At 72.6% G+C, this 57,150-nt stretch carries 50 protein-coding genes (2 of these 50 only partly in view); 32 read left to right on the forward strand and 18 right to left on the reverse strand.

The window, feature by feature from the left end:
* From ACYVOO_RS28165 to ACYVOO_RS28220, 12 genes are all read left to right on the forward strand, one after another.
* A protein-coding gene (locus ACYVOO_RS28165) for a TetR/AcrR family transcriptional regulator (RefSeq protein ID WP_461018517.1) crosses the window boundary here: on the forward strand, positions 1 to 541 show its 3' portion. Its footprint begins 236 nt before the window's first position; 541 of the gene's 777 nt are visible here — the last part of the coding sequence; its start codon lies off the left edge, out of view; it ends in the stop codon at positions 539 to 541.
* A gap of 214 nt (positions 542 to 755) precedes the next feature.
* Entirely contained in the window at positions 756 to 1,736 is a 981-nt protein-coding gene (hpnC, locus tag ACYVOO_RS28170) for a squalene synthase HpnC (RefSeq protein ID WP_461018518.1), read from the forward strand.
* A gap of 7 nt (positions 1,737 to 1,743) precedes the next feature.
* Positions 1,744 to 2,685 (forward strand): presqualene diphosphate synthase HpnD, encoded by a 942-nt coding sequence (hpnD, locus tag ACYVOO_RS28175; RefSeq protein WP_461018519.1) that lies wholly within the window; start codon positions 1,744 to 1,746, stop codon positions 2,683 to 2,685.
* Positions 2,682 to 4,151, forward strand: coding sequence for a hydroxysqualene dehydroxylase HpnE (gene hpnE / locus ACYVOO_RS28180; RefSeq protein ID WP_461018520.1), 1,470 nt, complete (start codon positions 2,682 to 2,684; stop codon positions 4,149 to 4,151). The genes hpnD and hpnE overlap by 4 nt, the downstream gene beginning before the upstream one ends.
* A complete protein-coding gene (locus ACYVOO_RS28185) occupies positions 4,148 to 5,284 on the forward strand; it encodes a polyprenyl synthetase family protein (protein WP_461018521.1) in 1,137 nt (378 codons plus the stop codon). Before hpnE ends, ACYVOO_RS28185 begins: the two co-directional genes overlap by 4 nt.
* 92 nt (positions 5,285 to 5,376) lie before the next feature.
* A complete protein-coding gene (shc, locus tag ACYVOO_RS28190) occupies positions 5,377 to 7,377 on the forward strand; it encodes a squalene--hopene cyclase (protein WP_461018522.1) in 2,001 nt (666 codons plus the stop codon).
* Positions 7,377 to 8,237 (forward strand): phosphorylase family protein, encoded by an 861-nt coding sequence (locus ACYVOO_RS28195; RefSeq protein WP_461018523.1) that lies wholly within the window; start codon positions 7,377 to 7,379, stop codon positions 8,235 to 8,237. Before shc ends, ACYVOO_RS28195 begins: the two co-directional genes overlap by 1 nt.
* 7 nt (positions 8,238 to 8,244) lie before the next feature.
* Positions 8,245 to 9,264: an adenosyl-hopene transferase HpnH gene (gene hpnH / locus ACYVOO_RS28200; RefSeq protein ID WP_461018524.1), complete on the forward strand. Its 1,020-nt coding sequence runs from the start codon at positions 8,245 to 8,247 to the stop codon at positions 9,262 to 9,264.
* Positions 9,265 to 9,310: 46 nt separating this feature from the next.
* The gene (gene dxs / locus ACYVOO_RS28205; RefSeq protein WP_461018525.1) at positions 9,311 to 11,317 is read left to right on the forward strand and encodes a 1-deoxy-D-xylulose-5-phosphate synthase; all 2,007 of its coding nucleotides are present in this window, start codon (positions 9,311 to 9,313) and stop codon (positions 11,315 to 11,317) included.
* A complete protein-coding gene (locus ACYVOO_RS28210; protein WP_461018526.1) occupies positions 11,314 to 12,720 on the forward strand; it encodes an aspartate aminotransferase family protein in 1,407 nt (468 codons plus the stop codon). Before dxs ends, ACYVOO_RS28210 begins: the two co-directional genes overlap by 4 nt.
* A 96-nt stretch (positions 12,721 to 12,816) precedes the next feature.
* The gene (locus ACYVOO_RS28215) at positions 12,817 to 13,428 is read left to right on the forward strand and encodes a helix-turn-helix domain-containing protein (protein WP_461018527.1); all 612 of its coding nucleotides are present in this window, start codon (positions 12,817 to 12,819) and stop codon (positions 13,426 to 13,428) included.
* 17 nt (positions 13,429 to 13,445) lie between these two features.
* Positions 13,446 to 13,646 carry a DUF6126 family protein gene (locus ACYVOO_RS28220; protein WP_461018528.1) on the forward strand — a complete coding sequence of 67 codons (201 nt, stop codon included), beginning with the start codon at positions 13,446 to 13,448 and terminating at the stop codon, positions 13,644 to 13,646.
* A gap of 22 nt (positions 13,647 to 13,668) precedes the next feature.
* Here the strand turns inward: ACYVOO_RS28220 and ACYVOO_RS28225 are convergent, their stop codons facing one another.
* Entirely contained in the window at positions 13,669 to 14,049 is a 381-nt protein-coding gene (locus tag ACYVOO_RS28225; RefSeq protein WP_461018529.1) for a winged helix-turn-helix transcriptional regulator, read from the reverse strand.
* 72 nt (positions 14,050 to 14,121) lie between these two features.
* Here ACYVOO_RS28225 and ACYVOO_RS28230 point away from each other — a divergent pair, with 72 nt between their 5' ends.
* Positions 14,122 to 15,051: an NADP-dependent oxidoreductase gene (locus tag ACYVOO_RS28230; protein WP_461018530.1), complete on the forward strand. Its 930-nt coding sequence runs from the start codon at positions 14,122 to 14,124 to the stop codon at positions 15,049 to 15,051.
* A gap of 91 nt (positions 15,052 to 15,142) precedes the next feature.
* Here the strand turns inward: ACYVOO_RS28230 and ACYVOO_RS28235 are convergent, their stop codons facing one another.
* Positions 15,143 to 15,937, reverse strand: a complete 795-nt coding sequence (locus tag ACYVOO_RS28235; protein WP_461018531.1) for a tyrosine-protein phosphatase — start codon at positions 15,935 to 15,937, stop codon at positions 15,143 to 15,145.
* A gap of 85 nt (positions 15,938 to 16,022) precedes the next feature.
* Positions 16,023 to 16,652, reverse strand: a complete 630-nt coding sequence (locus ACYVOO_RS28240) for a TetR/AcrR family transcriptional regulator (protein ID WP_461018532.1) — start codon at positions 16,650 to 16,652, stop codon at positions 16,023 to 16,025.
* A gap of 119 nt (positions 16,653 to 16,771) precedes the next feature.
* Between ACYVOO_RS28240 and ACYVOO_RS28245 the strand changes: the two genes are divergently transcribed.
* The 6 genes from ACYVOO_RS28245 to ACYVOO_RS28270 all read left to right on the forward strand — a co-directional run bounded on the left by ACYVOO_RS28245 (position 16,772) and on the right by ACYVOO_RS28270 (position 21,805).
* A complete protein-coding gene (locus tag ACYVOO_RS28245) occupies positions 16,772 to 17,419 on the forward strand; it encodes an alpha-ketoglutarate-dependent dioxygenase AlkB family protein (RefSeq protein WP_461018533.1) in 648 nt (215 codons plus the stop codon).
* Between the two features lie 416 nt (positions 17,420 to 17,835).
* Entirely contained in the window at positions 17,836 to 19,797 is a 1,962-nt protein-coding gene (locus tag ACYVOO_RS28250) for a sensor histidine kinase (protein ID WP_461018534.1), read from the forward strand.
* Between the two features lie 36 nt (positions 19,798 to 19,833).
* Positions 19,834 to 20,250 carry a roadblock/LC7 domain-containing protein gene (locus ACYVOO_RS28255; RefSeq protein ID WP_453350499.1) on the forward strand — a complete coding sequence of 139 codons (417 nt, stop codon included), beginning with the start codon at positions 19,834 to 19,836 and terminating at the stop codon, positions 20,248 to 20,250.
* 8 nt (positions 20,251 to 20,258) lie between these two features.
* On the forward strand, positions 20,259 to 20,663 hold the full coding sequence (locus ACYVOO_RS28260; protein ID WP_461018535.1) for a DUF742 domain-containing protein: 405 nt from the start codon (positions 20,259 to 20,261) through the stop codon (positions 20,661 to 20,663).
* Positions 20,641 to 21,246 (forward strand): GTP-binding protein, encoded by a 606-nt coding sequence (locus tag ACYVOO_RS28265; RefSeq protein ID WP_453350501.1) that lies wholly within the window; start codon positions 20,641 to 20,643, stop codon positions 21,244 to 21,246. The genes ACYVOO_RS28260 and ACYVOO_RS28265 overlap by 23 nt, the downstream gene beginning before the upstream one ends.
* Positions 21,236 to 21,805 (forward strand): GAF domain-containing protein, encoded by a 570-nt coding sequence (locus ACYVOO_RS28270; RefSeq protein WP_461018776.1) that lies wholly within the window; start codon positions 21,236 to 21,238, stop codon positions 21,803 to 21,805. Before ACYVOO_RS28265 ends, ACYVOO_RS28270 begins: the two co-directional genes overlap by 11 nt.
* Positions 21,806 to 21,894: 89 nt before the next feature.
* Here ACYVOO_RS28270 and ACYVOO_RS28275 read toward each other — a convergent pair whose 3' ends face one another.
* Positions 21,895 to 23,100 carry an acyl-CoA dehydrogenase family protein gene (locus ACYVOO_RS28275; protein WP_461018536.1) on the reverse strand — a complete coding sequence of 402 codons (1,206 nt, stop codon included), beginning with the start codon at positions 23,098 to 23,100 and terminating at the stop codon, positions 21,895 to 21,897.
* Positions 23,101 to 23,962: 862 nt separating this feature from the next.
* Between ACYVOO_RS28275 and ACYVOO_RS28280 the strand changes: the two genes are divergently transcribed.
* The gene (locus ACYVOO_RS28280) at positions 23,963 to 24,886 is read left to right on the forward strand and encodes an alpha/beta fold hydrolase (RefSeq protein WP_461018777.1); all 924 of its coding nucleotides are present in this window, start codon (positions 23,963 to 23,965) and stop codon (positions 24,884 to 24,886) included.
* A gap of 125 nt (positions 24,887 to 25,011) precedes the next feature.
* On the opposite strand, the gene ACYVOO_RS28285 is transcribed toward ACYVOO_RS28280, so the two are convergent.
* Both ACYVOO_RS28285 and ACYVOO_RS28290 read right to left on the reverse strand, forming a co-directional pair.
* Positions 25,012 to 27,210: a putative bifunctional diguanylate cyclase/phosphodiesterase gene (locus ACYVOO_RS28285; RefSeq protein ID WP_461018537.1), complete on the reverse strand. Its 2,199-nt coding sequence runs from the start codon at positions 27,208 to 27,210 to the stop codon at positions 25,012 to 25,014.
* Complete coding sequence (locus ACYVOO_RS28290; protein ID WP_461018538.1) at positions 27,207 to 28,028, reverse strand: SAM-dependent methyltransferase; 822 nt, start codon at positions 28,026 to 28,028, stop codon at positions 27,207 to 27,209. The genes ACYVOO_RS28285 and ACYVOO_RS28290 overlap by 4 nt, the downstream gene beginning before the upstream one ends.
* A gap of 971 nt (positions 28,029 to 28,999) precedes the next feature.
* Here ACYVOO_RS28290 and ACYVOO_RS28295 point away from each other — a divergent pair.
* The 6 genes from ACYVOO_RS28295 (at position 29,000) to ACYVOO_RS28320 (ending at position 35,193) form a co-directional block, all read left to right on the forward strand.
* On the forward strand, positions 29,000 to 30,601 hold the full coding sequence (locus ACYVOO_RS28295; protein WP_461018539.1) for an ABC transporter substrate-binding protein: 1,602 nt from the start codon (positions 29,000 to 29,002) through the stop codon (positions 30,599 to 30,601).
* Between the two features lie 38 nt (positions 30,602 to 30,639).
* Positions 30,640 to 31,653, forward strand: coding sequence for an ABC transporter permease (locus ACYVOO_RS28300; protein WP_461018778.1), 1,014 nt, complete (start codon positions 30,640 to 30,642; stop codon positions 31,651 to 31,653).
* Between the two features lie 173 nt (positions 31,654 to 31,826).
* The gene (locus tag ACYVOO_RS28305) at positions 31,827 to 32,633 is read left to right on the forward strand and encodes an ABC transporter permease (RefSeq protein ID WP_461018779.1); all 807 of its coding nucleotides are present in this window, start codon (positions 31,827 to 31,829) and stop codon (positions 32,631 to 32,633) included.
* The gene (locus tag ACYVOO_RS28310) at positions 32,630 to 33,838 is read left to right on the forward strand and encodes an ABC transporter ATP-binding protein (protein ID WP_461018540.1); all 1,209 of its coding nucleotides are present in this window, start codon (positions 32,630 to 32,632) and stop codon (positions 33,836 to 33,838) included. Before ACYVOO_RS28305 ends, ACYVOO_RS28310 begins: the two co-directional genes overlap by 4 nt.
* A complete protein-coding gene (locus tag ACYVOO_RS28315; RefSeq protein WP_461018541.1) occupies positions 33,831 to 34,559 on the forward strand; it encodes an ABC transporter ATP-binding protein in 729 nt (242 codons plus the stop codon). Before ACYVOO_RS28310 ends, ACYVOO_RS28315 begins: the two co-directional genes overlap by 8 nt.
* Positions 34,560 to 34,911: 352 nt before the next feature.
* Positions 34,912 to 35,193 carry a hypothetical protein gene (locus tag ACYVOO_RS28320; protein ID WP_461018542.1) on the forward strand — a complete coding sequence of 94 codons (282 nt, stop codon included), beginning with the start codon at positions 34,912 to 34,914 and terminating at the stop codon, positions 35,191 to 35,193.
* Here ACYVOO_RS28320 and ACYVOO_RS28325 read toward each other — a convergent pair.
* The 3 genes from ACYVOO_RS28325 to ACYVOO_RS28335 form a co-directional block, all read right to left on the reverse strand.
* Entirely contained in the window at positions 35,183 to 36,517 is a 1,335-nt protein-coding gene (locus tag ACYVOO_RS28325; RefSeq protein ID WP_461018543.1) for a transglycosylase family protein, read from the reverse strand. The two genes, ACYVOO_RS28320 and ACYVOO_RS28325, sit on opposite strands and share 11 nt — an antisense overlap.
* 143 nt (positions 36,518 to 36,660) lie before the next feature.
* Positions 36,661 to 38,163, reverse strand: coding sequence for a sulfatase-like hydrolase/transferase (locus tag ACYVOO_RS28330; RefSeq protein ID WP_461018544.1), 1,503 nt, complete (start codon positions 38,161 to 38,163; stop codon positions 36,661 to 36,663).
* The gene (locus tag ACYVOO_RS28335; RefSeq protein ID WP_461018545.1) at positions 38,160 to 39,119 is read right to left on the reverse strand and encodes a DUF6227 family protein; all 960 of its coding nucleotides are present in this window, start codon (positions 39,117 to 39,119) and stop codon (positions 38,160 to 38,162) included. Before ACYVOO_RS28335 ends, ACYVOO_RS28330 begins: the two co-directional genes overlap by 4 nt.
* Positions 39,120 to 39,423: 304 nt before the next feature.
* On the opposite strand from ACYVOO_RS28335, the gene ACYVOO_RS28340 reads away from it, so the two are divergent.
* A complete protein-coding gene (locus ACYVOO_RS28340) occupies positions 39,424 to 40,971 on the forward strand; it encodes an FAD-dependent oxidoreductase (protein WP_461018546.1) in 1,548 nt (515 codons plus the stop codon).
* A 177-nt stretch (positions 40,972 to 41,148) separates the two neighbouring features.
* Positions 41,149 to 42,711 carry an LCP family protein gene (locus tag ACYVOO_RS28345; RefSeq protein WP_461018547.1) on the forward strand — a complete coding sequence of 521 codons (1,563 nt, stop codon included), beginning with the start codon at positions 41,149 to 41,151 and terminating at the stop codon, positions 42,709 to 42,711.
* Between the two features lie 77 nt (positions 42,712 to 42,788).
* On the opposite strand, the gene ACYVOO_RS28350 is transcribed toward ACYVOO_RS28345, so the two are convergent.
* Positions 42,789 to 44,591, reverse strand: a complete 1,803-nt coding sequence (locus ACYVOO_RS28350; RefSeq protein ID WP_461018548.1) for an acyl-CoA dehydrogenase — start codon at positions 44,589 to 44,591, stop codon at positions 42,789 to 42,791.
* Positions 44,592 to 44,819: 228 nt separating this feature from the next.
* Positions 44,820 to 46,166 (reverse strand): PucR family transcriptional regulator, encoded by a 1,347-nt coding sequence (locus ACYVOO_RS28355; protein ID WP_461018549.1) that lies wholly within the window; start codon positions 46,164 to 46,166, stop codon positions 44,820 to 44,822.
* 211 nt (positions 46,167 to 46,377) lie between these two features.
* Here ACYVOO_RS28355 and ACYVOO_RS28360 point away from each other — a divergent pair, with 211 nt between their 5' ends.
* Positions 46,378 to 48,111: an AMP-binding protein gene (locus ACYVOO_RS28360; RefSeq protein WP_461018550.1), complete on the forward strand. Its 1,734-nt coding sequence runs from the start codon at positions 46,378 to 46,380 to the stop codon at positions 48,109 to 48,111.
* 62 nt (positions 48,112 to 48,173) lie between these two features.
* Here the strand turns inward: ACYVOO_RS28360 and ACYVOO_RS28365 are convergent, their stop codons facing one another.
* The 4 genes from ACYVOO_RS28365 to ACYVOO_RS28380 form a co-directional block, all read right to left on the reverse strand.
* The gene (locus ACYVOO_RS28365; protein ID WP_461018551.1) at positions 48,174 to 48,671 is read right to left on the reverse strand and encodes a hypothetical protein; all 498 of its coding nucleotides are present in this window, start codon (positions 48,669 to 48,671) and stop codon (positions 48,174 to 48,176) included.
* A gap of 120 nt (positions 48,672 to 48,791) precedes the next feature.
* Positions 48,792 to 51,038 carry a hypothetical protein gene (locus ACYVOO_RS28370; protein ID WP_461018552.1) on the reverse strand — a complete coding sequence of 749 codons (2,247 nt, stop codon included), beginning with the start codon at positions 51,036 to 51,038 and terminating at the stop codon, positions 48,792 to 48,794.
* A 254-nt stretch (positions 51,039 to 51,292) separates the two neighbouring features.
* Positions 51,293 to 51,529: a DUF397 domain-containing protein gene (locus ACYVOO_RS28375; RefSeq protein WP_453350519.1), complete on the reverse strand. Its 237-nt coding sequence runs from the start codon at positions 51,527 to 51,529 to the stop codon at positions 51,293 to 51,295.
* A 4-nt stretch (positions 51,530 to 51,533) separates the two neighbouring features.
* Complete coding sequence (locus ACYVOO_RS28380; protein WP_461018553.1) at positions 51,534 to 52,394, reverse strand: helix-turn-helix domain-containing protein; 861 nt, start codon at positions 52,392 to 52,394, stop codon at positions 51,534 to 51,536.
* 221 nt (positions 52,395 to 52,615) lie between these two features.
* On the opposite strand from ACYVOO_RS28380, the gene ACYVOO_RS28385 reads away from it, so the two are divergent.
* Both ACYVOO_RS28385 and ACYVOO_RS28390 read left to right on the forward strand, forming a co-directional pair.
* Positions 52,616 to 53,086, forward strand: a complete 471-nt coding sequence (locus ACYVOO_RS28385) for an ATP-binding protein (protein WP_461018554.1) — start codon at positions 52,616 to 52,618, stop codon at positions 53,084 to 53,086.
* 192 nt (positions 53,087 to 53,278) lie between these two features.
* On the forward strand, positions 53,279 to 54,091 hold the full coding sequence (locus tag ACYVOO_RS28390; protein WP_461018555.1) for an SAM-dependent methyltransferase: 813 nt from the start codon (positions 53,279 to 53,281) through the stop codon (positions 54,089 to 54,091).
* A gap of 85 nt (positions 54,092 to 54,176) precedes the next feature.
* On the opposite strand, the gene ACYVOO_RS28395 is transcribed toward ACYVOO_RS28390, so the two are convergent.
* Together ACYVOO_RS28395 and ACYVOO_RS28400 are read right to left on the reverse strand one after the other, a co-directional pair.
* Positions 54,177 to 55,073 carry a helix-turn-helix domain-containing protein gene (locus ACYVOO_RS28395; RefSeq protein ID WP_461018556.1) on the reverse strand — a complete coding sequence of 299 codons (897 nt, stop codon included), beginning with the start codon at positions 55,071 to 55,073 and terminating at the stop codon, positions 54,177 to 54,179.
* A gap of 216 nt (positions 55,074 to 55,289) precedes the next feature.
* Complete coding sequence (locus ACYVOO_RS28400) at positions 55,290 to 55,532, reverse strand: DUF397 domain-containing protein (protein WP_453350034.1); 243 nt, start codon at positions 55,530 to 55,532, stop codon at positions 55,290 to 55,292.
* 259 nt (positions 55,533 to 55,791) lie between these two features.
* Here ACYVOO_RS28400 and ACYVOO_RS28405 point away from each other — a divergent pair, with 259 nt between their 5' ends.
* Positions 55,792 to 55,938: a hypothetical protein gene (locus ACYVOO_RS28405; protein WP_461018557.1), complete on the forward strand. Its 147-nt coding sequence runs from the start codon at positions 55,792 to 55,794 to the stop codon at positions 55,936 to 55,938.
* Positions 55,939 to 55,998: 60 nt separating this feature from the next.
* On the opposite strand, the gene ACYVOO_RS28410 is transcribed toward ACYVOO_RS28405, so the two are convergent.
* Positions 55,999 to 57,150 carry the 3' portion of a HelD family protein gene (locus ACYVOO_RS28410; RefSeq protein WP_461018780.1) on the reverse strand. Its footprint extends 969 nt past the window's final position, so only the last 1,152 of its 2,121 coding nucleotides appear in the window; its start codon lies beyond the right edge, outside the window; it ends in the stop codon at positions 55,999 to 56,001.

A 57,150-nucleotide genomic window follows, 5' to 3' on the forward strand; every position in this document is an offset into this window, starting at 1 on the left:
CTACCGGCACTTCGCCGGGCAGGCCGAGCTGCTCCACGCGGTCAAGGAGCGCGGGCAGTGGCGGCTGGCCGAGTTCATGGCGCAGTCCATGGGCGAGCCGGAGGGCGGGGGCGGAGACGGGGGCGGGGGTGCCCCCGACGCTCCCGACCCCGCCGAGGTCGTGCGGCGCGTGCGCGTCATGGGGCACGGCTATGTCGCCTTCGCGCGCGCGGAGCCCGGCCTCTTCCGCGCGGCCTTCTGCCATGAGCCGTTGACCGGGGAGTCGGGCCCGACGGCCACCGGGCTCCCGGACTTCGCCTCGGGCGAGGGGTGGGAGTTCAGCTCCTTCGGGCTGCTGGTGCAGGCCATGGACGACCTGGTGGCGTGCGGTCTGATGCCCGCGCACCGCAGGCCCGGCGCCGAGATCACGGCCTGGGGGATGACGCACGGTCTGGCCATGCTCTTCCTCGACGGCCCGCTCTCCGAGCTGGCACCCGAACAGATCGACGGGGTGGTCGAACACGCCCTCTCCGTGACCATTGCCGGGCTTACCGCACCTTGACCTGTTCTCAACTCTCCCGGCTCGTACAGACGATTGATGTACGGCGTAAGCTGTGCGAGTGCTGAATCACGTCATGTCGCGTCAAGATGCCTGTGTCATGCCTTGTCATTGACCATTTCGCAAGACCGATTCGCGCGGCGTGTCCGAAAAGGGATGTTCTGTGTCGGCAGTGTAGAAACGGAGATGTGACGGCAATGGCTACGGGCAGTACGCGGTGACCGCGGATGCCGACGCGCAGACGCGCGCCGTACTCGCCAAGGCCGCGCGCGAGAACTTCCCCGTCGCCCCGTGGTTCCTGCCGCGCGAGTGGCGCGACGATCTGATGGCCGTCTACGGCTTCGCCCGCCTCGTCGACGACATCGGCGACGGCGACCTCGCCCCCGGCGGCCACGACGCGGCGCTCCTCGGGGTCGCACCCGGGCAGGCGGGGGACCGGCTCGCGATGCTCGACGCCTTCGAGGCAGACCTGCGCCGCGTCTTCGGGCACACCGGCGCGACAGCCCCCTCCGCCGCACCCGTCGGCGCCCCGGCGCTCCCCGGGCCCGCACCCGCACCCGCGCCCGGAGCCGCTGTCGCCCCGCCTGGCCACCCCCTCCTGCGTGCCCTGGTCCCCACCGTGCGCCGCCACGGCCTCACCCCCGAGCCGTTTCTCGGGCTGATCGAGGCCAACCGCCAGGACCAGAAGGTCCGCCGTTACGCGACGTACGACGAACTGCTGGCCTACTGCGAGCTGTCGGCGAACCCCGTCGGGCGGCTCGTTCTGGCCATCACCGGTACTGCCACACCCGAGCGCGTGCGGCACTCCGACGCCGTCTGCACAGCCCTCCAGATCGTCGAACACCTCCAGGACGTCGCCGAGGACCTCGGCCGTGACCGGATCTATCTCCCCGCCGAGGACATGGACCGCTTCGGCGTGACCGAGAAGGACCTCGCGGCGCCGAGCGCGGGCGCCGCCGTGCGCACGCTCGTGGCCTTCGAGGCCGAGCGCGCCGAGCGGCTGCTGGAGCGGGGTGTTCCGCTGACGCACAGCGTGCGCGGCAGGCTCCGCCTCCTGCTCGCGGGGTTCACCGGTGGCGGCCGTGCGGTCGTACGGGCCCTGCGTGAAGCACGCTACGACGTGCTGGCCCGCCCTCCCCGGCCCACCAAGCGCGGCCTCCTCCTCGAGGTGGTCGCGACACTGCGAAGAGAGGGGTGACCCGACCGTGGACAGAGCCCGGCCCGCAGCGAAGCTGCCCCCTGCCGTGGCGGCGGCCTACAGCTACTGCGAAGCCGTCACCGGGGCGCAGGCCCGCAACTTCGCCTACGGCATCCGGCTGCTGCCGACCGGCAAGCGCCAGGCGATGTCCGCGCTCTACGCCTTCTCCCGGCGCGTCGACGACATCGGCGACGGCGCCCTGGACGCGGCGGCGAAGAAGTCCCGGCTGGAGGAGACCAGAGGGCTCCTCGCCCGGATCGCCGAGTGCCGCGTCGACGAGGACGACACCGACCCGGTCGCCGTCGCGCTCAGCGATGCCGCGCGCCGGTACCCGCTGCCGCTCGGCGGGCTCGACGAACTGATCGACGGCGTGCTGATGGATGTGCGCGGCGCGGAGTACGAGACCTGGGACGATCTCAGGGTCTACTGCCGCTGCGTCGCGGGGGCGATCGGTCGGCTGTCGTTGGGGGTGTTCGGTACTGCACCAGGCGCACGCAACACGGCGCACGCCCCGGAGTACGCCGACACACTCGGCCTTGCGCTCCAACTCACCAATATTCTCCGCGATGTGCGGGAAGACGCTGACAACGGACGTACGTACCTGCCCCGGGAGGATCTTGAGAAATTCGGCTGCGCGGCGGGATTCCACACCGACACCCCGCCGCCCGGAGCGGATTTCGCGGGACTGGTGCACTTCGAAGTCCGGCGCGCACGCGCCCTGTTCACCGAGGGGTACAAGCTGCTGCCCATGCTCGACCGCCGCTCAGGCGCCTGCGTCGCGGCCATGGCGGGGATCTACCACCGCCTCCTCGACCGCATCGCCGCCGACCCCCACGCCATCCTGCGGGAGCGGGTCTCGCTGCCCGGAAGAGAGAAGGCGTACGTCGCTGTCCGCGGCCTCTCGGGCCTCGACGCCCGGCAGGCCGCCAGGAGGAGCGTGAGCACATGAACCGCCCAGAGCCGGGGGCCGGTCCCCCCGGCAGTGGTCCCGGCAGCGGCGGACGGCGCCGCGCCGTCGTCATCGGCGGCGGCATCGCGGGCACCACGGCGGCCCTGCGGCTCGCCGACGCGGGGGTCGAGGTCACCCTCGTCGAGACCCGCAGACGGCTGGGCGGGCTCGCCTTCTCGTTCCGGCGCAACACGCCCGAGGGCACCCTGACCATCGACAACGGACAGCATGTGCACCTGCGCTGCTGCACCGCCTACACCTGGTTCCTCGACCGCGTCGGCGGCTCGGACCTGGCCCCCGTGCAGCGCCGGATGGACGTCCCCGTACTCGACGTCGCACCGGAGCGCCCACGGCTCGGCAGGCTCCGGCGCACCGCGCTGCCCGTCCCGCTCCACCTCGCCGCGAGTCTCGCCTCCTACCCGCACCTCTCACTGGCCGAGCGTGCCGCCGTCGGGCGCGCCGCACTCGCGCTCAAGGGGCTCGATCCGGCCGACCCGGCGCTCGACGGCATCGACTTCGCCACCTGGCTGCACCGGCACGGCCAGTCCGAGCGGGCCATCGAGGCGCTGTGGGACCTGGTGGGCACCGCCACCCTCAACGCCCGCGCCCCGTACGCCTCCATGGGCCTCGCCGCCATGGTCTTCAAGACCGGGCTGCTCTCGGACCCTGGCGCCGCCGACATCGGCGTCTCGCGCGTGCCGCTCGGCGACATCCACGACACCCTCGCGCGCGCCGCGCTCGACAAGGCGGGCGTGCGCGTCCTCCTCCAGAGCCGCGCCCGCTCCCTCGTGCCAGCGCCAGGGCCCTGCGGGGGCTGGCGGGTCGGCGTCGAGAGCGGCGGCGGGCCCGTCGAGGAGCACGAGGCGGACGGCGTCGTCCTGGCCGTACCGCAGACCGAGGCGCACGGGCTGCTGCCCGAGGGCGCGCTCGTGAACCCCGGCAGCCTGCTGGAGATCGGCACGGCGCCGATCCTCAACGTCCATGTCATCTACGACCGCAAGGTGCTGCGGCGGCCCTTCTTCGCCGCCCTCGGCAGCCCCGTCCAGTGGGTCTTCGACCGCACCGCTCCCTCAGGGCTCACGAGTGGCCAGTACCTCGCCCTGTCGCAGTCGGCGGCCGGTGACGAGATCGACCGGCCCGTGGCAGTCTTGCGCGAGCGCTATCTCCCCGAACTGGAGAGGCTCCTGCCCGCGGCACGGGGCGCGACGGTGCGGGACTTCTTCGTCACCCGCGAACGCACCGCCACCTTCGCGCCGTCCCCCGGAGTGGGACGGCTGCGGCCGGGGGCCCGCACGGGGGTGCCCGGTGTCTTCCTCGCGGGCGCGTGGACCGATACTGGCTGGCCAGCAACTATGGAGAGCGCTGTACGCAGTGGGGCGACCGCCGCCAGGGAAGCCCTCACGGCCTTGGGCAGACCGCACGACGACGACCCGGTGCCCGGCACGGAAGGAAGGGCGGTGGCATGACCATCGACAGCCCCATCGAGGCAGCGAGCAGCACGGCCAGCACAGAACGTGAGGGAGAACCTGTGACCACGGCGAACGAGCGCACCGTCGTCGACAACGCGAGCGTGAAGGCGCTGCTGGAGCGCGGGCGCACGCTCGCGACGCCGGTGCTGCGCGCCGCCGTCGACCGGCTGGCCAAGCCGATGGACACCGTCGCGGCCTACCACTTCGGCTGGATCGACGCCGCTGGCCGCCCCTCCGAGGGCGACGGCGGCAAGGCCGTACGCCCCGCGCTGGCGCTGCTCTCCGCCGAGGCCGCGGGCGCCTCCCCCGAGACGGGGCTGCCGGGCGCCGTCGCCGTCGAGCTGGTGCACAACTTCTCGCTGCTGCACGACGATCTGATGGACGGTGACGAACAGCGCCGCCACCGCGACACCGTCTGGAAGGTCCACGGCCCCGCGCAGGCCATCCTCGTCGGGGACGCGCTCTTCGCGCTGGCCAACGAGATACTGCTGGAGCTGGGCACCGCGGAGGCGGGCCGCGCCACCCGCCGTCTCACCACCGCCACCCGCAAGCTCATCGACGGGCAGGCCCAGGACATCTCCTACGAGCACCGCGAGCGGGTCACCGTCGAGGAGTGCCTGGAGATGGAGGGCAACAAGACGGGCGCCCTGCTCGCCTGCGCCGTCTCCATCGGCGCGGTGCTCGGCGGCGCCGACGACCGTACGGCCGACGCGCTGGAGTCCTACGGCTACCACCTGGGCCTCGCCTTCCAGGCCGTCGACGACCTGCTCGGCATCTGGGGCGACCCGGACGCCACGGGCAAGCAGACCTGGAGCGATCTGCGGCAGCGCAAGAAGTCCCTGCCCGTCGTCGCCGCGCTCGCCGCCGAGGGCCCCGCCTCCCGGCGGCTGGCCGAGCTGATGACGGCCGACGCGAAGAAGAGCCAGGCGGAGTTCGAGGACTTCGACGAGGCGGAGTTCGCCGCCCGTGCCGCGCTCATCGAGCAGGCGGGCGGACGCGAGTGGACGTCCCAGGAAGCACAGCGGCAGCACACCACCGCCATCGCCGCACTGGACACCGTGGACATGCCGGGGCACGTGCGCGACCAGCTCGTGGCGCTGGCGGACTTCGTGGTCGTACGACAGCGGTAGGACCCCTTCGCGCAAACGGCCCACATGTGGCTGGCCCGACCGTGAAGCAGGGGGCAAACTCGCTAACTTCGGACACATCGGAAGGGAAAGCGATGACAGCCACCACAGACGGCAGCACCGGGTCCGTGGGCCCACGCGCGCTCTCCACCACGAAACACCCGGGGGAGGGGCAGGGTCCGGATGCCGCGGACCCGGACGGCCCCGAAGCCCTCGCGGCCCGCGTCACGGCGCGCGCCGTCGAGCATCTGCTGGCCCGTCAGGACGAGGCGGGCTGGTGGAAGGGCGATCTGGAGACCAACGTCACCATGGACGCCGAGGACCTGCTGCTGCGCGAGTTCCTCGGCATCCGCGACGAGGCAACCACCGAGGCCGCGGCCCGCTTCGTCCGCGCGCAGCAGCGCGAGGACGGCACCTGGGCCACCTTCCACGGCGGCCCAGGCGACCTCTCGACGACCATCGAGGCGTACGTCGCGCTCCGGCTCGCCGGGGACGCGCCCGGCGAGCCGCACATGGAGCGCGCCTCGCGGTGGGTCAGGGAGCGGGGCGGGGTCGCCGCGAGCCGCGTCTTCACCCGCATCTGGCTGGCGCTCTTCGGCTGGTGGCGCTGGGAGGACCTGCCGGAGCTGCCGCCCGAGCTGATCTACCTCCCCAAGTGGTTCCCGCTCAACATCTACGACTTCGGCTGCTGGGCCCGCCAGACCATCGTCCCGCTGACCGTCGTCTCGGCGAAGCGCCCCGTGCGCGCCGCGCCCTTCGCCCTGGACGAGCTGCACCGCGACCCCGCGCGCCCGGGCCCGGCGCGGCCCATGGCCCCCGTCACGAGCTGGGACGGGGTCTTCCAGCGGCTGGACCGCGCGCTGCACGCCTACCGCAAGGTCGGCTCCCGCAGGCTGCGGCGCGCCGCGCTGCGGGACGCGTCGCGCTGGATCATCGAGCGGCAGGAGAACGACGGCTGCTGGGGCGGCATCCAGCCCCCCGCCGTCTACTCACTGATCGCGCTGCGCCTCCTCGGCTACGACCTCGACCACCCCGTCATGCGCGCCGGACTGGAGTCCCTGGACCGTTTCGCCGTCTGGAAGGACGACGGCAGCCGCATGATCGAGGCGTGCCAGTCCCCGGTCTGGGACACCTGCCTGGCCACCATCGCGCTCGCCGACGCCGGGCTGCCCCGCGACCACCCCGCGCTGGTCAAGGCCGCCGACTGGATGCTGGGCGAGGAGATCGTACGGGCCGGGGACTGGGCCGTGCGCAGACCCCAACTCCCGCCCGGCGGCTGGGCGTTCGAGTTCCACAACGACAACTACCCCGACATCGACGACACCGCCGAGGTCGCCCTCGCGCTGCGCCGCGTGCGCCATCACGACCCGGCGCGGCTCGACGGCGCCGTCGAGCGGGCCGTGCGCTGGACCTTCGGCATGCAGTCACGCGACGGCTCCTGGGCCGCCTTCGACGTCGACAACACCAGCCCCTTCCCCAACCGGCTCCCCTTCTGCGACTTCGGCGAGGTCATCGACCCGCCGTCCGCCGACGTCACCGCGCACGTGGTGGAGATGCTCGCGGCCGAGGGCAGGCAGCACGACCCGCGCTGCCGCAAGGCCATCGCCTGGCTCCTCGCGGAGCAGGAGGCCGACGGCTCCTGGTTCGGCCGCTGGGGCACCAACTACCTCTACGGCACCGGCTCGGTCGTCCCCGCGCTCGCCGCAGCCGGGCTGCCCGCCTCGCACCCCGCGATCCGGCGCGCCGTGTCCTGGCTGGAGAGCGTGCAGAACGAGGACGGCGGCTGGGGCGAGGACCAGCGCTCCTACCGCGAGGCCGACTGGGCGGGGCGCGGCGCGTCCACCGCTTCGCAGACCGCCTGGGCGCTGCTCGCGCTGCTCGCGGCCGGTGAGCGGGAGTCGCCCGCCGTCGGGCGCGCCGTCGGCTGGCTCGCGCGCACGCAGTGCGAGGACGGCTCCTGGGACGAGCCGCACTTCACGGGGACGGGCTTCCCCTGGGACTTCTCGATCAACTACCACCTGTACCGGATGGTCTTCCCCGTCACCGCGCTGGGCCGCTATCTGCACGGCGACGGACTCGTACCCCGGGAATCCTGATGGGCGCGGCGCGGGGTCCGGTTCCGGAGGGCGCGCCGGACGTGCGGGGCGCCCCCGGCGCCTCCGGCGCCCCGGGGTCCGCTTCGCCGGAGCCGCTGCTGGTCGCCTGCGCGCTGGGCATCGAGCGGCTCGCGCTGCGCGGCGCCGCGCAGCGCGCGGGCGCCGCCGTCACCCTCCTGCGGACGGGGATGGGCCCGCAGGCCGCGGGCGCCGCCGTGGCCGCCGCGCTGCGCGGCGAGCCGGTGCCGGGCCGTACCGCCGTCGTGGCCACCGGCTTCTGCGCCGGGCTCGTGCCCGGCATGCACCCCGGGGATCTTGTTGTGGCCGACGCCACCCGGGCAGCCCCGGACACCTCGGGCGCCTCGAACGGTCCGGACTCCTCGGGCGGCAGCACCGCGTGCACGGGCACGGCCGCGCTCGCCGCAGCGCTGGAGGGCCTCGGGACGGTGCACACGGGCCTGCTCGCGGGTTCGGGCCACGTGGTGCGCGGCGCGGCGCGCGAGGAGCTGAGGGCCGCCACGGGGGCCGTCGCCGTGGACATGGAGTCGGCCGCCACGCTGGCCGCCGCTTCCGCCGTACCGGCCGGGCCGGGCGGACCGGGCAGGGGCAGGCCGGGTGGTCCCGCCGCTTCCCGGGCTTCCCCGGCCTCCCTCGCGCCCGCTGAGTCCGTCGCGCCCGTCGCTCCCGCACCCGCCGGGGCGCGTCCGCTTGCCGCCGTACGGGTGGTGGTGGACGCCCCCGGCCATGAGCTTGTCCGGATTGGGACACTGCGAGGTGGAATATCGGCATTCCGTGTTCTGCACGGTGTCCTGCCCGCGTTCCTCGAATGGCACCGATCCTTGCTGCTCCCCTGGAGGTGAGCGAGAAATGGCCATGCCCCTCCGCCAGACCGTGCGTATCGGCACCTATCTCTTCCAGCAGAAGCTCCGCCGCCGTGAGAAGTTCCCCCTGATCGTCGAGCTGGAACCGCTGTACGCCTGCAACCTCAAGTGCGAGGGCTGCGGCAAGATCCAGCACCCGGCCGGGGTGCTCAAGCAGCGCATGCCCGTCGCGCAGGCCGTCGGCGCCGTGCTGGAGTCCGGTGCCCCGATGGTCTCCATCGCGGGCGGCGAACCGCTGATGCACCCGCAGATCGGCGAGATCGTCCGGCAGCTCGTGGCGAGGAAGAAGTTCGTCTTCCTTTGCACCAACGCGATGCTGATGCGCAAGAAGATGGACGAGTTCACCCCGTCCCCCTACTTCGCCTTCGCCGTGCACATCGACGGGCTGCGCGAGCGCCACGACGAGTCCGTGGCCAAGGAGGGCGTCTTCGACGAGGCGGTGGAGGCGATGAAGGAGGCCAAGCGGCGCGGCTTCCGCGTCACCACCAACTCCACCTTCTTCAACACCGACACGCCCCAGACCGTCATCGAGGTGCTGAACTACCTCAACGACGATCTCAAGGTCGACGAGATGATGATCTCCCCGGCCTACGCCTACGAGAAGGCGCCGGACCAGGAGCACTTCCTCGGCGTGGAGCAGACCCGCGAGCTGTTCAAGAAGGCGTTCGCGGGCGGGAACCGGGGCCGCTGGCGGCTCAACCACAGCCCGCTCTTCCTCGACTTCCTGGAGGGCAAGGCCGACTTCGCTTGCACGGCCTGGGCCATCCCCAACTACTCCCTCTTCGGCTGGCAGCGCCCCTGCTACCTGATGAGCGACGGCTATGTGCCCACGTACAAGGAGCTGATCGAGGAGACCGACTGGAGCGCGTACGGGCGCGGCAAGGACCCCCGGTGCGCGAACTGCATGGCGCACTGCGGCTACGAGCCGACCGCCGTCCTCGCCACCATGGGCTCCCTCAAGGAGTCGATCCGGGCCGCGAGGGAGACCGTCAGCAGCGCCAAGTAGCCGACAGCCGCACGCGAACAGCCAGAGGCCAGAGGGGGGCCGGACCATGTCCTTGCTGGAGAGCATCAGAGGGCCACGGGATCTCGACGCACTGTCCATCGCCGACCTGGACGAACTCGCGGGCGAGATCCGCGAGTTCCTCGTCCAGGCGGTCTCGCGCACCGGTGGCCATCTGGGGCCGAACCTGGGCGTGGTCGAGCTGACCATCGCCCTGCACCGGGTCTTCGACTCGCCCGCCGACCGCATCCTGTGGGACACCGGGCACCAGTCCTATGTGCACAAGCTGCTGACGGGCAGGCAGGACTTCTCCAAGCTCAAGGGCAAGGGCGGCCTCTCCGGCTACCCCTCGCGCGAGGAGTCGGAGCACGACGTCATCGAGAACAGTCACGCCTCCACCGTGCTGGGCTGGGCCGACGGGCTGGCCAAGGCGGACGGCCTGTGCGGGCGCGAGCGGCACGTGGTGGCGGTGACAGGGGACGGCGCGCTCACAGGGGGCATGGCCTGGGAGGCACTCAACAACATCGCGGCGGCCGACGACCGCCCCCTCGTCATCGTCGTCAACGACAACGAGCGCTCCTACGCGCCGACCATCGGCGGCCTCGCCGACCACCTGGCGACGCTGCGCACGACCAACGAGTACGAGCGCGTGCTGGCCTGGGGCAAGGACGTGCTCCAGGCCACGCCCCTCGTCGGCAGGCCGCTCTACGAGTCCCTGCACGGCGCGAAGAAGGGTCTCAAGGACGCGGTGGCGCCCCAGGGCATGTTCGAGGACCTGGGGCTCAAGTACGTCGGGCCCGTCGACGGGCACGACATCGCCGCCGTCGAGTCGGCCCTGCGCCGCGCCAAGCGCTTCCGCGGCCCCGTCCTGGTGCACTGCCGCACCGAGAAGGGCCGCGGCTACGAGCCCGCGCTCGCGGACGAGACCGACCGCTTCCACACCGTCGGCCGGATGGACCCGGCCACCTGCGCACCGGTCGGCCCGGCCGCCGGACCCTCCTGGACCTCCGTGTTCGGCGCGGAGATGGTGCGGCTGGGGGCCGAGCGGCCCGATCTCGTCGCCGTCACGGCGGCCATGCTCGACCCGGTGGGGCTGAGCCCGTTCGCCGAGGCGTACCCGGACCGCGTCCACGACGTGGGCATCGCCGAGCAGCACGCCGCTGTCTCGGCCGCCGGCATGGCGGCGGGCGGGCTGCACCCGGTCGTCGCCGTCTACGCCACCTTCCTGAACCGCGCCTTCGACCAGGTGCTGATGGACGTCGCCCTGCACCGCTGCGGGGTCACCTTCGTCCTCGACCGGGCCGGGATCACCGGGCCCGACGGACCCTCGCACCACGGCATGTGGGACATGTCGCTGCTCCAGGTCGTCCCGGGGCTGCGCATCGCGGCACCCCGCGACGCGAACACGCTGCGCGCCGAACTGCGCGAGGCCGTCGAGGTGGACGACGCGCCGACGGTGGTGCGCTTCCCCAAGGAGGCGGTGGGGGAGCCCGTGCCCGCGCTGCGCACGGCCGGCGGCATGGACGTGCTGCGCGAGGTGCCCGACGGGCTGGGGCACGACGTGCTGCTGGTCTCGGTCGGCGCGCTGGCGCCCGCCTGCCTGGAGGCGGCGGCGCTGCTGGAGGAGCGGGGGCTGGGCGCCACGGTGGTCGACCCGAGGTGGGTCAAGCCCGTGGACGCGGCGCTCCCCGAACTGGCGCGGCGCTACCGGGCCGTCGCCGTCGTCGAGGACAACTGCCGTGCGGGGGGCGTCGGTTCGGCCGTGGCGCAGGCACTGCGCGACGCGGAGGTGCGGGTGCCGGTGTGCGCGCTGGGCATCCCCGCACGCTTCCTGGCCCACGCCAAGCGGGGCGAGATCCTGGCCGACATCGGCCTCACCCCCGCCGGGATCGCGGGCAGCGTGGCCACGACGCTGGCCCGCGCTTCGGCGCCGGCGCGCGCGGCCGGGTCCCGTACGGCCGGGAAGGGCGTCGGCGGAAGCCCACAGGAGAGCGCCAAGGGCACCAGGGGGAGCGCCGAGGGGAGCGCGAGAGCGAGCGAGGAGAGCACCGCGTGACCGACTTCGATCTGCCAGGACTCCTCGCGGAGCGCGCCGACGAGCGCTACGAGCTGCACGCCAGGCACCTGAACCACCAGTTGCCCCGCATGCTGCACACCATCGGTTTCGACAAGACCTACACGCGCGCCGAGGGCGCCTACTTCTACGACGCCGAAGGCCACGATTACCTCGACATGCTCGCGGGCTTCGGCGTCATGGGCCTCGGCCGCCACCACCCCGTCGTACGGCAGGCGCTCCACGACGTGCTCGACGCCTCGCTCGCCGACCTCACCCGCTTCGACTGCCCGCCCCTGCCGGGGCTGCTCGCCGAGAAGCTGCTCGCCCACGCGCCGGGGCTCGACCGGGTCTTCTTCGGCAACAGCGGCACGGAGGCCGTGGAGACGGCGCTGAAGTTCGCCCGCCGTGCCACGGGGCGGCCCAGGGTCCTCTACTGCGACCACGCCTTCCACGGGCTCACCACCGGCTCCCTCTCCGTCAATGGCGAGGAGGGCTTCCGCAAGGGGTTCGGGCCGCTGCTGCCGGACACCGCCGTGCCGCTGGGCGACCTGGCGGCGCTGGAGCGGGAGCTGCGCCGGGGCGGGGGCGACGTGGCGGCCCTGGTCGTCGAGCCGGTCCAGGGCAAGGGCGTGCACGAGGCGCCCCCCGGGTATCTGCGCGCGGCCCGCGAACTGCTCCACCGGCACGGCGCCCTGCTCATCGTCGACGAGGTGCAGACGGGGCTCGGGCGCACCGGCGACTTCTTCGCGTACCAGCACGAGGGGGACGGGGCGGACGGGGCGGACGAGGCCCCGGACCTGGTGTGCGTCGCCAAGGCGCTCTCGGGCGGTTATGTGCCCGTCGGCGCGACCCTCGGCAAGGAGTGGATCTTCAAGAAGGTCTACTCGTCCATGGACCGAGTCCTCGTCCACTCGGCCAGCTTCGGCGCGAACGCGCAGGCCATGGCCGCGGGCCTGGCGACCCTCGCGGTCATGGAGGACGAGGACCTGACGGGCAACGCGCGCCGCACGGGCGAGCTGCTGCGGGAGCGGCTGGCGGCGCTGGTGGACCGTTACGAGCTGCTGCACGACGTACGCGGCCGGGGCCTGATGATCGGCATCGAGTTCGGCAGGCCCAAGTCGCTGGGGCTGCGCGGGCGCTGGACGATGCTCCAGGCGGCCCGCAAGGGGCTGTTCGCGCAGATGGTGGTGGTGCCGCTCTTCCAACGGCACCGCATCCTGACGCAGGTCTCGGGCGACGAGCTGGAGGTGATCAAGCTGATCCCGCCCCTGATCATCGGCGAGCGCGAGGTCGAGCGCTTCGTGGACGCCTTCACCCAGCTCATGGACGAGGCGCACAGCGGGGGCGGTCTGCTGTGGGACTTCGGCCGTACGCTGGTGAAACAGGCCGTCGCGGCGCGGTAGCTGCCGGGAGTGCACCAGGCGTGCGTCGCGCCGGGGATTTTTGCCTCTGAGGCAAGAAAATTGCCCGGCAGGCAGGTCTCTGGCTCAATCGGAAGCATGAGCCCTGAATCCAGCGGCCTCCCCGACGAGCTGTCGGCGGTCGCCCCTCAGTTGCGTGACCTGCGAAGGGCCGCCGGACTGACCCTGGAGTCGGCCGCGGGCAGGGCGGGCCTGTCCCCCGCGTATCTGTCCCGCCTGGAGACCGGCCAGCGCCAGCCCTCGCTGCCCGTGCTGCTGGAGCTGTCCCGCTGCTACGGCACGACCGTCTCCGAGCTGCTCGGCGAGACCCCGCCGGGGCACCGCCCGGTGCTGCGCGCGGACGAGAGCGAGCCGACGGAGGCGGGCGGCTGGACGTACTGGCAGGCGGGCCGCCAGGGCCGGGCGATGCAGCCGCTGCGCGTGCACGTCCCGCAGGGCGCCCAGGGCGACCTGGTGCGGGTCCACCCCGGCGAGGAGTGGCTGTACGTGCTCGGCGGGCGGCTGCGGCTGGCGCTGGGCGAGGCCAGGCACGTGCTCGGGCCCGGGGACTCGGCGCACTTCGACTCCACCACCCCGCACCGCATCTCGGCGGCCACACCCGAGGGCGCCGACCTCCTCTTCGTCCACACCCTGCTGCGCAGCACGGCAACCGAGCTGTGCGTCGGCGGGCAGGGCTCCCGTACCCCGTGAAAGGCCAGGTCACCGCCATGGACACCGAGCAGCACGGGCCGCCTCCCGGCGAACAGGGCCCGCACGCCGCGTCCGCCGTACCGGCCGCGTCGCGGATGAACGAGGAGAGCCGCATCCCGCGCAGCCTCGCGGTCAGACTGTTTGTCTATCTGGTGGCCGGTCACCTGATCGCGTTCTTCTTCTTTCTGCTCTTCGAGCTGGGCGCGAGCCGCCAGTAGCGGAGGTTCCCCAGCGGGGGCCTCAGCCGTCGTGGGCGACCGGCTCGGAACCGGCGTCGAGCGCGTCGAGGACCGCATCGCCGTTCGCCCTCGCCCACTCGGTCAGCGTGTGGATCGGATCGATCAACGTCGCCCCGAGCGGGGTGAGTTCGTACTCGACGCGGGGCGGCGCCTCGGCGTAGGCGTGGCGGCGGACGAGCCCGTGCGCCGCCAGCCGCCGGAGCGTCTGGGTGAGCATCTTGCGGGAGATGCCGCCGATCAGCCCGATCAGCTCGCCATGGCGCACCGGGCCCCTGCTGAGGCCGTAGAGCACGACCACCGTCCACTTGTCGGCGATCAGCTCGACCGCCAGCCGTGCCGGACAGTCGGCGAGGAAGGGGTCACTGGGCCCGAAACCGCTCATGACCACCAAAGGTACCTGCTGGTTCCTTTCGGAAACATAGCTTGGGTTCTCCCCCCTTGAGCCAGGAGAATCATGCGAGTCATCACCCAGCAGACGCTCGGCGGTCCCGAAGCGCTCACCATCGTGGACGCGCCCCGGCCCCGGCCCCTCCCGACCGAGGTCCTCGTCCGCGTCAAGGCGATCGGGCTGAACCCGCTGGAGGCGCTCCTGCGCTCCGGCGAGTTCCCTCCGATGCTCGGCAGGCCGCCGTTCGTCCTCGGCTGGGACATCAGCGGTGTCGTCGAGGAGTCGCAGACATGGCGGTTCAGGCCCGGCGACGAGGTGCTCGGGATGCCGCTGTTCCCACGGGCGGCCAACGCGTACGCCGAGTTCGTATCGGCACCGGCGCTGCACCTGGCGCGCAAGCCCGCGTCGCTCTCGCACGCCGAGGCGTCGGCGCTGCCGGTCGTCGGGCTGACGGCGTGGCAGGGCCTCGTCGACCTGGGAGGCGTGACCGAGGGCGACCGCGTTCTGATCCACGGCGGCGGTGGCGGGGTCGGCCACGTCGCGATCCAGATCGCGAAGGCGCGCGGCGCGCATGTGATCACGACCGCGAGCGGGAGCAAGCGGAGGTTCGTCGAGGGCTTCGGCGCCGACGAGGTGATCGACTACACGGCGGCCGACTTCACCGAGGCGGTCCGCGACATCGACGTCGTGCTCGACACGCTCGGCGGCGACACCGCCGCGCGGTCGCTCGAAGTGCTCCGCCCAGGTGGCCACCTGGTGACGGCGGTCGCCATGGGCGACCCGGAGCTTGCCGCCGCGTACGAGGCGGCCGGCATGCGCTTCAGCGGCATCGCGGTCGATCCCGATCCGGTCGCCCTGCGAGGTCTCGTCGGACTCGTCGAGCAGGGCAGGCTCCGGGTGCACGTGGGGGAGACGTTCCCGTTCGAGCGGGTGGCCGACGCGCACCGGCTGCTCGACGGCGGCCACCTCCAGGGGAAGCTCGTCCTCACCGTCTGATCCCGTCACCGTCGCGGGTCCTCGCGCGGGCCCTCGCGCGGGGCCTCGCGTCGGCGAGGACGCCGACGACGTGGGGGCGGCGCCCGGCGGCTCAGCCCTCCAACAGCCGGTCCCGCAGCCGCTCCAGCGTCGCCGGGGACAGCTTCAGCCCCTCGGTCAGATACGCCTCGGCCCCGCCCCACCTCTCGTCCATCGCCTCGAAGGCGGCGGCGAGGTAGGTGGGGCGCGCGTCGAACAGCGGGGACAGCAGCTCCATCACCTCGGGCGACATGCCCGCGCGGGAGCTGGGGCTGCGGTGCACCTTGTAGCGCCGGTGCGGGGAGTTGGACTTCAGGTAGTCGGCCTCGATGGCCTCGCGCTCCACGCCGAGCGCCAGCAGCGTCACCGCGATGGACAGGCCCGCGCGGTCCTTGCCCGCCGCGCAGTGCATCAGCGCGGGCACGCTGTCCTCGGCGAGGGAGTGCAGCACCCTGCTGTGCTCCTCGGTACGCTGCCTGATCATGGTGCGGTACGAGCCGATCATCCGCTCCGCGCCCTGGTCGTCGGAGAGCACAGCGCGCAACTGGTCCAGCTCGCCCTCGCGCACCATCCGCCAGAACTCCGCGCCGTCGGCGGGGTCCGTCAGCGGGATGTTCACATTGCGCACGCCGGGCAGCGCGATGTCCGGGCCCTCCAGCGCCTGGTCGGCGGAGTTGCGGAAGTCGAAGACGGTGTGGAGCCCGAGCCCGCCCAGGAACGCCGCGTCCTCGTCCGTCGCGTGCGCGAGGTGGCCGCTGCGGAAGAGCACACCATGCCGTACCCGGCGCCCGTCCTCGGTCGGCAGCCCGCCGACGTCGCGGAAGTTCCGCACTCCGGTGAGGCTGGTCTCGGCGGACTGCTGGGTCACGGGCGCTCCTCGTCTCTGGGGTGGCCGATCGTCTCGTCTCTGAGGGCCGACCCTGCCGACGATACGACATGGGTGCCGTGGGCAATCAGTGCCGTGCGCGTGACTCCCGCGACAGCGCCCCGGGCTCCAGACCCAGCTCACGGGCCAGTGCCTCGTCGACCCAGACCTCCATGCGGCGGCGGGCGAGCGCACGCGGATACGCGGTCATCCGGACGGCGAGCCCGTCCAGCAGCGCGGTCAGCCGCCAGGCGGCGCCGTGCGGGTCCCCGCAGGTGAACTCACCGGCCTCGGTGCCCTCCGCGATCACCTCGGCCAGCGCGGACTTCCACCGCCTGTCCAGGTTCTCGCCGACGGCCCGCAGCTCCGGCTCCCGCAGCGAGGCGGCCCAGCCCTCGATCCACAGCTTCCAGCCCTTGGCCTGCCCCGTCGGCGCGTACCAGCGCACCGCGGCACGCAGCCGCCGCAGCGCCGTGCCGCGCCGTCCCAGGAGGGTGGTCAGCCGGTCGAGATCGCCCTCGGCCGCGTGCGCGAAGGCGGCGGAGACCAGCTTCTCCTTGGTGTCGAAGTGGTAGAGGACGAGCGCGTTGCTGATGCCCAGCTCCTTGGCGACGTCCGCGATGCGCAGTGCCGCGACCCCGCGCTCCTCGATCTGCCGGACCGCCGCGCCCAGCAGTTCCTCGCGCCGCTCCGCCACGCTTAACCGGACCCTTGCCACGCGGTCACCCTACACAGCGGGAGGGGCCTCGAAGCGCCCTCTCGCGCGGCCGTTGCCGGCCGTGGTCAGCGGCCCGGGACGGGCGCTGGCGGCGCTCGCGGCCCGCCTACCCTGGCGGGGTGAGCGACGAGCTGTTCCCGCTCCCGGCGGCCGAGGTCGCGCCGGGGGCCGTGCACCTGCCGGGCTGGCTGGACGCGGAGGCCCAGCGCGAGCTGCTCGCGGCGTGCCGCGAGTGGGCGATGCCGCCCGCCGGGCTGCGCACGGTGCGCATGCCCAGCGGCGCGCTGATGTCGGTGCGCCAGGTGAGCCTGGGATGGCACTGGTATCCGTACGGCTACGCGCGCACGGTGACCGACGGCGACGGCTCGCCGGTGAAGCCCTTTCCCGGCTGGCTGGGGGAGTGGGCACGTCAGGCAGTGCGGAGGGCGTACGGAGAAGAGCCGCACGCGGTGGCGTACGACATTGCGCTCATCAATTTTTACGACGATGAAGCGCGCATGGGGATGCACCGCGACAGCGACGAACACTGCGCCGCTCCCGTCGTTTCCTTCAGCCTCGGCGACGCCTGCGTATTCCGGTTCGGAAACGCGGAAAGCCGTGGGCGACCATGGGCGGATGTGCGGCTGCGCAGCGGCGACGCCTTTGTCTTCGGCGGCCCGAGCCGCCTCGCCTACCACGGCGTTCCCCGTACGGAACCCGGTTCCGGCCCGCCTGGGCTGGGGCTGCGCGGGCGGGTGAACGTCACCGTGAGGGCCCTCGGGGAATGAGGTAACTTCCGCATTCCGCAAGGGAGTTGTGATCGGATATTCCATTCAAACGAATGCCCGAGATTTTCACTCTTACGGGGCTGGCGAAGGGTGGCGAATATGTCATCCGCTTCCTTGCGGAGTTGTTGTGACAGCTAGCGTGGCAACGGCGCTGTGAGAGCCGTCGTGCCCCTGAGCGAGCCCGTCACCAGATCTCGACTTCACCGAGGATTCCGATGCCCGAACCTCTGAGTTACGCGGTGCAGACAGGAAGGGGAACGTCCGGTCCCGGTTATGTTCCGGCCGCTCCGGGCCCTCAGCAGGGCCCCTCCACCACACACGGAACACCCGGAGCACACGGTTCGCGGGGCCGCCACGGCAAGGCCCCCGCGCCCGAGACCGCCAAGGACGCCGCCGCGCGCCGGCGCATGGTGCGCATGGCCGTGCTCCCCGCCGGAATCGTCGCGGTGACCGCGTCCGCCGTCGTCGCCTACGTGATGACGGCCGAGGGCGGACTCGACGCGACCGGAGCCCCCACCGACGACAGCCACGGCACCGTGCTGTGGAGCGTCCTCGCGCTCGCCCTCCTGCTGGTCTGCGCCGCCGTCGCCGGAGGCGCCCTCCTCGCCTCCTCCGAGGCCAGGGGCACCGCCGAACGCTACGCCGCGCTGCGCCGCTCCACCGTACGCAGCCATGCCGAGGTCCGCGCCCTCCTCCAGCGTTTAGAACAGGGTGAGCGCCCCAGGCCGCGCAGCCAGCCGCCGCTGCCCGAACTCTCCGGTGACGCCGATGCGCTCGACCTCCTCGCCCACGAACTCGGCCGCGCCCAGCGCGCGGCGGAGGCCGCCGTCACCGATGCCGCCGCGCTCGTGCGCAGCAGTTCCAACGGCAGCGACGAGAAGGTCGAGGTCTTCGTCAACCTCGCCCGCAGGCTCCAGTCGCTCGTCCACCGAGAGATCGAGCTGCTGGACGAGCTGGAGAACGAGGTCGAGGACCCGGACCTGCTCAAGGGCCTCTTCCACGTCGACCACCTCGCCACCCGCATCCGGCGCCACGCCGAGAACCTCGCCGTCCTCGGCGGCGCGGTCTCCCGCCGCCAGTGGAGCAGGCCCGTCACGATGACCGAGGTGCTCCGCTCGTCCATCGCCGAGGTGGAGCAGTATCCGCGGGTCAAGCTCGTGCCCCCGATCGAGGGCACGCTGCGCGGGCACGCGGTCGCCGACATCATCCACCTGCTGGCCGAACTGGTGGAGAACGCCACCGTCTACTCCGCGCCCCAGACGCAGGTCCTCCTGCGGGCCCAGCACGTCACGGCGGGGCTCGCCGTCGAGGTCGAGGACCGCGGCCTGGGCATGACGGCGGCCGAGCAGAACCGCATGAACGCGGTGCTCTCGGACCCCGAGCCCATCGACGTGGCGGAGCTGCTCCAGGACGGCAGGATCGGCCTGTTCGTCGTCTCGGCCCTCGCACGGCGGCACGGCATCGTCGTACAGCTCCAGAGCAACATCTACGGCGGCGTCCAGGCCGTGCTGGTCCTGCCCCGCGTCCTCCTCGGCGACAACACGGAGAGCGTGGGCAAGCACGACGGGTCCCCGGAGGACGGCGCCTCCCCGACGGCGGCCACAGCGACGGCGCGCGCCGCGCGCGCCCGTGCCGAGTACGCGGCCGAGCCCGAGCGGGGGACCGGCCGGGCCATACCCGGGCAGGCCGCCCGGCCCTCCCTCCCGGAGGCCGCCCCGGATCAGGGCCCGCGCCCGCCCGAGCGGCAGGGTCTGCCAGCGCGGACCGCCCCCTCCGGGCGGAACGGGAGCAGCGGTAACCACGGGAACGGGGAGCGGCCCCCGGCGCGGACGGCCGTCAGCGCACCGTACGAGCCGCCCGTACCGCCGGAGCCGGAGCAGGAGCCGCAGTACGCGCCGCAGGTGCCGGAGCCGTACGCGTCGGCGGCCCCGCACACGCCCCGCGCTCCCCACGCCCCCCGCGCCCCCCACGTCGAGCCGTCCCCGCTCCCCGTGCCGGGCGAGCCGCACCACGCCCCGAACGGGCACGGCGAAGCGGCCACCGCGCCCGCACCCGCGCCCGCATCCGTGCCCGCCCCCACCCCGTACCCCGCCCCCCACGGCCTCGGTGACGCGGAAGGGCCGCGCCCCCGGCTGCCCCGGCGCAGGCGCCAGGAACACCTCGTGCCCGAGCTGCGCGATCCCCCCAAGGCGCGCGGCCTCACGGACGGCGACGCCGACCAGGGGCACGACCCCGGTCTGATGGCCGCCTTCCGCAGGGGCACCAGCCTCGCCGAAGCCTCCGAGGGCGCCGAAGCACCCGGCGCCCCTCCCCCCGCCGCCGGAGGGAGCCTCCCCCTTCCGGCCCCGGGTGGGGACTCCCCCCGTACCGCCCGTTGAGCGCGGGCCATCCGCCCCAAGGAGAAGAACGCGATCATGGTGAGCGAAGCGCCCATCGGCCAGCCGACAGATCTCTCCTGGCTGCTGACCGGACTCGTCCAGCGCGTGCCGCACTCGCACAGTGCCCTCCTGCTGTCCTCGGACGGCCTGGTGAAGTCCGCGCACGGTCTGGAGCCCGATACGGCGGACCACATGGCGGCCCTCGCCTCCGGCCTCTACTCCCTGGCGCGCAGCGCAGGGGTGCGCCTGGGCGAGGGCGGTGAGGTACGGCAGGTCGTGGTCGAGCTGGAGAACTCGCTCCTCTTTGTCTCCACAGCGGGGCAGGGGGCGTGCCTGGCCGTGCTCGCCGACCGGGACGCCGACGCCGCCGTGCTGGGCTACGAGATGGCGATGCTGGTCAAGAGCGTCCGGCCCTACCTGGCGACCCCGGCCAGGCAGCCGGCCGGACACTGAGCCGCGACATGCGAGGCGACCCCGTGGACCCCGTGGACCCTGTGGGGGGCGGGCCCTGGCTGGACGACGAGGCCGGCCGGCTGATCCGCCCGTACACGGTCTGCGACGGCAGGACCAAGCCCTCGGCACACTTCGACCTGATGACCCTGGTGATGGCCACGGGGTCGCGCCCCCAGAGCTATCTGGGCCCGGACCACAGCCATGTGCTGGGGCTGTGCGGCGGGCCCGTCTCGGTCGCCGAACTCGCCGCGCAGATACGGCAGCCCGCGGTGGTGACCAAGGTGCTGCTGTCCGACCTCGTGGACTGCGGCGCCATCACCGCGCGAGCCCCCACGCACACGGCGCGGGGGGCCGACCCGACCGACCGAGATCTGCTGGAGGCGGTGCTGGATGGGCTCCGTAAACGACTCTGAGGCGAGCGGCGCCGATCCGTTCCCGACCGCGCTGAAGATCCTGGTCGCGGGCGGCTTCGGGGTCGGCAAGACCACCCTCGTCGGCGCGGTGAGCGAGATCGAGCCGTTGAGCACGGAGGAACTGCTGACCCAGATCAGCGCGGCGACGGACAGCCTGGAAGGCGTGGAGAACAAGTCCACGACGACCGTCGCCATGGACTTCGGGCGCATCACGCTCGGCGCCGACCACGTCCTCTACCTCTTCGGCACCCCCGGCCAGGAGCGCTTCTGGTTCATGTGGGACGAGCTGTCGGCCGGGGCGCTGGGCGCCGTGGTGCTCGCCGACACCCGCAGGCTCGAACACTGCTTCGCGGCCGTGGACTTCTTCGAGCGGCGGCGGATCGGCTTCATCATCGCCGTCAACGAGTTCGACGGCTCCTTCCGGTACGACCCGGAGGAGGTGCGCGCCGCCATAGACCTCAAACCCGACGTGCCTGTGGTGCTCTGCGACGCCCGGCAGGCCAGCTCCGGCACCCAGGTGCTGGTGTCCCTCGTCCAACATCTGATCGATTCAAGGAGCGCGCATGGCCCCGATGTCGTATGACCCGACCAGCCACCTCCTGCTCACCCCGGAGGACGCCGAGGCGCCCCGCAGGGTCGTGCGGCTGAGGGAGCTGGGGATCGGCGACGCACCCGTACCCGAGTTCGACGACTTCGCTCGCAACCTGGCCCGGGTGACCAGTGCTCCGTACGCGATGGTGAATTTCATCGACGAGCACAGGCAGTACTTCGCCGGGCTCTACACGCCCGCCGTCGACCAGGCCGTCGAGCTGGAGCCCTCCGGTTCCACTTCCGCGCAGCCCGGCCGCGTCATGGCCCGCGACCACGGCTACTGCCCGCACGTGATCGTGCGACGCAAGGCGCTGGTGCTGGAGGACGTGTGCGACTACCCGCGCTTCGCGGGCAACCCCGTGGTCGACGAGATCGGCATCCGCTCCTACCTCGGCGCCCCCCTGATGGACCGCACCGGCATGGCGCTCGGCACGGTCTGCGTCGTCGACCAGGAGCCCCGGCCGTGGGGGCGCCAGGGGCTGGAGACCATCAAGTCGATGGCCGCCGAACTGGTGGAGCAGATCCGCCGGAGGGAACTGGGGGCCGTCTGACCTGGCCCCGTGCCCCGCCCTTCTCCCGGGCACGCGGACGAGGGACGGGCGGGGCGGCGCAGGAGGGCAGGGGGCCGGGGGCCGGGGTGTCAGGGCAGCGCCGGGCTCGGATCCTTCCGCACCACGTCGGCGAGCCGGTCCGACCAGGAGCCCTTCGCGGTGCCCATGGCCACCTCGCCCAGCCGCAGCCGCTGGATGTCGGAGGTGCCGGCGGGCGCGAAGATGTGGTGCGCGTCGCGCAGATAGCGCTCCACGGGGCGGTCGGTGAACAGGCCGCAGGCGGCGTGGATCTCCATGGCGTTGCGGGCCGAGTCCAGCGCGTACTCGACGTTCACCAGCTTGGCGTTCATCAGCTCCGCGTCGCACGCCACGCCCTGGTCCAGCAGATGCACGGCGTGGTAGGCGGCGAGCCGCGCGAGCATGAGCCGGGACTGCATCTGGCCCAGCTTGAGCTTGATGGCACCGAGGTCGGCCAGCGCGGAGCCGTAGCGCTGCCGGTGTGCGCAGAAGGCCGTGGTCTCGTCCAGGATCGCCTGGTGGATGCCCAGGGAGACGGCGGTGAGGTTGGCCCGCCCGTACAGGACGCTGGAGGAGTACGCGACGGAGAGCCCGTCGCCCTCCTCGCCGAGGACGTTGGCGGCGGGGACGCGGCAGTTCTCGAAGCGCAGTTCGCCGAAGCTGAAGCCGTGCAGGCCCATGGTCTCGCGCTGGCGCGCGAGGACGCAGCCGGGGCGGTCCGACTCGACGAGGAAGGCCGTCAGTCCTTGGGAACCCGGGCCCGTGCGCATGACCACACCGTGCAGATCGCCGACGTGACTGTTGCCGACGTAGACCTTGCCGCCGTTGAGCACCCACTCGTCGCCGTCGCGCACCGCGGAACTGGTCATGCCCAGCACGTGGCCTCCGGATCCGTGCTCGGTCACGGCGATGGTGGGCAGGCAGTCGCCGGAGGCGATCGCGGGAAGCCAGGTCTTCTTCTGCTCCTCGTTGCCGAAGTGAATGATTTTCGCGGCGCCGAGCTGGGACGCCTGGACCATCGCGCCCATCGCGCCGCTGACCCGGGACAGCTCCTCGATGATGACCGTCTTGGCGAGGTGGCCAGCACCCATGCCCCCGTACGCGCTGGGGACGGTGGCCCCTATCCACCCCTGCCGGGCTATGCGCCGGGAGAGGGGCAGGGACGCCGTGCGGTCCGCCTCCATCGCCGGTATCCGGGGCTTGACCTCCCGCTCCGCGAACTCCCGTACCGCAGCGCGCAACTGCTGGTGACGGTGGTCCGTGAAGTATCGATCCATGACGAGCCCTCCTCCGCGGTGTGCCTCCGCCGGGGTGACAGACGGAGGGTCTTCATCGGCAGCGGTCCCGTCCCGACGAGTCCGGCGGATGTCCCGTGCACGGCACCGGGAAACGCATGGGCTGGCGGCGGCTGCGACCGGAGGTTTTTCCTTTTCTGACCGAGCCGGACCGTTCGGGGCGGGGAGTGGGAGTTGTTCGCGATCTGACGGCGTGTTCAGTACCCCCCGAGCATTACCCATTGGCATAGCCCTATTCCCAGTGACGTTGGCGTGTTCCGATGCGCCGCTGAATGAGGGTGTTATAGGCGAGGTGAGAGAAACTGTGCGAAGCCGTTGATGATCAGGCGCCGCGCGGCGCGGGGAGTGGGGTGGGAACCCGACACTCTTCACGGTCAACCGTGAACCGGCGCGCACGGCGCTGGTGCCGTATCGCGGCACCGGACCGCACTCCGGGGAACCGCGACGACTCGCCGTACTGCCGTTTGTTGAACTCGAAATGGCGCTTCCGGTGGTCGGAGAACCCCGACAGGCGTCCGGAGGGATTTCATCGTCCCGGCTACGACGGCAGTGCCTGGGACCGTATCCCGGTGCCGTCGAACAAGAAGACCGAGAAGACCGAGGGCTGTCGCGAGCCCGTCCGTCTGGATATCGAATACCCCTGGACCGGATACGAGAAGCCCGCGCCGCCTTGAATCCCCCACGAGTTCGATGCGTCGGTTCCTGCCGGCGCACGGGCGGGCGGTGACCGTGGCGACGATGCCGCGGGCCGTCTTCTTCCCGCCGACCGCACCTGCCACTACGGTTACCGCCTGTGAGCGGTCTGACGCGACCGGCGGGACGACGGAAGGCGGGCGACGTGGCAGTGGACGAGGCGCGGCGGGACTTCACGACGGTGGCGGACGGTACACCCGTCGCCACCTACACCTGGCTGCCGCAGGGCACACCACGCGCCCTGGTGCAGATCGCGCACGGCGCTGCCGAGCACGCCCAGCGCTACGATCGCTTCGCCCGCTACCTGACCGCGCACGGCTACGCCGTGGCCGCGTCCGACCACCGCGGCCACGGCGGCACGGCCCAGCACACCGGCGGCTACGGCGTGGTGGGGGAGAGCGGCTGGCGCGCGACGGTCGAGGACCTGAAGGCGGTCGGCGACCGCGTGCGGGCCGAACTGCCCGGGGGCCTTCCCCTCGTCTTCCTCGGGCACAGCATGGGCTCGCAGCTGGCCCGGGACTACGCGCAGGAGTACGGGCAGGAGCTGGCCGGGCTCGTCCTGTCGGGGACGTTCCGCTCGCTGCCGGGCAGCGAGGCGGAGACCGACATCCGGCGGCTGGAGCGGGAGATCGAGCGGGGCGGAAGGGACGCGGCCTCGGACTTCGTCCCCGAACTCTTCGGCTCCTTCAACGACCCGTACCCCCACCGCACCGGCTTCGAGTGGCTTTCGCGCGACGAGGAGGAGGTGGACGTCTACGCCGTCGACGCGCGCTGCGGCTTCCCCTTCAGCGCCGGGCTCGCCCTGGACTGGGTGCGCGGGTCACGCAAGATCAACGATCCGGAGCAGCTCGGCCGCGTCCCCCGCGAACTGCCGGTGCACATCGCGGTGGGCGACCAGGACCCCTGCAACCAGGGGATGACGCTGGTCTACGAACTCCTGGAGGACTTCCGCTACCGGGGGCTGCGCGATCTGACCTGGCGCGGCTACGCGGGCGCGCGGCACGAGATCCTCAACGAGACCAACAGGGACGAGGTCCAGGCCGACCTGCTGGCGTGGCTGGACAAGCACGTCTGACGCGGCTCGGCCGTCCGGCGCGCGCAGGAGCGCCGGAGCCGTCCGACGGCGCTGACGTCCGACGGTGCTGACGCGTCCGGCCGCCGTGCCCGTCGGACGCGTCAGCGTCAGCGCCGGCCGCCCCGTCAGGCCGAGGCCGCCCAGTCGTGGGCGAACTCGTCGGCCGAGGCGGGCCGCGCGTAGAACCAGCCCTGTGCCGTGTCGCAGCCCAGTTCGCGCAACTGGTCCGCCTGGTGCTCCGTCTCCACGCCCTCCACCGTCACGGCCAGTCCCAGCGCGTGCGCCAGTGAGACGATGCCCTCCACGAAGGTGACGTCCACCGGGTCGGCGGGGTGGCGCTGGAGCCCCTGGGTGAAGGAGCGGTCCAGTTTCAGCGTGGTCGCGGGCAGCCGCCGCAGGTTGGCGAGGTTGGAGTAGCCGGTGCCGAAGTCGTCCAGCGCGATGTCCACGCCCAGTTCGGCGAGTTGGCGCAGCGGCTTCAGCTCGTCCTCGTCGGCCCCGATCAGCGCGCTCTCGGTGACCTCCAGGCAGAGCGAGGAGGGGGCGACCCCGGCCGCCTCCAGGACGCTGATGGTGTCCTGCACCAGGTCCGGGTGGTGCAGTTGGCGCGGCGACAGGTTGACGTTCACCCGCAGCGGCCGGTCCTGCCGGGCCCGCGCGCTCCCGTACCGCTCCTGCCACGAGCACGCCTGGCGCACGGCCTGCTCCAGCACCCAGCGCCCGAGCGGCACGATGAGCCCGGTGTGCTCGGCGAGGGGGATGAAGCGGTCAGGGCCCAGCCTGCCGTGGACCGGGTGCTTCCAGCGGACCAGCGCCTCGGCGCCGTCGACCCGACCGTCGCTCATCCTTATCAGCGGCTGGTACTCCAGGAAGAACTCGTCCCGCTCCAGCGCGCCCGGCAGATGGTTGGTGAGGCTGTGGCGGTCTATGGCGCGCGCGTCCGAGTCCGGGTCGGCCAGCTCGTAGCGGTTGCCGCCCGCGTCCTTCGCCCGGTACATCGTGATGTCCGCGCTGCGCAGGACCTCCTCGGGGCGCAGTTCGCCGCTGGGCCCCTCGACGATGCCGATGCTCGCCCGTACGGACAGATCGCGCCCGTCGATGGTGATCGGGGTCGCGAGCGCGGCCAGTGCCTGACGGGCCAGTTCGGTGACGTCCTCGCGGCCCGCAGGGTCGGTGATCAGGGCCACGAACTCGTCGCCGCCGATGCGCGCCACGAGGTGCCCCGGCGCCGCCGTACAGGACTGGAGCCGTTCGGCGACGGAGATCAGCAACTGGTCGCCGACCGCGTGGCCGAGGCTGTCGTTGACCGCCTTGAAGCCGTCGATGTCGAGATAGCACAGCCCGAAGCGCTTGACCCCGCTGGACGAGGAGAGGATGCGGTCCAGGCGCTCGGAGAACAGGGTGCGGTTGGGCAGTCCGGTCAGCTCGTCGTGCGTGGCCTCGTAGCGCAGCCGCAGATGGAGCAGCCTGCGCTCGGTGATGTCCTCCATCAGGGCCAGTTGGTAGCGGGGTTCGCCGTCGGCGTCGCGCAGCAGGGAGACGGTGAGGTTGGTCCACAGGACCGTGCCGTCGGGGCGCTGGTACGGCTTCTCGACGCGGAAGTGGTCGCGCTCGCCGCGCACCAGCTCGCGGTGGAGCCGCCACACCTCGGGGGCGTCGTCCGGGTGCACCCACTCGTTGACGTTCCGCCTGCGCATCTCCTCCTCGGAGCGCCCGAACATGCGGGCCAGCGCGCCGTTCGCGTCGCGGATGCGGCCGTCCATGTCGGCGATGCTGATGCCGATGGTGGTGTCCTTGAACACCGCGCGGAACCGCGTCTCGCTGGCGTGCAGCGCCTCCTCGACGGCGGTCTGCGCGGCCAGCGCGGCGCGCGAGAGCGACTCCTGCTCGCCGAGCGTGCGGTCGCGCAGGGTCTGCGAGAAGCCCGCCGCGATGGCGTGCTGGAGGCGCGCGCAGCGCGCGCCCGCCTCGTCGGCCGGCAGGACGGGCGCGGCCTCCGGGTCGGCGGCGTACAGCGCGAGGTACGACTCGACGACGCCGAGGGCGTGCGGCAGCGCGTCCGGGCTGGTGCAGTGCCCCTCCACCAGCGCCTTGCCGACCTCGCGCCCCACGGCGGGCGAGAACGGCTGCGCGTGCAGGGCCTCGGCCAGCTTCCGCGCCAGCGGGTAGAGGTAGTCGGCGAACTCGGCGCGGGTCATGGAGGTCTGGGTCGCCGGATAGATGGCGCGGCTCCAGATCGTCGCGAACCTGCGGAGGCCGTCGTGCGGCTGTGTGTCTGTCTCTTTCTCGTCGAGCCCGTGGCGCTCGTGCGGCCCGGAATTCACCCGTCGATTCCCGCCTTGCGGCCCACACCCGCGAACCCGCTGAGGACGACGCTGTCCTCCAGCTCGGGCGGGCTGTCCGGTCGCCAGTGGGGGAGGGTCACCAGTCCGGGATCGACCATCGCGAAGCCGTCGAAGAAGCGCGCGATCTCCTCGTGGGAGCGCATGACGAGCGGGGAGCTGGCCTTGCGGTAGACCTCCTGGATGCCCGTGCCGCCGTCGTTTCTCGGGCTCTCGCCGGGCGAGGCGTGGGTGACGACGAGCAGGCTGCCGGGGGCGAGCGCGTCGCCCAGTCTGGCGACGGTCTTCCACGGGTCGTCGCGGTCCTCGATGAAGTGGAGCAGCGCGACGAGCATCAGCGCCACGGGGCGGTCGAGGTCGATCAGCCGCTCCAACTCGGGGCTGTCGAGGATGTCCTGCGGCGAGCGGAAGTCGGCGGAGACGATGTCGGCGCCCTCGTTCCCGTTCAGCACGGCGCGGCTGTGCGCGACGGCGACCGGGTCGTTGTCGACGTAGACCACGCGGGCCGCCGGATCGGTGGTCTGGGCCACCTCGTGGACGTTGCCGAAGGTGGGGATGCCGGAGCCGATGTCCAGGAACTGGGTGACGCCCTCGCCGATGGCGTAGCGGATCGCGCGGCGCATGAAGGCACGATTCGCCTGCATGATCTTGGGAAGCCCCGGCCACGCGGCGATGGCGCGCTCGGCGGCGGCGCGGTCCACCTCGAAGTTGTGCGATCCGCCCAGATAGTAGTCGTACATGCGGGACACGCTCGGCTTGTTCAGGTCTATGCCCTGTGGGGCCCAGGCGGGACGTTCCATCTAGGGGTCTCCAGCTCGTTCAGCTCTCCGCGGCTTCCCGTCGGGTCATGAGGCTACTGACCCTGACACTGTGGTTGGAAGGAAACGGGAACTCTACGGCTGGATCTTGTCAGCTCGTGCGGGAGTTACCGGGGCATAGCGCCCCGGCTTCGTCATCGCCGTGCTGACTCCCGGCACCGCGCCCGTTCCTCGGAGGCTTATTACCCGCCAGTGGGGTCCGCCAGACGGTCCGGAAGGCGCGGACTCCGGCCAAGTGGAATGGAACGGGCGGCGGTTGAAGAGTAAACCACGTAGGAGCGGCTCGCCATGGGGTTGCGGCAGCCTTTGAGGGTGCGCCCCGGGGACGCGCGCACCCGGGCCCCCTGCGCGCGGGCGCGCCCGAAACGGAGCGCGTCCCCGGTGCCCCTCGGGGTTTCGTTCGCGTGCTGCGGGCCGGTGGGTGGGTTGTGCCCACCCTCCCCCAGCTACCGCTGGGAGGTGCCCCCTCGCCATGCGGAACGCCTGCCCACAACAGTTGGAGCGGACCGGAGGCTGGCCACCGGGTGGGAGGTGGTGCGGTGGGGTGTCCCCGCAGGTCGAGCAAGTCACCGGCGGGAAGCCGTAAACGAGACCTTCACGCCGAGGAGACACCCCGGCGCGGCGCCGACCCCCACCACACACGGGCCCCATAACCACGGTCGAAACCCGGAATCACGCGGCGCCAGCCGCGACGCACCGTCACCACACGCCGCGCCGTAGCCACCGGCCCGCACCCGGAAACGGCGCCCCGCCACCCCCTGCGTGAAGCGGCACAAAAATCAGCGCGGGACCCTACGGCACCCACCACACCGGCCAGCCGTCCCGCGCAACACCCCCGACGCACGAAGCACCCTCGTTTCCTTCCGCACCCCGCGAAGGGGTTCGCATGGGCATGATGTTTAATTGCGAGGCATTCGCAATAACAGTTGATTATCAGCAGGGATGTGTGACGCATGACGGCCCGGACGGTACGGACAGTCGCCGCGAGTGCGACGGCAGCGGTGGTGCTGGCGGGCGCCGGGGCGTGCTCGGCGCCGGGCGGCGACGGCGCGGGCGGCGGCGTGGGCGCCGAGGACGCGGTGACCGTCGGCGTGGCCCAGGAGCCCGAGACCCTCAGCCCGCTGCTCGGCTACGGCAAGGAGGGCAACTCGAAGATCTTCGACGGGCTGCTCACCCACGACGCCGACATGAAGCTCAAGCCGGCGCTGGCCACCGGCCTGCCCGAGGTCGGCGACGGCGGCAAGACATACACGTACACCCTCCGCGAGGGCGTGAAGTTCAGCGACGGCACCCCCTTCACCGCCGATGACGTGGTCTTCACGTACGAGACCATCCTCGACAAGAAGACCAACAACGCCTCCAAGAGCGAGCTGGACGCCCTCGACAGCGTCAAGGCCGACGGCGACCACAAGGTCGTCTTCCGGCTGAAGTACCCCTACGCGGCCTTCGCCGAGCGCACCGTCCTGCCCATCGCGTCCAAGAAGGCGGCGAGCGGCCAGGACGTCAACTCGGGCCCGTACAACACCAAGCCGGTCGGCACGGGCCCGTACGTGCTCACCGGCTGGCGCAAGGGCGAGAAGCTCAGCTTCAAGGCCAACCCCCGCTACTGGGGCGGCGCGCCGAAGGTGAAGCGGTTCACCGTCGCCGTCATCGAGGACGACGACGTGCGCGCCACCCGCCTCCGCTCCGGCGATCTCGACGGCGCGATCCTGCCGCCCAACCTCGCCAAGTCCTTCAAGGGCGACAGCGGCAAGCGCACCCTGAACGCCAAGACCGCCGACTACCGCGCCGTCACCCTCCCCACGGGCAACAAGGTGACGGGCGACACCGACATCCGCCGCGCCCTCGACCTCGCCGTCGACCGCGACGCCATGGTCAAGTCCATCCTCAACGGCGCGGGCAAGCCCGCCTACGGCCCGCTGCCCACCGACAGCCCCTGGTTCGCCAAGGGCACCGAGCGCGCGCACGACCTCTCCGCCGCGAAGAAGCTCCTCGACAAGGCGGGCTGGAAGCCGGGCGAGGACGGCATCCGCGAGAAGGACGGCGAGCGCGCCGCGTTCACCCTCTGGTACTTCTCCGGCGACAAGCTCCGTCAGGACCACGCCCTCGCCTACGCCTCCGACGCCAAGAAGGCGGGCATCGACGTCAAGGTGCAGGCGGGCAGCCGCGAGGTCATCCAGCCCAAGCTGAAGCACGACGCGATGCTCGCGGGCAACGGCTTCCCCGCCGACCCGGACTTCGACCTCTACCCGACGCTGCACTCGTCGCAGGCGGGCGACGGCTGGAACAACATGGCGTACTACGACAACAAGACCGTCGACGAGGCCCTGGACAAGGCCCGCCGCAGCCGCGACGAGGACACCCGCGCCACGGCGTACGACACGGTGCAGAAGGAGCTGGCGAAGAACCCCGGCTACACCTTCCTGGACCACATCGACCACGTCTACGTCGTCGGCGACGGTTGGCAGAACCTCACCACGCAGGTCGAGCCGCACGACCACGGCCTCGGCGCCGGCCCCTGGTGGAACGTCGAGGACTGGCAGCGCGAGAAGTGACGGCAGCGGTACGGGAGGGGACGGTACGCGAGGCGGCGGTGGCCCGGCGCGCCCCGGGTGGCCGCCGCTCGCTCAAGGGCCCGGCGGCCCGGCTCGTGGGACGGCGCCTGCTGGCGGCCGTGCCGGTGCTGGCCGCCGTCACCTTCGGCGTCTTCGCCGTCGCGGCGGCCTCCCCGTTCGACCCCGTGCAGCAGTACGCGGGCTCCGCCGGGCTCAACGCCTCGCAGGAGACCCTCGACCAGTTGCGGCGCAACCTCGGCGTCGACGGCCCCTTCACCGAGCGCTGGTGGCACTGGGTCACCTCCGCGCTCCACGGCGACCTGGGCGACTCGACCGCGCTGCGCCAGCCGGTGGCCCAGGTCATCGGCGAACGGCTGGGCTGGTCCGTCCTGCTGTGCGCGGTCGGCTTCGCGCTGGCGGTGCTCGCCGGCACCCTGCTCGGGGTCGCGGCGGCCCGCCGCCGGGGCGGTCTCCTCGACCGTACGGTCACCTCCGCCGCCTACACGCTGGAGGCCGCGCCCCCGTTCTGGCTCGGACTGCTGGGCATCTGGCTGTTCGCGCTCCAGCTGGGCGTGCTTCCGGCGGGCGGCCTCACCGACACCGGGAGCGACACGGTCACGGCGGGCGCCCTCGTCCGGCACCTCGCACTGCCAGCGGCCGTGCTGGCGGCCTCCCAGCTCCCGTGGTTCCTGCTGTACGTGCGGCAGGGCGTCGTGGACGCGCTGGAGGAGGACCCGGTGCGCGGCGCGCGGGCGAGGGGGCTGCGCGAGCGCACCGTACTGCTGGGGCACGCGCTGCGCTCGGGGCTGCTGCCGGTGCTGACCCTGATCGGGTCGCGGGTGCCTGAGCTGATCACGGGGGCGCTGCTCGTCGAGACGGTGTTCAGCTGGCCCGGCATCGCCTCGGCGACCGTCGAGGCCGCCACGTCGACGGACTTTCCCCTGCTCGCGGCCCTCACGACGCTCGCCACGGTCGCGGTGCTCGCCGGGAACCTGCTCTCCGACCTGCTGTACGGGCTGGCCGACCCCCGCGTGGCGCTGGAGGAGCTGTGAAGGCGCGAGAGCGTACGGCGGAGGCGACGACGGACGTGGGCGCGAGCGGGGATTCGGGTGCCGGGGAGGCGCGGGGCCCGTGGCGGAGTGCCGCGCGTGGGCGCGGCGGCTTCCGGCGGACGGCTCGCGACGGTTCCGGAACCGGCCTCGGCTCCGGCTCGGGTGCCGCCCGGCTGCGCGGGTCCGCGCTGCTCGTCGCCGCGATCGTCCTCGCCGTCCTCCTCGTGCCGCCGCTCTTCCCGCTGGACGAGCAGGCCGTCGACCTCGCGGCGAAGCTGCGGCCACCGTCCTGGGCCCACCCCTTCGGCACCGACGACAACGGCCGCGACGTGCTGCTGCGCTGCGTCTACGGGCTGCGGGTCTCGCTGCTCGTCGGCGTCGTCGCCGCGCTCGTCGCGACGGTCATCGGCACCGCCGTCGGCTCGCTGGCCGGGGCGCTGGGCGGTCGGGCCGACCGGCTGGTGATGCGCGTCGTGGACGTCTTCTCCTCCGTGCCGCACCTGCTCCTGGGCATCTTCATCGTGGCCATGTTCCGGCCCGGCGTCTGGCCCGTGGTGGTCTCGGTGGCGCTCACGCACTGGCTGTCCACGGCGCGGATCGTGCGGGCCCAGGTGCTGTCGCTGCGGTCGCGCCCGTACATCGACGCGGCCGTCTCCGGCGGTGCCTCGCGGCTGCGCGTCGCGGTGCGCCATCTGCTGCCGGGGGTGCTGCCGCAGGCGGGGCTCGCCGCCGTGCTGATGGTGCCGCACGCCATCTGGCACGAGTCCGCGCTGTCCTTCCTCGGGCTCGGGCTGCCCACGCACCGGGCCAGCCTCGGCAACATGATCCAGGACGCGCGCGGCACGCTGCTCGCGGGCGACTGGTGGCCGACCCTCTTCCCCGGTCTCTTCATCATCGTGCCCACGCTCGCCATCGCGGCGCTCGCGGGCGCCTGGCGCGAGCGGATCGACCCGCGCCGCCGATCGGAGCTGATGCTATGAGTGCCGAAGCAGTGAGTGCCGAAGCAGTGAGTGCCGACCTCCCGCTGTTGTCCGTACGGGACCTGTCCGTGCGCTTCCGGATGCGCGGCGGCGGACACGTCGCGGCCGTCTCCGGCGTCTCCTTCGACCTCGCGCCGGGCGAGTGCCTCGCGCTGGTCGGCGAGAGCGGCTGCGGCAAGTCCGTGCTGGCCTCCGCGCTGCTGGGGCTGCTCCCCGGCAACGCGGAGACCCGTGGCGCGGCGCTGCTGGCCGGCCGCACCGACGACGCGGGTACGGCCGACGGTGCCGCCGTCGGCCCCGGCGCCATCGACCTGCTCACCGCCGACGAGCGCACCCTCGCCCGTACGGTACGGGGCCGTCGCGTCGGGCTCGTACCGCAGAGCCCGGCCGGGCACCTCACGCCCGTGCGGACGGTACGGGCCCAACTGGAGGAGACCGTGCGGGAGCTGACCGGCCCCCGCGCCCCCGCCTCTGCCCCCGCGCGTGCCCGCACCCGCGCCCGCTCCCGGGCCCGTGCCCGTCGCGCCGAGCTGGCGCGCGCGGCCGAGGCGGCGGCCGAGCGGGCCGCCTTCCCCGCCGACCACCTCGACCGCTACCCGCACCAGCTCTCCGGCGGCCTCGCCCAGCGCGCCGCGACGGCGCTGGCGCTGGTCGGGGACGCGCCGCTGCTCGTCGCCGACGAGCCGACCACGGGCCTGGACCGCGATCTGGTGGAGCGCACGGCGGACGAGCTGCGCGGGCACGCCGACGAGGGGCGGGGCCTGCTGATCATCACGCACGACCTGTCGGCCGCCGAGCGCATCGCCGACCGGGTCGCCGTGATGTACGCGGGCCGCGTCGTCGAACTCGCGGAGGCGCGGCCGTTCTTCGGCGCGCCCGGACCCCGGCACCCGTACGCGCGGGGCCTGCTCGACGCGCTGCCCGAGCGCGCGTTCCGGCCGATCCCCGGCATGCCGCCCGAACTCGGCGACCTCCCCGACGGCTGCGCCTTCGCGCCCCGCTGCGCGCGGGCCTCGGACGTCTGCGCCGCCGTCCCCGCGCTCACCGGGGGCGTGGCCTGCCACCACGCGCCGGACGTGGACCCGGCACCGGGCTCCGGCCCCGGCCCCGAGCCGGAGGCCGCCCTTCACGAGGCCGTCCCGCACGAGGTCTCCCCGCGCGACACCGCCCCGCACGAAGCCGATGTGGACGCCACCCATGCTTGAACTGCGCGACGTCACCGCCGGATACGACCGCCGCGCCCCCGTGCTGCGCGAGGTCTCCCTGACCGTCCCCGACGGGGGCTCCGTGGGCCTTCTCGGGCCCAGCGGGTGTGGCAAGTCCACGCTCGCGAGGGTCGCTGCACTGCTCCACCGCCCCTACGCGGGCACCGTACGCCTCGGCGGCGAGCCCGCCAGGGGCTGGCGGCACCGGGCGCCGCGCGCCCAGCGCACCGCCGTCGGCGTCGTCTTCCAGCAGCCCCGCATGGCGGCCGACCCACGGCTCACCCTCGCCGACCTGATCGCCGAGCCGCTGCGCGCCACGGGCGCCCCCTCAGCCGGGACGCCCTCCCGCGTCGGCGGGCTGGCCGAGTCCGTGGGGCTGGGCGGCGACCTGCTGTCCCGGCGCCCGCACGAGGTCAGCGACGGACAGCTCCAGCGCGCCTGCCTCGCCCGTGCCCTCGTGCTGCGGCCACGGCTGCTGGTCTGCGACGAGATGACCGCGATGCTCGACGCCTCGACGACGGCGGCGCTGGTCGCGGTCGTCGAGGAGTACCGGAGGGAGAGCGGCGCCGCGCTGCTCGCCGTCGGGCACGACCGGACCCTGCTGGAGCGCTGGTGCGACCGTACGGTCGAGCACGCCGCGCTGTCCGCCGCCGCGGCGGCTGGTCGCACGACGAGCCCTCACCGCTGTCGGGCCGACGCTGCGACGGGCCGGGAGCCGTGAGGAGGGGCGAACGTTGACAGTATTGGAGCGCTGTGCCCAAGATGCCGGAGCCTGCGGGAGCGGGCAAATTCCGCCGCTCGCCAGCATAAAACCCTAGGTCAGCTCCTGTGGTCCCCGCGCATGCGGGGATGGTCCCCGGGCGCTGCGGGCACTGCGGCCCCCGCGTATGCGGGGTGGTCCCGCCCAGTGGCGCCGCATCCGCGACACCGGCCCGTGGTCCCCGCACTGCGGGGCTTCGCTTCGCACCCGGCCCCCCTCCGTGCCCAGACCACCCCGCACGCCGCGCTGGCGAGTGACACTGGAGGGAGAGGAGGTAAGCAGCATGGCTGGTCATCGGCAGGGAGACGAGCCCGTGACCGCGCGCAGCGCGCTGCGGCTGCGCCTGCTGCTGGCGTCGCTGTTCACGCCGGTCTTCCTCGCGGGCACGGCGGTGTTCTGGTACTGGACGGCGCACAGCGGCCCGCACGACGCGCCCTCCAGCGGCTCGCTGCGCACCCTGACGCTGATCTCCGCCGCGCTCGCGCTGTTCGCGCTCGTGGACCTCGTGGTCGTCCTGGTGCGGCGCCGACGCGAGCGGCGGAACGGGGAAGCGGACGAAGCGAACGGGGCAGGAGGAGACCGCGTCAGATCTTGACGCCCTTGCCCCGCAGATACGCGAGGGGGTCGATGTCGGTGCCGTAGCCGGGGCCCGTACGCACCTCGAAGTGCAGGTGCGGGCCCGTGGAGTTCCCCGTCGAGCCCGAGCGCCCGACGCGCTGCCCTGTGTCAACGGACTGGCCCGCGCGTACGGAGATCGCCGACAGGTGCGCGTACTGGCTGTACTTGCCGTCGGCGTGGCGCAGCACCACCTGGTAGCCGTACGAGTCGGCCCACCCGGCGGAGACGACCTTGCCGCTGGTGACGGCCTTCACCGTCGTGCCGGTGGGGACGGGGAAGTCGACGCCCGTGTGGTACCCGGACGACCAACTGCTGCCCGAGGCGCGGTACGGCGTGCTCGGGGAGACCCCGCTGACCGGCGCCGTCGCGGACGAGGACGAACCCGCCTTCTTGTCCTGCGCCTTGGCAGCGGACTTGGACGCGCTCTTGGACTCGCTCTTCGGCTTCGCCGCCTTCTCGGCTTTGTCGGCCTTCCCGGATTTCTCGGGTTTCTCGGTCTTCTCCGGCTTCTTGGCCGTGCCCGAGGAGGACCCCGACGCCTTCGGGGCCTTCTCCGCCGCGCCGGTCAGGCGCAGGTCCTGGCCGGGGAGGATCAGGTCCGGGTCGTCGCCGACGGTCGAGCGGTTGCGCTCGTAGAGCCCCTGCCAGCCGCCCTCCACCGAGCGGGCCTCCGCGATGCCGGAGAGGCTGTCGCCGCTGACGACCTCGTACGTCGTCGGCTGCTTCGCGCGGTCCGCCTTGGCCTGCCTGGCCCGTTCCGCGCGTGCCTTCGCGTCCGTACGGGCCCGCTCCTCGGCCTTCTCCTCCTGGGCCCTGGCCTTCGCGGACTTCGAAGCGGAGTCCGACTTCGGCTCGGACGCGGACTTGGACTTCGACTCGGACGCGGCCTTGGCGGCCTTCTGCCCGCTGTCAGGATCGGCGCTGCCGCGGCTGAGCCCGGCCCGGGGCCCGCAGGTGGGCCAGGCGCCGGGGCCCTGGCCTTCTAACACCTTCTCGGCGACGGCTATCTGCTCGCTCTTCGTGGCGAGGTCGGCGCGCGCCGCGTAGGCCGTGCCGCCGTACGCGCGCCACGTGCTCTGCGAGAACTGGAGCCCGCCGTAGTAGCCGTTGCCCGTGTTGATGTCCCACTTGTTGCCGCTCTCGCAGGCCGCCACCTTGTTCCACGTCTCGACGGGCGCGGCCTGCGCGAAGTGGGCCCCCACCAGGGGGATGGCGAGGCCCGCGCCCCCCGCGGTGACCCTCATCGAGGCGCGTGTGACAGTGCTGGGCCTGTGGCGGCGGTGGCGTCCCCGAGCGGTCATAGCCGGAACCTCCGGTCAAGTGGCGCGCAGTGATGGGCGTGCCGGGCGCGCCCACGATAGAGGCGCCCCGAAGAAGGTCACAAGGGCTCACAGCGGCTTACCGGAGTCCCGCACTCCCGCTCCGTGACGCGCCCCCTGGCGGGTTACGTGGTGCGCCCGTGGTGCCCGAGCCGCACGCCCTCCCACGGCAGTGCGCGTACCTCGGGGTCGGTGCCACGCGCGGCCCCGGCGCGCTCCGGCGCGGGCTCGATGACGGGCCGCTTCTCCCCGGCGTGCTCCATGCGGCGCAGCAGCGCCTCGCGCAGCGCTTCGGCGACCTGCCGGTGCGAGGTGAGGCCCGCCAGGTTCGTCAGCTCGTACGGGTCGGCGTCCAGGTCGTACAGCTCGGACTCCGTGTAGCGGTCGGCGCCCGGCTCGTTCCAGGGGTCGGCTTCCGGGGCGCGTACCGCGTACTTCCAGCGGGCGGTGCGCACGGCGCGGCCCACGTGGGACTCGCTGATCTGGATGAACACCTCCTCGGGGCGCCCCGGATCGTCGCCGCCCCCGACCAGCGGCAGCAGCGAGCGCCCCTGCACGCTCGCGGGCACCGGCACCCCTGCTGCCTCCATCAGCGTCGGCACGAGGTCGAGGGTGCTCACCGGGCGACGTATCCGCCCGCCGCCCGTGAAGCCGGGCCCTGTCAGCGCGAGGGGCACGCGGACGGACGCCTCGTGCGCCGAGCGCTTGAACTCGTCGTTGCGGGTGCGGAAGTGCGAGCCGTGGTCCGAGGTCCACGCGAGCACCGTGCGGTCCGTAAGGCCCATGCTGCGCAGCGCGTCCCGCAGCCGCCCGAGCCCCTCGTCGAGCCGCTTGACCTGGCCGAGGTAGCCGCCGAGGTGGCGGTGCGGGCCGCCGTCCGACGCGCCGTGCGCGAGCGCGGCCAGGTCGGGCGGCAGCCAGGTGCCCGCGTAGCGCTCGGCGTAGCCCTCGGGCGCCGGGTGGTCGCCGGTGGCGTTCTGGTGGTGCGGTTCGAGGAGGGAGACGAACAGCAGGAAGGGCCGCTCGTCCTCGCCGTGATCGGCGACGAAGCGGATGGCGGCGTCGAAGAGCGCGTCGGAGCGGTAGCCGGGCAGCCGGACGGGCTCGCCGTCCTCGTCGTGGAGCACGGTGCGGTATGCGTCCGAGGTGAACTCCAGCAGCTCGCTGGCCAGCCAGTGCGTGTACCCCATGCGGTAAGCGGCGGGTACGGGCCCGTCGCCGCCCGCCTCGGCGGCCAGATGCCACTTGCCGAGGTAGCCGGTGGTGTATCCGGCGGCGAGGAACGACGAGGCCAGCGTGGGCAGTTCGCGGTCGGGCGCGAGCCCGTTGCGGAAGACGCCCGTGGCCGTCGGCCAGCGCCCCGTCTGGAGCGCGGCCCGCGCGGGCGCGCACACCGGCTGCGGCGTGATGGCGTGCTCGACGTGGGTGCCCGCGCGGGCCATGCGGTCGAACTCCGGGGTGACGTCGGCGGGGTTGCCGTGCACGCCCGTGGTGTCCCAGCGCTGCTGGTCGGTGAGGACGACGATGACGTGCGGGGCTTCGGTGTGCGGGGCGCCGATGTGCGGCGCTTCCGTGTGCGGTGCGTCGGCGTGCGGGGAGGCTGTGCCGGGGCGCGGCGCGCCCGTCACAGCTCGAAGCCGCGGTCGCGTGCCCGCCGGTGCGCCGCCTGATCGGCCACGGACTCCTCCAGATAGACCTCGCACACCAGGTGCCCGGAGCCCGACATGTTGTGCTCCAGTTCGTACAGGCTGATCTCGCTGCCGTCGGCGAGGAGGAAGGCGTGCTCGTACACGGAGCACCACACGTGCCAGGCGTGTGCCGGGGCGTGCGGCTGGGGCATGTGCAGGATCTCGTGGCCCCTGGCCGTGGCGAGCAGCCGCAGCACCTCGTCGCCCGGCCGGTCCGGGTTCTCCGCGCGGCGCAGGAGGCGGCGGGCGTGCTCGGGGGAGTCGCCCTCGCCGTAGGCGCGGCGCCGGTGCGGGCCCCGCGCGGTGCCGGTCAGGAAGTCGAACGAGATGCGGCCCGGACCGCCGCCGCCGGAGCGGTGGCGGGTGCCCGGCTCCTCGTCGCCGTCGTCCCACGCGTCCCGGCCCTCGTGCGCCTCGTGCGCCTCGTGTGCTTCGTATGCCGCATGACCCTCATGATCCATGTGCCCGTGGTGGCCGCCCGGGACATCGCCGTCGTCCGTGAAGTCCTCGCCGTCCCAGGGCGCGTGCCCGCCGCCCGCGCCCGGGATGCCGTCGCCCATCAGCCGGTGGACGCGGCGCTCGGCCAGCCGCAGCGACCCCTCGGTCTCGTAGACCTCGTACAGCCGCCGCCCGTCGCCCTCCTCGCTGTCGTACCGCAGCTCCCACAGCAGCTCGCTGCTGCCGTCGGAGAGCAGGAAGATGTGCCGGAAGCTGCTGCAACGCAGCGTCGGCGGCGGGGTGTTGCGGTGGCGCCAGCCATTCAGCTCGACCTGGCACAGGACCGCGTCCCCGAGCCGCGCCAGCGCGCTGTCGGAGACGTCGAACGGGTTCAGGGCGCGTGCCAGCAGCCCGTCCAGATGCAGGGCAGGCGCCATCAGCTCTGTTCCCTCGCTCATCGCGGATCCCTCCCGGTGTGCAGCAACCGACTGTTCCCCGCGGGCACACACCGTAGCGCCGTGGCAGCGGAACGGGGGCGGAAACGAGGGTTTCCGGAACGCGGAAGAACCGGTATGTGCGGGCCTGTTGGGGCGCCGACCTGCCGGAAGAGGCAGGGGCGCGGCCCGTCGGGCGTGTAAGTGCGAGGTGACACGGTGCCCTTCTTTGTGGATGACTCGCGGATAAACGGGAACCACAGAGTGGATACGAACAACAGAACGGTTCACGAGTGGTCGACAGAGCGGCCCAGAAGGGAGCGCGGCCATGACGACGCTGCCCGTCGGCTACGAGTCGTACTGGATGCTCTCCGCCGCGGGCGCACCCCACCCGCCGCTCGCCCCGGACAGCGTGACCGAGGCCGACACCGTCGTCGTCGGCGGCGGGATCGCGGGACTCTCGGTCGCGTGGGAGCTGACGAGGGCGGGGCAGCGCGTGATCGTCCTGGAGTCCGACCGCGTGGCCGCCGGGGTCACGGGCCACACCACGGCCAAGGTCTCCGCGCTGCACGGCCTGATCTACGCCCACCTGCGCGCCACCAAGGGCGAGGAGGGCGCGGAGCTGTACGCGCGCTCGCAGCAGCAGGCCGTCGAGCATCTGGCGGACGTGGCACGGGAGTTGGGCGTCGAGTGCGAGCTGGAGCGCGTCCCCGCCTACACCTACGTCGACTCCCCGTACCACGAGGACGAGATCCGCGCCGAGGCCGAGGCGGCGGCCGAGGCCGGGCTGCCCGCCGCCTATGTGACCGACACCGGGCTGCCGTTCCCCGTGCACGCCGCCGTGCGCGTGGCGGACCAGGCCCAGTTCCACCCCCGCAAGTACCTGCTGGCGCTCGCCGAGGACCTGGTGCGCCGCGGCGGGCGCATCCACGAGCGCACCCGCGTCACCGGACTCGACGAGGGCACACCCTGCCGGGTCACGGCGGAGAACGGCGCCGAGGTGGTCGCCCGCGATGTCGTCGTCGCCACCCACTACCCCGTCTTCGACCGCGCGCTGATGTTCTCCCGGCTGGCGCCGCGCCGCGAACTGGTCGTCTCCGCGATGCTCCCCGAGGAGCGGGACCCGGGCGGCTGCTATCTGACGCCCGAGCGCGGCACCCGCTCGGTGCGCACCGCGCCCTACCCGTTCCGCGACGGGCACCGGCTGCTCATCGTCACCGGCGAGAAGTTCGCCCCCGGCATGCCCGGCATCGGCTCGGTGAGCGCGGGCTACGAACGGCTCGCCGCCTGGACGTACGAGCACTTCCCCGAGGCACGCCTCATGCACCGCTGGGCGACGCAGGACAACGAGACGGCCGACCGCGTGCCCTACATCGGGAGTTTCCACCCCGCCTCCCAGCACGCCTGGGTCGCCGCCGGGTTCGGCGGCTGGGGCATGGCCAGCGGCGTGCTGTCGGGGCAACTGCTGACCGCGCTCCTCACCGGGGACGAGCCCCCGCCGTGGGCGCGGCTGTACGACCCGTGCAGGCTCAGGCCGCGGGAGGCGCCCGCGATGCTGCGCATGCAGTCGGCCGTCGCGCGGCGCTTCGTGGGCGACCGGCTGCGCTCGTCCTACGTCGACTCCGTCGAGGACATCGCGCCCGGCACCGGCGCCATCGTGCGCATCCAGGGGCGGCGCTGCGCCGTGCACCGCACCCCGGAGGGCGAGGTGCGCGCGCTGTCGCCGCGCTGCACCCATCTGGGCTGCCTGGTGCGCTTCAACGACGCCGAGTGCGCGTGGGAGTGCCCCTGCCACGGGTCGCGCTTCGGCATCGAGGGCGAGGTCATCCAGGGGCCAGCCACCCGGCCGCTGGAGCGGCGCGAGGAGTACGAGTGACGGTACGGGTGACAGCGCGGTGAGCGTGGCGCTTGCCCGCGTGAAGAATACGAATGACCGATCGGCCGTTGACCTGCCCGGGTGAGCCGGGCGGGCCAGGGGCCCCGATGAACCGCGGGCGGGAGCGCGGGCGTGCCTAGCATGCGGCACGACCGTTCCGCGGAGGTGCTCTTGCCCGTGACCCCCCTCTCCCGTGTCCACCCGCGCGTCCCCCTCACCGGCGCCCGCGCCGCGCGTCCCCGCCGGTTCGTCCTCGCGGCGGCACTCTGTGCGGCGCTCACGTGCGGCGCGGCGACGGACGCGGGCGGTACGGGCCCCGGCGTGGCACCCTCCCGCGCCGGGGCCCCCGTCCCCGTCCCCGCTGCCGCTGCCGTGCCCGCAGCCGCACCCGGCGAGGAGTCCAGGCCCGCGCGAGGACCCGGGCTGAACGTCCTCCTCATGGGCATCGACAGGCGCCGCGGCCTCTCCCCGGACACCAAGGACGCGCTGCACGTCAACGGGAAGGAGTGCGACTGCACCGATGTGATGATGCTGATGCACATCTCCGAGGACCGTCGGCACGTGCGCGTGGTGAGCATCCCGCGCGACTCGTACGTGGGCTTCGCGCGGCACGACGACACCGCGCTGCTCGCCGGTGCCGCCGGCGCTTACGGCGGGGAGAAGGCGCGCGAGACGGACGGGCGGCCCGCCGACACCCGCCACCCCGGCAAGATCAACAGCGCCTTCGCGCACGGCGGCCCCCGCCTCGCGGCACGCACCGTCGAGCGGGCCACGGGGGTACGCGTCGACCACTGGGCGCTCACCGACTTCGCCGGTTTCGTCGAGGCCGTCGACGACCTCGGCGGCGCCGGGGTGTGCGCGGACAAGCCGATGCGGGACAAGAACGCGGGGCTCGAGCTGGCGGCGGGCGCCCACTGGCTCGACGGGCGCCAGGCCCTGCGCTACGTCCGCGCCCGCCATGTCTCCCCGCCCGGCGACCTGGGCAGGGTGCGCCGTCAGCAGCACCTGCTGGGCCGGATGCTGACGGCGCTGACACGCGCGACGGCGGACGACCCGGCGGCGCTCGCGCGCACAGCCCTCGCGCTGCGCCGCTCCGTGCGCGCCGACGAGGGCCTGACGGCGGCGAAGCTGATGTCGCTGGGGCGGCAGTTGCGCGGACTCACCGCGCGGCGTACCGAGTTCGCGACCGTGCCCATGGCGGAGTTCGACCACCGGGTGCCCGTCTGGGGCTCCACGCTGCTGTGGGACGGGCCGCGCGCCAGGGCCCTCTTCGCCGATCTGCGCGCAGACCGCCCGCTGACCGGCAACCCGCAGACCTCGCCGAAGGACGGGGTGCGCCCCATCGCGGTGGAGCCGGGGAAGGTGCGGGTCGAGGGCGACGGCGACGCCGCGGCGCGCGTGGCACGGGGCCTGCGCGACAACGGCTTCCGCGTCCTCGACGGCCAGAGCGGCCAGGAGGGGCAGGGGGAGGGCTCCGGTACGCGCGGCCCGACGCGGATCGTCCACGAACCCCACCGCGAGCGCGACGCGCAGGCACTGGCCGCCGCGCTGCCCGGCGCCGTCCTCCAGGCCGAGCGGGGACACGCGCCCGAGCCGACCGTGCGCGTGGGCACGGAGGGCACCGAGGTCGCCCCGGTCGTCTTCGACCGCAGCAGCGTCGAGGGCGCCCCCGTCACCGGCGACCGCCTCGGCTGCGGAGGGGCCCAGGAGGACACGGGGAAGGACACGGGCCGGGGGTGATCCCGGGCTCCGGTCCCGGTCCCCGACTGGTCTCCGCCGCGTGGAGTGGCGGGCCCTCACCGCCGGTCGGCCGGTCCTCACAGCCAGGCCGGGTCGGTCTCCAGGGTGGTCAGGTCCAGACTGGCGAGGAGGTCGAACTGCGGGCCCGTCCTGGGCAGTTCGTGCCGGAAGAAGTAGCGCGCCGCCTGCCGCTTGCCCTGGTGGAAGGCGTCGTCCCCGTCTCCCGTGGCCAGGAACTGGCCGAGCCAGATCCACGCGACGACGGTGTGCCCGACCGCCTCCAGATAGACCGAGGCGTTGGCCAGCGCCGTCTCCGGGTCGCCGGTGGCCCACAGCTCCGCCGTGACCGTGGTCGCCCGCTCCCAGGCGGCGCGCAGCGCGTCCCCCAGCGTGGCGGCCTCGCCGCCCGCCTCGCGGGCGCGCTCCAGGGTCTCCCCGATGGCCTCGCCGAGCGCCGCCAGCCCGGCTCCGCCGTTCATGACGGCCTTGCGCCCGAGCAGGTCGAGGGCCTGGATGCCGTGGGTGCCCTCGTGGATGGGGTTGAGCCGGTTGTCGCGGTAGTGCTGCTCGACGTCGTACTCGCGGGTGTAGCCGTAGCCGCCGTGCACCTGGATGGCGAGGCTGTTGGCCTCCAGGCACCACTGCGAGGGCCAGCTCTTGGCGATCGGGGTCAGCACGTCCAGCAGCAGCCCCGCGCGGGCGCGCGCCTCCTCGGACTCGGCTGTCTGCTGCTCGTCGACGAGCCGGGAGCAGTACAGGAGCAGGGCCAGCGCGCCCTCCACGTAGGACTTCTGCGCGAGCAGCATCCGCCGCACGTCGGTGTGCTCGACGATGGGGACCTGCGGCGTCGACGGGTCCTTCGCGGCGAGGGGGCGGCCCTGGGGGCGCTCGCGCGCGTAGTCGAGTGACTTGAGGTAGCCGGTGTAGCCCAGGGCCATCGCGCCCGCGCCGACGCCGATGCGGGCGCCGTTCATCATGTGGAACATGTAGGCCAGCCCGCGGTGCGGTTCCCCGACGAGGTAGCCGACCGCGCCCGCCTCGCCGCCCGGACGGTGCGCTCCCTCGCCGAAGTTGAGCAGCGCGTTCGTCGTGCCGCGGTAGCCCATCTTGTGGTTGAGCCCGGCCGGTACGACGTCGTTGCGCTCGCCGAGCGAACCGTCGGCGTTCACCAGGTACTTGGGCACGATGAACAGGGACAGTCCCTTCACCCCGGGCGGTCCGCCGGGGATGCGGGCGAGGACGAGGTGGACGATGTTCTCGGCCAGTTCGTGGTCGCCGCCCGAGATCCACATCTTGCTGCCGGTGAGCCGGTACGTGCCGTCGTCCCTGGCCTCCGCCTTCGTCGCCACGTCGGCGAGCGAGGAGCCCGCCTGCGGCTCGGACAGGCACATCGTCCCGAAGAAGCGCCCGGCGAGCATGGGCCGTACGAAGGTGTCCACCTGCTCGCGGGAGCCGTGGGCGCACAGCAGCCTGGCGTTGCCGAGGGTGAGGAAGGGGTAGGCGGAGGTGCCGACGTTGGCCGCCTGGAAGAAGCTGAAGCAGGCCGTCGCCACCACCTGGGGCAGTTGCGCGCCGCCGAACTCCTCGTCCATGGGCGCGGCGAGGAGGTCGGACTTGGCGAAGGCTTCGAGCGCCTCCTTGACCTCGGGGATGGTGTGCACCCGCTCCCCGTCGAAGCGGGGCTCCTCCTGGTCGTTCTTCTTGTTGTGCGGCGCGAAGTGGTGGGTGGCGAGCTGTTCGCCGAGGTCGAGCACCGCGTCGAAGGTCTCGCGGGAGTGCTCGGCGTAGCGGGGGCGCCGCACCAGGTGCTCGGTGTCCAGCCAGTCGTACAGCAGGAAGTCGAGATCCCGGCGGGAGAGGAGGAGCGAGGGTGTGGCCATGGCGGATTTCCGATCCCGTTCGGCGGCGGCGGGCGCTGGGCGCTGGGCGCGCTGCGGCGTGCGGACACGCGGGGCTTCCGCGTGCACGTCTAAGCGCTTGCTTATCCTCAGTCGCGCCCGCCGTGCCTGTCAACGGTGGAACGGCGCGTGGGCCCGTTCCCCGCGCGCCACGGCTCGCCCGGCACCGCGCCGCGCACCCGCGCCCGCCCTCCCGGAACGGCCAGCGCCCTACGACCCCGTCGCCCCCCATGGCCCCGTCGCACCGGCCGAGGACGCGTGGTACGCGCCGCCGACGCCACCTCCGCCGCCCAGCCCGCGCCCCTGCGGCGGCCAGCTCCCGCCGCGCTCCGCGCTGCCAGGATCGTGCCCGGCCGCTGCCAGGCGGAGCTGCTGGGCGCGCAGCACCAGCTCCATCTCGAAGAGGGTCTCCGGGTCCTGGAGCCGGTCGCCGAGCAGGTCGTCGAGCTGCCGCAGCCGGTATCTGACGGTCTGCGGGTGGATCGCCAGCCGCTTCGCCACCTCGATCGTGTTGTGCCCGCACCGCAGCCAGGCCAGTAACGTCTCCGCGAGCCGGTGCCGGTGCGGCGCTCGCACCTGCTCCAGCGGGCCCATGTGCTGGTCGGCCAGCACGGCGAGCAGGGTCTCGTCGCGGAACAGCAGCAGCGTCGAGAGGTGGTCCTCGCAGCGGATCACGTCCTGGCGCGGGATGATCCCCCGCTGTGCCAGGTCCAGCGCCTCGGCGGCGAGCCGCGCCGAGCGGCTGCCGTCGGCCACCCCCACCGTCGGCCCGATCACCGCGCGCTGGCCCCGGAGCGCCAGCGAGACGGTACGGGCGCGCCCTGGGCCGTCCGGGTCGGGCACGACCATGCACACCGGGCGCCTGTCCGTGCGCACCAGCACCTCGGGCGGGGTGATCGGCCGCTCGGGCTCCCCGCCGTCCTCGCCCTCGCGGCTGTCCACCAGCACGACGGCCAGCCGCCTGGGCACCGTCCACTGCGCGGCGCGCGCGAGGTCCGAGATCGCCTCACAGGAGGCGGGCGGGTCGGCCACCAGGAGGTCGAGCAGCCGGTCCCGCCTGCGTTGCAGCTCACCCGCCGAGCGCAGCCGCGCCTCCGCGTAGCCTGCCGCGGTCGCCTCGATGATCTCGTCGAGGTGTACGAGCATCGCCTCGCCCAGCGAGACGAGCACGGTGCGCGGCAGCACGTCCTCGTCGCAGAGCACGCTGATGCGGCGCCAGGCGACCCGCGCTCCCATCCGCATCGCCTGCTGGAAGGAGTCCAGGCTGCGGCCCTCGTTCGCCTCGCCTCGGCCGATGTGGTGGTACGTCGCCGCGACGGTCTCCCAGCCGCCCTGCGGCTTGGCCATGCGGTCCAGGAGAAGCATCAGCGCCTGCTCGGCGCCCGTGCGGATGGTGCGGGTGTACATGTCGTCGTCAGGCCGCGCGTACTCCGGAATGCCCTGCTGGATCTCCTCGACGACATCGTCGATGAGCGCGCCGAGGTACGGCCTGAGCTGATCGGGGAGCTCGGGGGGGAAGTCACCGAACGGATCGTGGGGAACGTGGCTTCTGCTCACCGGTGTTGACGCTCCTTCCGGTACGGGGGAGGTCTGCTGCTGCCGGGAACATACCGCCGGGGGCGAGGGGTTTCCCCTTCATTACCGACGAGTTAAGTTTCTGCCCCTTGTCACCGTCGTACAGTCCGCCTGTTCCGTGGGGACAAGACGAGGCGCCCGCGGTCCTCCACCGTACGAAGCAGGAGCCGAGACCTGCGGAGGTGAGCGGACTGTGCGGACACGGACACGGACAGGGCCCCCGGCACCGGAACGCGAGCGCCCCTGGCACCGCTTCTACGCGCCGGGGGTACCGCGGGACGTGGCCGTGCCCGACGAGCCACTCACCGCGCTGCTCGACGGGAGCGCCGCGCGCCTGCCCCGCCGCACGGCCCTCGTCTTCTTCGGCCGCAGGACCCGCTACCGCGCGCTGCGCGGGGCCGTCGACCGCTGCGCCGCCGGGCTCCAGGGGCTCGGGGTGCGGCACGGCGACCGGGTGGCGCTGGTGCTGCCCAACTGCCCCCAGTTCGTGGTGGCGTTCTACGGCACGCTGCGGATCGGCGCCGTCGCCGTGCCCGTCAACCCGCTCTACACGCGGAGCGAACTGCGCCACCAGCTCGCCGACTCCGGCGCCGTCGCCGCCGTCGTCCACGACGGCGCCTTCCCCGCCGTCGACGCCGTACGGTCCGGGACCGCGCTGCGCCACGTGGTCACCGCCTCGCTGTTCCGCGAACTCCCGTGGTGGCTGCGGCTGTTGCTGCGCCTGCCGCTGGCCAGGGCGCGGGAGACGCGGGCCCGGGTGGACCCGGGCCTGCCGGAGGTGGGGGAGGGGGAGGCGCGCGCGATGACGTACGGCGAACTGCTCTCCTCGCACCCCGCACGCAAGGCCCCTTATCCGCCCGTGCGCCCCGGCAGCACCGCCGTGCTCCAGTACACCGGGGGCACCACGGGCACACCCAAGGGCGCGATGCTCAGCCACCGCAACCTCGTGGCCAACGCGTACCAGCTCAGAAGCTGGTACCCGGCGGCGCGCGACGGCCGCGAGACCGGCATCAGCGTGCTGCCCCTCTTCCACATCTACGGGCTCACCCTCGGCCTCAACGTCGGCCTGCTCGCGGGCGCCCGGCTGGTGCTGCTGCCCCTCTTCGACGCCGGGCTGCTGCTGCGCGCCGCACGCCGCTGGAAGCCGACGATGATGCCCGGAGTCCCGCCCCTCTACGACCAGTTGCTCGCCAGGTCCCCGGAGGAGCTGGAGGCGCTGGGCACCCTGCGGAGCTGCCTGTCAGGGGCGATGCGGCTGCCGCCCGAGACCGTCGACCGCTTCCGCGCGGCCACGGGCTGCGACCTCGTGGAGGGGTACGGGCTGACCGAGGCGGCGCCCGTCGTGCTCGCCAACCCGCTCAACGCCAACGCCCGCCCCGGCACCGTCGGCGTCCCGCTGCCCGGCACCGAGGTCCGCGTCGTGGACGAGGGCGACGCCACCCGCGTGCTGGGGTACGGCGAGGCGGGGGAGCTGGTGGTGCGAGGGCCGCAGGTCTTCGGCGGCTACTGGCGGGACCCGGAGGACACGGCCCGCGTGCTGCGCGACGGCTGGCTGCTCACGGGCGACATCGCCGTGATGAGCCCGGACGGCTATGTCACCGTCATCGACCGCAAGCGCGACGTCATCAACGCCAGCGGCTTCTCGGTCTTCCCCTCCGAGGTCGAGGACGTGCTGATGGCACACCCAGCCGTCGCCGAGGCGGCCGTGGTCGCGGCGCCCGACCCGTACCGGGGGGAGACCGTCAAGGCGTGCGTCGTCGTGCGCGAGGGCCGCTCGCTGACCGCCACGGCGCTGCGGGCACACGCCGCGCGGCACCTCACGGCCTACAAGGTGCCCAGGATCGTCGAGTTCAGGACGACACCGCTGCCGCGCAACCTGCTCGGGAAGGTGCTGCGCAGGGAGCTGCGGGACAGCGCCGAGGAGTGAGACGGGCGGTGGGCGGCCCTCCCGTACGCGCGTCGCTCACCCGGTGCCGCTACTCGGCGCCGTTACTCGACGACGACCTCCAGCGGCACCGACGTCACCGTCAGCCTCGGCACGCGCTTGACCAGCTCCAGCACGGCGGCCCGCTCCTCGCCCTGCCCGAAGCGGCCGAGCCAGTCCTCGGGCGTGTCGCTCTCGGTGGACAGGCTCAGCCCGTACAGATAGCGCCCCGGCAGGTCGGGCGCGTACGTGGTGAACGTCGTCAGGGGCAGGAAGCCGTGCCCCGTCGGGTCGAACGACTCGCCCGGCGCCAGCCGCCGGAAGTCCCCCGGGCGCAGCGGCCCCACCAGCGGGTCCTCGGGCGCCGGGGGACCGGCGACGGGCCGCCCGTCCCGCAGCACCGAGGGCAGGTAGCGCGGATAGCGCACGCCGTCCTCGGAGCCGTCCAGCACCCCGGCGGCCCACACCACGTCCCGCGAGGTGTTGCGCACCGTCACGGTGACGGGGACCTGCCGGCCCACGGGGTGTGCGCGGGCGGGGCCGTGCAGCGCGATCTCCAACACGTCCCCGCCGCCTCTCGGTCGTTCCGGCTCGGTCGTTACGGGCGCCACCGCACGGGAGCGGTCACGCGCCGGTCCGGGTGCTCACCGGTTCACCCGGCAACTTCTCACACGCTGGACCGTTCACCTGCCGTACTCGGCGACCAGGTGCGCCTTCGTCTCCTCCGCCTGGTCGCGGATGGTGTCCACGACCGGCCGGCTCAGGTGCTGCCCGGCGAAGTGCTCGGTCATCCGGTCCAGGACCGAGGTGGCCTGCTCCAGGTCGCCCTGCTTGGCCTCGGCGCGTGCGAGCCTGCGCATCACCATGTTGAGCGTGACGTTGTCGACGCCCGTCCCCTGGATGGATGCCTCGACCACCGGCTGGAGCTGCTGGATGCTCTCCTTGGTGTCAGCGGGACGCACCGTGAGGCCCTCCTTGCGCGGGGCCAGGCTCTTGAACTCGTGCTCCGCGTTCAGGCCCCTGACCATGCGAGGGAACACCGCGAGCGGGTGCTTGCCGTGCTGGTCGATGATCTGCTGGAGCGCCTCGTTGCCCGCCTTCAGCGAGGGCGAGTCCGAGCCCAGCAGCGCGAACAGCTTGCCCTGGTCCTCGCCCAGCATCAGCTCGGCCACCTGCTCGTCCGTGCGGCTCATCGGATGCCTGACCGTGGTGCGCAGCACGGGCGAGACCACGCGGGAGCCGTCCGAGGCGAGGTACATGGCGCGCAGTTCGTAGACGCCGGGCTGCTGGAAGTAGTGGCCTTCCTTCCCGTAGCCGATGTACGCGCTGCTGTAGACCGAGGGCCTGCCCGAGTGCAGCCGGACCGTCCGCTCCTCGTCCACGCACCGCCGCACCAGCGGACGGAACAGGACCACGCGCCCCGAGGGCTGCCGGATCGCGATGCTGACCAGGTCGTTGTTCGGGTGGAGGTAGCCGTGTGTCTCCGTGCCGCGCAGGTCCGTAGTCTCCAGCTTCAGCTCGACGACGGGCGGCTCGCCGAACTCGTAGGCCCGCTTGCCGCGCAGTTCGAGACGCAGCCCGGAGCGGTCCTCGATCGGCTCGTCGAACGCCTGCGGCTCGATCTCGGCGGCTCCGGTGCCGAAGGCGCTCGCGCCCATGATGACGTTCTTGTAGTAGCCGTGCCGCAGGTGCAGCAGCTCGTTGTTGGTGAACTGGAACGGGAAGTTCGCCCAGTAGGCCGTCTCGCCTGAGGCACCGCCGCCGCCCGGGTTGTAGTTCTGCGGGTAGTTCATCCACGAGAGGTCGCCGAAGCCCTGGTTGGGGCCGAGCGACGACGGGGGAGTGGCCAGGTTCTTCTGCCAGGAGTGCAGCAGGTTGAAGGCGTGCCCCAGTTCGTGCACGTACGTGCGCAGCGCCGCGCGCTGACGTGTGGCGTCAGCCCCGCTGATCAGGTCGTAGAAGACGGCGCAGCCCTGCCGCTGGTAGGAGTCGGCCGAGTCGAACATGATGCCCCGCACCCCGGCAAGACCCTCGTACTTGCTGGCGACCAGGAGCCAGACCTTCCACTGCGGGATGTTGCGCCACAGGCTGAAGTTGGTCTGCATGGCGCCGTGCAGCTCGCTGTCCGTCCAGCCGTTGGCGTTGTCGGCCAGCACGTTGGTCGCGCCGGACACCAGCAGTTCGAGACCGCACTCGGCGTAGGCGCGCGGCACGGTCAGCACCCGTGCCGCGCTGCCCGGAGGCTGCGGCAGGGAGCCGGTGTTGTACGAGACGAACGGGACCTTGCCCGTCACCGAGTCCTGCTCCCACGTCACCGTGCGGAAGTACGAGGAGGTGAACGGGCAGACGTAGCTGGCGCCCTTCTGGGTCGCCGAGCGGTAGAACGTCACCGTCGCCGAGGCGTGGGGCTGGGTCGTGGCGCGGCGCGGGATGACGACCTCGACGATCGGATAGCTGGCCGACCAGGTGAAGGTGCCCGTGCCCCGGAGGGTGGTCTGCGTGGCCGTGGTACTGACGGCGACGGTCTGGACCACGAACGAGCCGTAGTAGCTGGTGGTGCTGCCGCTCACGCTGAAGAAGTCGCCGCTGACCTTGCCGAGCGGGCGCCGGCCGTCGACGTCGACGCGCAGCTCCAGCTGGTAGCCGCCGCCTCCGCTGCGGTACCGGCCCCGGTTCAGGTGGTAGGCCGCGGCGGACTCGGCTGCGCCCGGGAAGTGGCCGCGCTCGACGTCGGGTGCTTCGGTGAGGGCGCTTCGGGCGGTGTCGGCGCCGTCGGCGGACTCCTCGCCCTGGCGGACGCCGTGACCGCTCTCGCCGGTCTCCGCCGTCCTGACCTGCTCGGGGAGGATGCCGCCGGGCTCGCCGGAGGTCACGGGTGCTTCGGATATGTCGCTGGCGCCTGCTGTGGGATCTTCGATGGCTGACGACATGATGGAGGGTCCTCCGCTCACCTGAATGCGTGATTCGGTGACGGCACGGACAGAACGCGCCGCCGGGCACCTGGCCGGCCAGGAGAACTTCTCAGAGCTTCCGTGCCTGGAAAGTCGCAGCACAGCAAGATCCTGTCAATGCGCGATATCGGTGATTTTTCCCGACTGAGATCGCGTCGTCCCGCTCCTCCCGCCCAATTTCCAGCGGCCCCGCGCCCCGGTGGGGCACGGGGCCGCTGAGCGGATCGTGGAAGTCAGGCGAGGAGGAAGTCGGCCTCTCCGCGCTTGGTGCCGAGGATGAACGTCTCGATCTCGGCGGGGTCGTAGATCAGCGCGGGCCCGTCCGGGTCCGTGGACTGGCGCAGGGCCACCCGGCCGTCGCTGAGGCGCATCGCCTCGACGCAGCTCCCGCCGTTGGGGCCGCTCCAGGGCTTGTGCCAGCCCTCGGTGCCCAGGTCCGTGGCGGGCATGCCGTTGTAGATGTGACCCATGTGCTCAGAACTCCTCGCGGATCTCACCGAGGAGGGCCTCGGTGCGTTGTGCCGGTGCGGCTTGCGCACCCATGCGGTCCAGGACCTCCAGATAGGCGGCCGTGTCGGGGCGCTCGTCGAGATAGGCGGCGCCCGTCAGGCTCTCCGAATAGACGATGTCCGGGATCTCGGGGATGTCGAACCGGAAGAGCTGGAAGGGCCCGAACATGCCGGGGTGCGCCCCCGCCGTGAACGGGAGGATCTGCAAGGTGACGTGCGGCAGCGCGACGGCCTTGATGAGCCGGTCGATCTGCCCGCGCATCACGGCGGGCTCCCCGATGTGGCGCCGCAGCACCTGCTCGTCCAGGACGGCCCACAGGCGCGGCGCGTCGGGCCCGCGCAGCAGCTCCTGCCGCTCCATGCGCAGGGCGACGCGGCGGTCCAGCTCGCGGTCGCTCGCGGTGGGGAAGCCGGTGCGCAGGAGCGCCCGCGCGTAGTCCTCCGTCTGGAGCAGCCCGGGGACGCAGTGCGGCTCGTAGGCCCGTATCAGGCTGGCCTCGCCCTCCAGGCTGACGTAGAGGCTGAACCAGGGCGGCAGCACGTCACGGAAGCGGTGCCACCAGCCGGGCCGGTTGGCCTCGTCCACGAGGGCGAGGAAGCCCGCGATCTCGGGCTCGGGGACCGCGTACGTCTTGAGGAGCTTCTCCACGTACGGGGGCTTGAGGCCGACCTCGGCCTTCTCCATGCGACGGACGGTGGTCGTGTTGACACTGAGCGCTTTCGCGGCGTCGCTGAAGGAGCACCCGGCCTTCTCCCGAAGGTCCCGGAGGCGCAGTCCGAGGACTATCTGTCCCACGGTCGGCGCGGACCTGCCGCCTTCCGCCACGGATGCCTCCTCAACTGTGGTTTGTCGCGCTCAGCAGTGTGCCATGTTCGGAGTGCTTCGGCCACAGTGCCAATCTGATTCTGCAAATTGCAGATCTACCCTTGCCATCTGTGACCTGCGGCGAGCATAGTGAGCCTTGTGACTCAGCTCATGAGGCCGCGCGTGCCCGTTCCCCCGCGCACCGTCCCCGCCCTCGACAGGTAGATGGAAGGCGAATGCCCGTGGCTCTCCATCGCCCCACCGCGCCGCTGTCCGACACCGCTCCGGTCGGCGACGAGGGCGGCGTGCGCGACGAGGGCGGCGTGCGTCGCGAAGGCTTCGATCTGCCCGCCCACGCCTCCGCGGTCGCACAGGCCCGCGAGAAGGTCTGCGGACAGCTCCGCCACTGGGGGCTCCCCGAGGACCTGGGGGACATGGCCCAGCTCGTCATCTCCGAGTTCTTCACCAACGCCGTCCTGCACACCGACAGCGGCCGGGTCCGCTGCCACCTCCAGGTCTGCCAGGAGCGGCTGCGCATAGAGGTCCGTGACGAGGGCGGCGGCCACGTCGCACCCCGCGAGGCCGCGGCGGAGGACGTGAACGGGCGCGGACTCCAGCTCGTCAGCGCCGTCGCCGAGAAGTGGGGCGTCCTGGGCGGCGGCCCGCACCTCGGCCGCGTCGTGTGGGCCGAGCTGAGCCTCTTCGCGCTGTAGGCGTGTAGGCGCGACGGGCGGCACGCCCCTTCCCGCGGACAGGCGGTACGCCCCCGGCGCGCGCCGGAGGCTCAGCGCCGGGATTTCCCTCCCACCCTCACCAACACCGCACTTGGCGTGGTCACACGGGCACGGTGCGTGGGATGCTTCGGCGCGACGAGACGTACACGCAGCGAATGTGGTGAGGCGCGCATGCGGGAAGACGAGGTCGCGGCGGGGCTCGGGGTAGATGTCAACATCCCGAGCGTGGCCCGGATGTACGACTACTACCTCGGCGGCAAGGACAACTACGAGGTCGACCGCGCGGCCGTCGCGGAGCTGGACAAGGTCGTGCCCAGCACACGGCCGCTGGCCATCAACAACCGCCGCTTCCTCCAGCGCGTCGTGCGCGTGCTGGCGCGGGAGTACGGCGTGCGGCAGTTCCTGGACCACGGGTCAGGGCTGCCGACCCAGGACAACGTCCACCAGGTCGCCCAGCGCGTCGACCCGGACGCGCGCGTGGTCTACGTGGACAACGACCCCATCGTCCTGGCACACGGCCGCGCGCTCCTCCAGGAGAACGACAACACCGCCGTCATCCAGGCGGACATGCGCGAGACCGACGAGATCTTCGGCCACCCCGAGGTACGCAGGCTCATCCGCTTCGACGAGCCCGTCGCCGTCCTCTTCGTCTCGGTGATGCACTGCATCCCGGACCCCGGCCCGGCTGAGCTGGTGCGCCGCGTGGCCGAGCGGATCCCGTCCGGCAGCTTCCTGGTGATCAACCAGCTCGTCAGCGAGGACAAGGCGACCCGCGACTTCGTCACCAAGTTCATGGACGAGACCACCCACGGGAACTGGGGCAGGGTGCGTCAGGCGCACGAGGTCGCACGGTACTTCGACGGTCTGGAGGTCCTGGAGCCCGGACTCGGCGAGATCAACTACTGGCGCGCCGACTCCGAGCTGGCCGCACGGCAGCTCACCGACGAGTGGTGGGAGTTCGGCGGAGTGGCCCGCAAGCCCTGACCGCACCGTCACTTCCGGGGTGCCGACGGTGAATGGGGAGGGGCCGGGCGCTCGGCGCCCGGCCCCTCCTTCGCGCTCCGCACCCCTATGGCAGCAGTTCCTCCAGGAACGCCTTGGTCCTGGAGGGCGGCTCGGCCATGGCGCACAGCCGGTCCATGACCGCCATGTAGTTCTCCACCTCTTCGCGCTTCTCCAGATAGAGCGAGGAGGTGAGCTGTTCCAGATAGACGACGTCCGGGAGATCGGGCTCCAGGAACCTCATTATGGTGACGGGCCCACCGGCGGCCGCGAGGCCGCCGATCCGGAACGGGGCGATCTGGACCGTGATGTTGCGCTGCTCGGCGGCCCACAGCAAGTGCCGGATCTGACCTTCCATCACGGCTCTGCCGCCGAGCGGCCGTCGGAGCGCCGCCTCGTCGACCACGGCCCAGAGCCGGGGCGCGTGCGGCTGCTTGAGCATGTCCTGGCGCTCGACCCGCAACTGGGCCCGCCGCTCGACCTCGCGGGCCGAGGCACGCGGATGACCCAGCCGCACGACCTCGTGCGCGTACTCCGGCGTCTGGAGGAGGCCGGGGACGAACTGCACCTCGTACGTGCGGATCACCGAGGCGGCCTCTTCCAGGCCGATGAGGCGGTCGAACCAGGGCGACATGACGTCGCTGTACTTCTGCCACCAGCCCGGTGTGCTCGCCTGGCGGGCCACGGAGAGGTACTCCTCGCGCTCCGCGGCGTCCGTGACGCCGTAGAGCGTGAGCAGGTCCTCGACGTCCCGCTCCTTGCAGCCCACCCGGCCCAGTTCCAAGCGGCTGATCTTGGCGTGCGAACCCCGGATCGCGTCCCCTGCGGCTTCCCGGGAGATGTTGCGCTGCTCGCGCAGCCGCCGCAACTGCGTGCCCAGCACGATGCGCAGGATCGTCGGCCCGCCGCGCGGCTGTTCGAGGATGCGCCTGACCGACTTCGCGCGTTCCGCCTCTGCTGACATCCCGCCTGTCCTTGCTCCCCTGAGTGACCGTTCGAGTGCTCAGTGTCCCACCACTCACCCACCCCGTACAGCCATGCAGGACGCACGTACCGCTGCCATGTGTCGATGCCATGTGCGACGTGGGCACGCGCGTGCCTGTGGCCTGGTCCGGTGGCCTGATGGGACCGCGCGCCGACGCTCGCGCGGTCCCGTGAATCTCAGCCGTCGGGGCGGATTTCAGCCGTCGGAGGGGACCAGATCGTCGAAGTCCCCGTCCTTGGCTCCCTGGATGAACGCGGCCATTTCCGCGGCGGTGTAGATGAGCGCGGGACCCGAGGGGTGGCGGGAGTTGCGGACGGCGACGCCGCCGTCGCCGAGCCCCGCCAGCTCGACGCAGTTCCCGTTGGGGTTGCTGCGCGCGCTCTTCCGCCAGGTGACGTCCTGCAACCGGGTGGCCTCGATGCCGTTGTCGATGTGCATAAAGCGCCTCTCCATCAGTGCCGCGAACGGGTCGCGGGAGTGCTGGAACCTGATGGCTGAACACCTTCCCACACCGGAGCGTTCTTACATCTGTAATTGCAGATGTACTTGCATCCGTAAGAACGTGTCCGCGAGAATGACCCGCGCAGAACGACTGACGTCAACTGAGGCGAAGATCACGGGAGTTGACGGTCATCACTCGCACTCTGGAGTCCCATTGACCTCACAAGGCTTTGAACGACCCGCTGTCGCAGGGCCGGTGGACGATCAGACCGAGCCCGAGTGGGACGACCCCCTCACGCGTCTGCTGCTCCTGCTGGAGATCGCCGACGAGCCGCCGTGGCTGCGCCAGATCGAGCGCTCGCCGCGGAGCGGGGAGGGCCGGCTCGGACACAGAGCGGGCTGACCCGGACACGGCGCAGGCTGATTCGGGTACAGCGCGGGCTGAGGGGTCCCGCTCCCGGGATCACCGTGCTCCACGGGGGTGGGTACGGACGGTCGAGGGCGCGGTCATGCCGGTGAGGGCGGCCGGGAGCGGGGCCGTGTGCAGGATGTCGAGCCGGGAGACCGCGCGGGTCAGCACCACGTACAGCCGGTGCGCGCCGCGCGGTTCGGCCGCGACGATGGCCGAGGGTTCGAGCAGGATCACATGGTCGTACTCCAGGCCCTTCGCCGCGCTCGCGGGCAGCACCGTCACCCGCGCCTCGCCGCCGATCTCCTCCGCCGACGTGGTGCGGAAACCCGCGCCCGTCAGCGCCGCGCGGGCCGCCTCCGCGTGCTCGTCGGCGGCGATGACGGCGACGGAGCCCGCACGGGTCAGCGCCTCCCGTACCGCCTCGGCCGTCGCGCGCGCCAGGTCCGGGACCTCGCGTACGCGCAGCTCGCCGTCGCCGCGCAGCGAGCGCGCCGGCGGCACCGGCACGTCCAGCGAGTCCAGCAGCGCGTTGGCCGCCGCCACGATGGCGCGCGGCACCCGGAACCCCGTGGTCAGCGGCACGACCCGCGCCTCGGGCCGCCCCAGGTGCGCGAGCTGCTCCGGCCACCGCGCCGCGGCCCAGGGCGTGGTGCCCTGCGCGAGGTCGCCCAGCACGGTCAGCGAGCCGTACTCGCTGCGGCGGGCTATCACGCGGCACTCCATGGGAGAGAGGTCCTGCGCCTCGTCCACGACCACGTGCCCGTAGCTCTCCTCGGGGCGCCCGATCAGCCCGGCCACCTCGTCCAGCAGCACCAGATCGGCACGTGACCACCGCGCGCCGCGGAACGTGCGCGGGGCCCGCTCCCACAGCAGCGCCCGCTGTTCGGGCCCGGTGAGCAGGCCGTCGGCGCTACGGCTCAACTCCCCGGCGTCGCCCAGCAGTTGAGCCAGCACTTCCTCGGGGCGCGCCTTGGGCCACACTGCGTCCAAGAAGGCCGTGACGGCGCGGGCCCTGCCCATGCGGCGCAGCCACTCGGCGCCCGGCGGGCCCGCCCTGCGCTCCGCCCTGTCGCGCAGCAGCGCCACGACCCGGGCCCGCACCCGCTCCCTGCCCACCTCGTACGGCGGGTCCTCGCGCTCGACCAGTTCGACGAGCCGCGCCAGCTCACCGGCGTCGACGCGCCAGCGGTAGGACCCGTCGGG

Source organism: Streptomyces daliensis (assembly GCF_054782395.1).

Coding starts and splice junctions, on each gene's coding strand:
- hpnE (WP_461018520.1), top strand. CDS start 2,682: ATGAACCGCCCAGAGCCGGGGGCCGGTCCCCCCGGCAGTGGTCCCGGC.
- ACYVOO_RS28185 (WP_461018521.1), top strand. CDS start 4,148: ATGACCATCGACAGCCCCATCGAGGCAGCGAGCAGCACGGCCAGCACA.
- shc (WP_461018522.1), top strand. CDS start 5,377: ATGACAGCCACCACAGACGGCAGCACCGGGTCCGTGGGCCCACGCGCG.
- ACYVOO_RS28195 (WP_461018523.1), top strand. CDS start 7,377: ATGGGCGCGGCGCGGGGTCCGGTTCCGGAGGGCGCGCCGGACGTGCGG.
- hpnH (WP_461018524.1), top strand. CDS start 8,245: ATGGCCATGCCCCTCCGCCAGACCGTGCGTATCGGCACCTATCTCTTC.
- dxs (WP_461018525.1), top strand. CDS start 9,311: ATGTCCTTGCTGGAGAGCATCAGAGGGCCACGGGATCTCGACGCACTG.
- ACYVOO_RS28215 (WP_461018527.1), top strand. CDS start 12,817: ATGAGCCCTGAATCCAGCGGCCTCCCCGACGAGCTGTCGGCGGTCGCC.
- ACYVOO_RS28220 (WP_461018528.1), top strand. CDS start 13,446: ATGGACACCGAGCAGCACGGGCCGCCTCCCGGCGAACAGGGCCCGCAC.
- ACYVOO_RS28225 (WP_461018529.1), bottom strand. CDS start 14,049: ATGAGCGGTTTCGGGCCCAGTGACCCCTTCCTCGCCGACTGTCCGGCA.
- ACYVOO_RS28230 (WP_461018530.1), top strand. CDS start 14,122: ATGCGAGTCATCACCCAGCAGACGCTCGGCGGTCCCGAAGCGCTCACC.
- ACYVOO_RS28250 (WP_461018534.1), top strand. CDS start 17,836: ATGGCCGTGCTCCCCGCCGGAATCGTCGCGGTGACCGCGTCCGCCGTC.
- ACYVOO_RS28255 (WP_453350499.1), top strand. CDS start 19,834: ATGGTGAGCGAAGCGCCCATCGGCCAGCCGACAGATCTCTCCTGGCTG.
- ACYVOO_RS28260 (WP_461018535.1), top strand. CDS start 20,259: ATGCGAGGCGACCCCGTGGACCCCGTGGACCCTGTGGGGGGCGGGCCC.
- ACYVOO_RS28265 (WP_453350501.1), top strand. CDS start 20,641: ATGGGCTCCGTAAACGACTCTGAGGCGAGCGGCGCCGATCCGTTCCCG.
- ACYVOO_RS28270 (WP_461018776.1), top strand. CDS start 21,236: ATGTCGTATGACCCGACCAGCCACCTCCTGCTCACCCCGGAGGACGCC.
- ACYVOO_RS28275 (WP_461018536.1), bottom strand. CDS start 23,100: ATGGATCGATACTTCACGGACCACCGTCACCAGCAGTTGCGCGCTGCG.
- ACYVOO_RS28290 (WP_461018538.1), bottom strand. CDS start 28,028: ATGGAACGTCCCGCCTGGGCCCCACAGGGCATAGACCTGAACAAGCCG.
- ACYVOO_RS28295 (WP_461018539.1), top strand. CDS start 29,000: ATGACGGCCCGGACGGTACGGACAGTCGCCGCGAGTGCGACGGCAGCG.
- ACYVOO_RS28310 (WP_461018540.1), top strand. CDS start 32,630: ATGAGTGCCGAAGCAGTGAGTGCCGAAGCAGTGAGTGCCGACCTCCCG.
- ACYVOO_RS28315 (WP_461018541.1), top strand. CDS start 33,831: ATGCTTGAACTGCGCGACGTCACCGCCGGATACGACCGCCGCGCCCCC.
- ACYVOO_RS28325 (WP_461018543.1), bottom strand. CDS start 36,517: ATGACCGCTCGGGGACGCCACCGCCGCCACAGGCCCAGCACTGTCACA.
- ACYVOO_RS28335 (WP_461018545.1), bottom strand. CDS start 39,119: ATGAGCGAGGGAACAGAGCTGATGGCGCCTGCCCTGCATCTGGACGGG.
- ACYVOO_RS28340 (WP_461018546.1), top strand. CDS start 39,424: ATGACGACGCTGCCCGTCGGCTACGAGTCGTACTGGATGCTCTCCGCC.
- ACYVOO_RS28350 (WP_461018548.1), bottom strand. CDS start 44,591: ATGGCCACACCCTCGCTCCTCCTCTCCCGCCGGGATCTCGACTTCCTG.
- ACYVOO_RS28370 (WP_461018552.1), bottom strand. CDS start 51,038: ATGTCGTCAGCCATCGAAGATCCCACAGCAGGCGCCAGCGACATATCC.
- ACYVOO_RS28375 (WP_453350519.1), bottom strand. CDS start 51,529: ATGGGTCACATCTACAACGGCATGCCCGCCACGGACCTGGGCACCGAG.
- ACYVOO_RS28390 (WP_461018555.1), top strand. CDS start 53,279: ATGCGGGAAGACGAGGTCGCGGCGGGGCTCGGGGTAGATGTCAACATC.
- ACYVOO_RS28395 (WP_461018556.1), bottom strand. CDS start 55,073: ATGTCAGCAGAGGCGGAACGCGCGAAGTCGGTCAGGCGCATCCTCGAA.
- ACYVOO_RS28400 (WP_453350034.1), bottom strand. CDS start 55,532: ATGCACATCGACAACGGCATCGAGGCCACCCGGTTGCAGGACGTCACC.